Raw genomic sequence first — 56077 nt, 5'->3', positions numbered from 1 at the left:
CGAACGGAAGTTCAGGCGATCGGAACCGGCGGTGACCTTGACGGTCGAGCCGTCGAGGATTTCGCCGAGCAGGATCTTCTCCGCCAGCGGATCCTGCAGTTCCTTCTGCATCACCCGCTTCAGCGGCCTGGCGCCATAGGCCGGATCGTAGCCCTTGCCGGCCAGCCACTCGATCGCATCGTGATCGAGCGACAGCGTGATCTTGCGATCGACAAGCAGGTTCTCCAGCCGCTTGAGCTGAATCTCGACGATGCGATCCATATCCTGGCGGCGCAGCCGGTGGAACAGGATCACCTCGTCGACGCGGTTGAGGAATTCCGGACGGAACGAGGCTCTCACCACGCCCATCACCTCGTCGCGCACGGCATCGACGTCCTGGTCATCGCGGAGATTGACCAGATATTCGGCGCCGAGATTGGAGGTCATGATGATCAGCGTGTTGCGGAAGTCGACCGTGCGGCCCTGACCATCGGTCAACCGGCCGTCGTCGAGCACCTGGAGCAGCACGTTGAACACGTCCGGATGCGCCTTCTCGATCTCGTCGAACAGCACGACCTGGTAGGGCCGGCGCCGCACCGCTTCGGTGAGCGCGCCGCCCTCCTCATAGCCGACATAGCCGGGAGGCGCGCCGATCAGCCGGGCGACCGAGTGCTTCTCCATGAACTCCGACATGTCGATGCGCACCATGGCGCTCTCGTCGTCGAACAGGAAGGCGGCGAGCGCCTTGGTGAGCTCCGTCTTGCCGACGCCGGTCGGACCCAGGAACATGAACGAGCCGATCGGCCGGTTCGGATCTTGCAGACCCGCACGGGCGCGCCGCACGGCCTTGGAGACCGCCTGCACCGCCTCGCCCTGGCCGACGACGCGCTTGCCGATCTCGTCCTCCATACGCAGCAGCTTCTCGCGCTGTCCCTCAAGCATCTTGTCGACCGGAATGCCGGTCCAGCGTGACACGACATGGGCGACGTGGTCAGGCGTGACCACCTCTTCCACCATGCCGGCCTTACCGTCCTGGGCTTCGGCTTCCTTGAGCTTCTTCTCCAGCTCCGGGATCTTGCCGTAGGCAAGCTCGCCGGCGCGCTGGAACTCGCCCTTGCGCTGGGCAATCGCCAGCTCGTTGCGCATCTCGTCGAGCTGCTTCTTCAGGTCGGCGGCAAGGCCGAGCTTGTGCTTTTCGGCCTGCCACTTGGCGGTCAGCTCGGTCGACTGCTCCTCGAGGTCGGCCAGATCCTTCTCCAGCTTGGTCAGCCGGTCCTTCGAGGCGTCATCCTTCTCGACCTTCAGCGCCTCGCGTTCGATCTTGAGCTGCATGATGCGGCGGTCGATCTCATCCAGCGCCTCGGGCTTGGAATCGACCTGCATCCTCAACCGCGATGCGGCTTCGTCCACCAGGTCGATCGCCTTGTCCGGCAGGAAACGGTCGGCGATGTAGCGGTTGGAAAGCGTCGCGGCCGAAACCAGCGCCGAATCGGAGATGCGCACCTTGTGGTGCTGCTCGTATTTCTCCTTCAGGCCGCGCAGGATCGAGACAGTGTCCTCGACCGTCGGCTCGTCGACGAAAACGGGCTGGAAGCGGCGGGCGAGCGCCGCGTCCTTCTCGACATGCTTGCGGTATTCGTCGAGCGTGGTCGCACCGACGCAGTGCAGCTCGCCGCGCGCCAGCGCAGGCTTCAAAAGGTTCGAGGCGTCCATCGCGCCATCGGCCTTGCCGGCACCGACCAGTGTGTGCATCTCGTCGATGAACAGAATGATGCCGCCTGCGGCGGAAGTGACTTCCGACAGCACGGCCTTCAGCCGCTCCTCGAACTCGCCGCGATACTTGGCGCCGGCAATCAGCGCGCCCATGTCGAGCGCCATCAGCCGCTTGTCCTTCAGCGATTCCGGCACGTCGCCATTGACGATGCGCAGCGCCAGGCCTTCGGCGATCGCCGTCTTGCCGACGCCGGGCTCGCCGATCAGCACGGGATTGTTCTTGGTGCGGCGCGACAGCACCTGGATGGTGCGGCGGATCTCGTCGTCGCGGCCGATAACCGGGTCGAGCTTGCCCGCCCGCGCATCCGCGGTCAGGTCGCGGGCGTATTTCTTCAGCGCGTCGTAGCCCTGCTCGGCACTGGCCGAATCGGCGGTGCGGCCCTTGCGGACATCGTTGATAACCTGGTTCAGCGCCTGCGCGGTGACACCGGCCTTGGCCAGGATGTCGGCGGTCTTCGCCGACTTCTCCATGGCGAGCGCCTGCAGCAGCCGCTCCACGGTGACGAAGCTGTCGCCGGCCTTCTTGGCCAGTTCCTCGGCGGTCGAAAACACCTTGGCAAGCGGCTGGGCGAGATAGAGCTGGCCGTTGCCGCCTTCGACCTTGGGCATGGCCTCCAACGCCGCCTCGACGCCGAGCTTCACGTCGCGAATGCTGCCGCCGGCGCGCTCGATCAGAGACGCGGCAAGGCCCTCGTCATCATCGACGAGCACCTTGAGCATATGTTCGGGAGTGAATTGCTGGTGGTTGCGCGAGAGCGCCATGGTCTGCGCAGACTGGATGAAACCGCGCACGCGCTCGGAATATTTCTCCGTATTCATGTATGTCTCCTTCCATCACCGGCCCGCTTTGCGGCACCGGATCAGATTGCGGTGACGAACCCGCTCATTCGAGCCGGAGTCCTGTTCAGCCGAGATATGGTGTATTGGCTCAGGTCTCTCAAGACGCCCTGATCTCGGTCAGCGCAGAATATTCTAGGGCCTGGTTGCCCGAAGCGCGCAGCGGTTTTGTGCGAACATTAGGCATTAAAACAAGGGCTTAAGTGCTGCGGCTGCGTGACGCGCGACATCGACGGCTTCATGATCGTCCACCGCTCGCGCCCAGGGTGATGAGAAGCTCGTCCAGTTGCCCGAACGTCTCGCCCATCGCCTCCGCCGCACCGGTGCCGGCAGCGTCGAGAGCCTCCTTCGAGGGATAGAGCTCGTGCAGGACCAGCAGCGTCTTGCCACCTTTTTCCTCGAAGGTCACCGTCGTGACGGGTCCACCCTCACCGCCTTCCTCATTGGTCCAGACGAGGCGCGAGTGCGGTGTCACTTCGATGTACCTGCCGAAGAACTCGTCAAGGTTTGAGCCATCGTGGCCGAACGCCAAACGGTACCTGCCCCCGACACGGACATCCATCTCGCAGGAACGCAGCACCATTCCCATCGACTTCGGCGCCCACCACTGCTTGAACAGCTCAGGCTTGGTCCACGCCTCGAACACGATGCGCGCCGGAGCGTTGAAGGTTCGCGTGACGACGAGCTCGCGGTCCGACGTCCGTTCCACCGTCGTGCGGTTCTGCATCGGTGTGGCCTCACTCCCTTTGCTTGCGTCCATCGACCTTCTCCTTTCGTTTCAGTTCCTCGACCACCTTGTCCAACACGTCGAAGCGTGCGTCCCAAAGCTGGCGATACCTCTCGATCCATGCCGCCTCTTGCTCCAGCCCGCGCAGGCCGAGCTTGCAGGTCCGCACACGCCCGACCTTTTCCGTGCTGACGAGCCCCGCTTGCTCCAAGACTCCGACGTGCTTCTTCATGCCCGTGAGGGTCATGTGGAACTTCTCGGCCAGTTCCGTGATCGAAGCGTCCGCACGGCCGAGCTGCTCCAGCACGCCGCGTCGGGTCGCATCCGAGAGCGCGGCGAATGAAGCATCGAGGCGGGTCTTGATATACTGAACCATATGGTTCAGTATTAGCGCACAAATTACCGCCATGCAAGGAAACGAAAGCGCGTCGCGCTGAAACGGATTCAGGCGACGTGCTTTAGGCACGCACAACGAAAAACGGCGGAGAAACCTCTCCGCCGTTCGAATTGCCTGGAAATAGACCTGCGGTCAGCTATCTGCGTCGGCGACTGCCGGCTCGCCGGCGCCGCCTGCCGGCTCACCGGCGCCGTTCTCGCTCGGCGCTGCATTTGCCTCTTTGGCGGCAGTCGCGCTGCCGCTGTCCGCGACGTTGCCGCCATCGGCGGCGCTGTCTGCCCGGCCGGCATTGCTTTCATCGGCATTGCCCTGCTCGGCGCTATGGCCCTGCTCGGCATTGCCGCGACCGCGACGTGGACGTCTCTGCCGACGCCCACCGCCATTGTCCGTGCCGGCTTCGTTGCGCTCGGCCTGGGCAGCAAGGCCCGCAGGCGAGAAGCTGTCGAACAGCGGAGCCTGCTCGGCCGCAACGCCGTCTTCGGCGGAGCCCTCCGGCTTGGCCTGCGCCTCATTGCGGCGGCTCTGATCGATCTGCTGGCCGCCATGTTCGCTGCGCTCTCGCTGACCATTGTCGCCGCGCTGACCATTCTGACCGTACTGGCCATAGCCGCCATTGCGGCGGTCGCGGTGTCTGTCACGACCATTATTGTCGCGCCGGTTGTTGTCGCGGCCGTTTTCCTGGTTGTAGGCGAGTTCCGCCGGCGTGCCTTCGATCACCGGCTGCGGCCCGGAACCGTTCGCGGCGGCCTGCGACTCGCCGGCATTTGCGTTGCCGACCGTGTCGAACTCGTCGCGATCCTCATCGACGTCGTCATCGAAGTCGTCGCGGTTCTGCTGGGCGTTCTGGATGGGCATCTGCGCCTGCGCGGCCGCGATGATGCGATTGTAGTGCTCGGCGTGCTGGAGATAGTTCTCTGCCATCACCCGGTCGCCGGAGCTTTGCGCGTCACGGGCGAGTGCGGCATATTTTTCGGCGATCTGCTGAGCCGATCCGCGGATCTTCACGTCCGGACCGTTGCTCTCATAGTTGCGCGTCAGGGGATTGGGCCCCTTGCGGTTGTTGTTGCCACCGCCGCCATTGTTGTTGCGACCGCGCATGCGCCTGTTCTGCTGTTGTGGCCTCATTCGACTCTCTTCATGTGAATTTTCTAAAACTCGTCGCGAACGGTGGCGCTCATGCAGCCGACCGTTTCGTTTTTTCACCGGCGTTCGCCCGCATCGATTGCGTTGGCGCCACGTGCCATCCTGTTCCGGTTACATCACTTGCCGGACGATTCCCGCACGAAGCATGGGCGTCGTTTGCGCAAGGAGGCAGCTATTTCCAAGGAAAACCGAATCGCTAAGAGCACTGCCTGCTTCGTCTCATCCGGTTAAGCCGGAACCTAGCTGCATTCCCTAATATTGCCAAGCGTTTTTTCGCACTGCATCAGGGGTTTCAACGCTCAAACACCAGAACCCTGTCGTTTCCGCCGAGATCGCGTCGCGCCTGCGTCAGCCTGTAGCCGGCTGCCGCGAAGATCGCGGTCACCTCGCTTTGCTGCGTATGGCCGATCTCGACCGCTACCTTGCCCTGCGCTTCCAGAAATCCTTCCGCCTCTCCGGCGATGATCCTATAGGGGATCAGCCCGTCCACACCGCCATCGAGGGCCTGGCGTGGATCGAAATCGCGGACCTCGTCCTGCAGATTTCCAATGTCTCGACTGGGTATATAGGGTGGATTCGCGGCAATTAAATGGTATCGGCCCGAAACTTTTTCGAACCAGTTGGAATGCAAGGCCTTGAAGCGCCCGCCGAGCCCCAGATCCGCGGCGTTTCGCGTGGCGGTCGCCAGCGCGCCGGGTGAAATATCGACGCCGATCGCGGTCGCGGCCGGAATCGCGCTGAGCAGCGCCAGCGCGATTGCGCCGGTTCCGGTGCCGAGATCGAGGATACGGCACTGGCCAAGCCTTTCGGCCGTCGACTTGGCGAAGGGCAGGATCGCGTCGACCAGCGTCTCGGTATCGGGGCGCGGCTCCAGCGTGTCCGGCGACAGCGACAGCCGCAGCCCATAGAACTCGCGATAGCCGAGAATGCGATGCACCGGCTCACCTGCGACGCGACGCCTCAGGGCCGCCTCGATTGCCGCAAGAGCCGCAGAATCCACCGTTCGGCCCGGCTCCGCGATAGCCTGGGTGCGCGTGGTTTCGGAAAAATGCTCGACGATCAGCCTGGAATCGAGCGCCGGATCGGCAATGCCGGCGGCAGCGAGCCGCTCCCTCACCGCGCGCAGCAGCGGTCCAAGTGCCGCGGGCAAAGGATCAGCCATCAATGCCCATGTCGGCGAGCAGCTTCGACTGGTGGTCGGCGATCAGCGCGTCGATCACCTCGTCGAGCTCGCCCATCATCACCCGGTCGAGCTTGTAAAGGGTGAGGTTGATGCGGTGGTCGGTGACGCGTCCCTGCGGGAAATTATAGGTGCGGATGCGCTCCGAGCGGTCGCCCGAGCCGACCTGCGATTTTCGCGACGACGAGCGCTCCTCGTCCGCGCGGCTGCGCTCCAGGTCATAGAGCCGCGTCCGTAAAATCTGCATGGCCCGCGCCCGGTTCTGGTGCTGCGACTTTTCCGCCTGCACCACCATGATGCCCGTCGGCAGATGCGTGATGCGCACCGCCGAATCGGTGGTGTTGACGTGTTGCCCGCCGGAGCCGGACGCGCGCATCGTGTCGATGCGGATGTCCTCTGCCCGGATATCGATGTCGACCTCCTCGGCCTCGGGCAGTACGGCGACCGTCGCGGCCGAGGTATGGATGCGGCCGCCGGCCTCGGTTTCCGGCACGCGCTGCACGCGATGCACGCCGGATTCGAATTTCAGCTGCGCGAACACGCCCTTGCCCGCCACCGAGGCGATGATTTCCTTGTAGCCGCCGACTTCGCCTTCGCTCGCCGAAACGATCTCGAAACGCCAGCCGCGCGAGGCGGCGTAGCGCTCATACATGCGAAACAGATCGCCGGCGAACAGGGCCGCCTCGTCGCCGCCGGTGCCGGCGCGGATTTCGAGGATGGCGTTCCTGTCGTCGGCGGCATCCTTGGGCAGGAGCAGAATCTGGATATCCTTCTGCAGCACCTCGATGCGCTCCTTAACCTCCGGCAGGTCGGCCTCGGCCAGCGCCCGCATCTCGGCATCGATGTTCTTGTCGGCGAGCATCGCTTCGAGGTCGGCCTCTTCCTGCTCGGCGGCGCGCAGTGCCCGGATCTTGCCGACCATCTCCTGGATATCGGCATATTCGGAAGCCATTTTGACATAGGCATCGGCCGACGGCCCTGCCGACATCTGCGCTTCGAGCATGTCGAAACGCTTGACGACTTGGTCCATGCGGTCGCGGGGCAGGTTGATCATGGGCTTGGGACTTCGGTGGACTTCACGTCAGGACGAGTCGAAACTGGCGAGTTTCGAGAACCGGAGCGGAATGTACATTTAGGTACATGAGCACCGGAAGCGCAGAAAATCGACATTTGCAGACCGCCCTCACGTGAATCTAGAGCGGAATGGAGCGGTCGTCGGCAAAGGCTTGCAGCAGCGCCCGCATTGGCGTCCCTTGGACGGGGGCCATCAGATTGTCGTTGAAGAAGGCTTCCAGCTCCTGCAGCGGCAGTTCGGTCAGCATCGCCTTGACCGGGCCGATCGAGGCCGGCGACATCGAGATCGAGCGGAAGCCGACGCCGATCAGCGCCATCGCCGAGATCGGCTTGCCCGCCAACTCGCCGCACAGCGTCACCGGCGTATGGTTGCGCACGCCGGCGTCGGCGATCTGCTTCAGCACGCGCAGGAACGGTGCCGACAGCGTGTCGAAACGGTCGGCAAGCTGCGTGTTGCCGCGGTCCACCGCCATGACGAACTGGAAGAGGTCGTTGGAGCCGACCGAGACGAAGTCGACCGCCTTCATCAACTCGTCGAGCTGGAACAGCAGCGACGGCACCTCCAGCATCGCGCCGAGCTTGAGGCTCGTCGGCAAATGATGCGCAAAACGCGACAGGTGCCGGACTTCGCGGTCGATGATCTCGCGCGCCTGCGCGATTTCCGACAGTTCCGTCACCATTGGCAGCATCAGCTTCAGCTCACGCCCGCCACAAGCCTTGAGCAGCGCGCGGATCTGTGTCCTGAGGAGGCCGGGGCGGTCGAGGGTGAGCCGGATCGCCCGCCAGCCGAGTGCCGGGTTTTCCTCTTGCACCGCGCCCTTGAAATAGGGCAGCACCTTGTCGCCGCCGATGTCGATGGTACGGAAGGTGACCGGCTTGCCGCGCGCCGCCTCGAGCACATCGCGATACAGCCGCTCCTGCGCCTCGGCGCGCGGAAAGGTCGAGGCGACCATGAACTGCAATTCGGTGCGGAACAGGCCGATGCCGGCCGCTCCCGATTCTGAAAGCTGCGGCAGGTCGACCGCAAGGCCGGCATTCATCAGGAGATCGACCGGGACGCCGTCCTTGGTCAGCGACGGCTTCTTGCGCAGTTCCCGATAGATTTCCTGCCGCCGAGCTCGGAAGCGCACCTTTTCGGCATAGGCGGCCTCGAGGTCGGACTGCGGCCGCAGGTGAATGGTGCCTTCCTCGCCGTCGACGATGATGGCATCGCCGTTTTCCGCCATGGAGACGGCGCCCTTGACCTGGCCTGCGACCGGAATGCCCATCGCGCGCGCGACGATGACGACATGGCTGGTGGCGGCGCCGTCCTCCAGCACCAGGCCGCGCAGCTTGTCCCTCGGATAGTCGAGCAGTTCGGCCGCACCCATCGAGCGGGCGACGATGATGGCATCCTTTGGCAGCGAGGCCGCGACATCCTCCGGACCGCGCCCCATCAGCTGGCGCAAGAGCCGGTTGGCGAGATCGTCGAAATCGCTCATGCGCTCGCGCAGATAGGGGTCCGTCATGTGCAGCATGCGTGCGCGCATGTCGCTCTGCACCTTCTCGACGGCCGCTTCCGCAGTCAGGCCGTTGCGGATCGCCTCTTCCAGCCGGCGCACCCAGCCGCGGTCGTTGGCGAACATGCGATACGCCTCGAGCACCTCTCGATGCTCACCCTCGAAAGCGACGTCCCGGCGCTCGAGCATGTCGTCGATCGACAGCCTCAGCGAGCCGAGCGAACGGTCCAGGCGACGCACCTCCTCCTCGCTGTCCTCGTTGAACAGGTTGGTGACGACGATGCGCGGCTCGTGCAGCACGACATGGCCAAGCCCGACGCCTTCGTTGAAGGCAAGACCGGTGAAGCTTGCCGGACGGCGCAGGTCAAGTTCGAGCCCCGGCCGGGTGAGACGGGCAAGATCGCCGGTGGCGACCATCTCGGCGATCACCATCGCCGTCGTTTCCAGCGCCTCGACCTCGTCGTCGCGATAGTGGCGCATGGTCTTGTTCTGCACCACCAGGACGCCCAGTGTGCGCCCTGCCCGCAGCACCGGCACGCCGAGGAAGGAATTGTAGATCTCTTCGCCCGTCTCCGGCAGGTAGGCGAAGGCCGGATGCTCCTGCGCGTTGGAGAGATTGAGCGGCCGCGCGCTGGCGGCGATGGTGCCGACAAGGCCTTGCCCGAGCCTCAACTGCGCCAAATGGACGGCGGTGGGGTTCAGACCTTCGGTGGCGTAGAGCTCCAGCACCGAATCGGCGCGCAGCACATAGAGCGAGCATACCTCGGCGACCATGTTGGAGGCGATGTCGCGCACGATACGGTCGAGCCGCTCCTGCGGCTCCAGCGGCTCCTGCATGAGCTCGCGGAGCCGTCTCAGCAGAACGCGCGGGCCACCGGCCATGTCACGCATCGCGGCTTCTTCTCCAATGGGCACGTTGCCCGCCGTAGCTTCCGCCACGGCCGGCGCTCACGCAATAACGGACTCAGTTCTTGCTATTGCTTATCGAGCCCGTAGACGGAATGCAAAGTACGAACTGCAAGTTCCGTATAGGGACCGTCGATCAGTATCGAGATTTTGATCTCGGAGGTGGTGATCGCCCGGATATTGATCGCTTTATCGGCCAGCGCCTTGAAGGCGGTGGCCGCGACGCCGGCATGGCTTCGCATGCCGATACCGATGACCGAGACCTTCGACATGCCGGCTTCCGACTGCACGACGTCGTAGCCGACATCGGCCTTCAGCCGCTCGAGCACTGCCAGCGCCTTGTCGATGTCGCCCGACGGTACCGTGAAGGTCATGTCGGTGAATTTGCCGTCCTCGGAGATGTTCTGGACGATCATATCGACATTGATGTTGGCCTCGGCCAGCGGGCCGAAGATGCCGGCGGCGACGCCTGGGCGGTCGCCGACGCGGCGCAGCGAGATCTGCGCTTCGTCCTTGGCATAGGCAATTCCGGTGACGACCTGCTGTTCCACGATCTCTTCCTCGTCGCAAATAAGCGTTCCGGGCGGATTGAGCAAATCCCCCATTCCGGGCGCGTCGGGATCGTCGAAGGACGACCGCACAAAGGTACGCACCCTGTGCACCATGGCAAGCTCCACCGACCGTACCTGCAGCACCTTGGCGCCGAGCGAGGCCATTTCGAGCATTTCCTCGAACGAAATCTTGGCCAACCGCCGGGCTTTCGGCTCGATGCGCGGATCAGTCGTGTAGACGCCGTCGACATCGGTGTAGATGTCGCAACGGTCGGCCTTGACCGCGGCCGCGATCGCCACGGCACTGGTGTCGGAGCCGCCGCGGCCGAGGGTCGAGATGCGGTTATCCGGGCCGATGCCCTGGAAGCCGGCGATGACCGCCACCTGGCTCTCGCCGAAGCGCTTGATCAAGAACGCGCCATCGATGTCGAGGATGCGCGCCGCGCCATGGGCGTTGTCGGTCTTGATCGGGATCTGCCAGCCCTGCCAGGAACGGGCATGGACACCCATGTTCTGCAGGGTTATCGCCAACAGGCCGGCCGTGACCTGCTCACCGGAGGCGACAACGGCGTCATATTCGCGCGCGTCGTGCATGGGCGAGGCCTCGCGCGTCCAGCCGACCAGTTCGTTGGTCTTGCCGGCCATGGCCGAAACCACCACGGCGACCTCATGGCCGGCATCGACCTCGCGTTTGACATGGCGCGCCACATTGCGGATGCGGGCGATGTCGGCGACCGAAGTTCCGCCGAATTTCATCACGATGCGCGCCATGGAAGCGAGATGCCTTTGACTGAAGCCGGTTTGGGGCCGGAAAGTGGAAAATGCGCCCGGACCAGCCGAGCCGCGGAAATGCGCGGCCTCCTTAACTAAAACAGCAAGGCTTCGCAAGCGAGGGCGCAGGAGAAGCGGCCTTGGCCCGATTTTTGAAGTCTCCTGGCGGATTCCTGCCGCGCAATGCGATAAACTTGGAAATCGGATGGAGGAATTCATGACCGAGACGCTGGAGATCGTGACCTTCCGCCTCAAGCCGGATGCTGCGGCTGGTTTTGTTGCCCAAAATGGCTTCGTCACCGACTGGCTGGTGCGCCAGCCCGGTTTTCTCAGCCGCCATCTCGGCGAGCGCGACGACGGGAGCTGGGTCGACGTCGTGCGCTGGCAGAGCCTCGAGCAGGCCCAGGCGGCGGCACAGCGCATCATGGCCGAAATCGGCGATTGCGAGGCCATGCGGGCGATCGAGCCAGCCAGCGTGGCCATGGGTCATGCCGCGGTCGCGCTGTCGGCCTAGGCTCGACCGTCCCTCGTGCCGCTGCGGCTGGTTGGCGGCAACGGAAAAAACCTGCCTTGACTTTCGATCTCGGGGACCCGACTTCCTAGCGTTCCCGACTTGCTGGCGTTCGAGGAGACCCGCCCCATGCCTGAGCCCCGCCGATCGACCATAGATGCCGGAGAAGTCGAACGCTTCTCCGCCCTTGCCGCCGAATGGTGGAACCCGAACGGCAAGTTCCGGCCGCTGCACAAGTTCAACCCTGTGCGGCTTGCCTATATCCGCGACCAGGTGGCGGCGCGCTTCGGCCGCGATCCGCGCGCGGCAAGGCCATTCGAGGGACTGCGCTTCCTCGACATCGGCTGCGGCGGCGGGCTCTTATGCGAACCGATGGCGCGGCTTGGCGCGGAAGTGGTCGGTGCCGACGCCTCGGCCACCAACATCGAGGTCGCTAAGCTGCACGCGGCCGAAGCCGGCGTAAATGTCGACTATCGCGCCACCACGGCCGAGGCGCTGGCCGACGCCGGCGAGACATTCGACGTCATCCTCAACATGGAGGTGGTCGAGCATGTCGCCGATGTCGATCTCTTCGTCGCCAAATGCAGCGAGATGGTCCGGCCCGGCGGCATCATGTTCGTCGCCACCATCAACCGCACGCTGAAGGCGCTTGGTCTTGCCATCATCGGCGCCGAATATGTTCTGCGCTGGCTGCCGCGCGGCACACATCAGTTCGGCAAGCTGGTGCGGCCGGAGGAGTTGGCAAAGGCGCTTGGCGCGGCGGGGCTGACCATCGTCGACCGGACCGGCGTGATCTATCATCCGTTGGCCGACCGCTGGCAGAAATCCAGGGACATGGACGTCAACTACATGGTGCTGGCCGAAAAAGCCTCGGTCTGAGGGCCAACGAAGCGTTTACGCCGCCTGCCTTTGCAGCTTCGGGTTTGGCTGGCTCTGCGCCTTGGTAGTGATGAGCACGCCGGCGGTGATGATGGCCGCGCCCAGCCAGGTCAGCAGCTGATAATGCTCGCGGAGGAAGATCGTGCCGGCAAAGAGCCCGACCGCCGCCGCCACATAGCCGATCTGGCTGAGATAGACCGGCCCGCCGACCGCCTGCAGCCGGAAGAAGAAGGCAAACATCGCCGATGCCGACGCCACCTGTGCGGCGACCACCAGCGGCACGCCGCCGAGCGGAGCAAATGCCTGCCAGCCGAGCAGCGTCAGGATGCCGATGAGAAGCAAGGTTGCCGACGCCAGATGGCTGCCGACGGCGAGCTCGATCGGACCGGTGTCCTCGGGCCAGTCGATGGTGCGGTAGATGTTGCCGGCGGCGAGGCTGACGGGGATGAGAAGGCCGACCGCCACCCAGAAATATTCGGCCGGCTGGCCGGCCTCCCCACGCGTAAGCGCGACCATCACCGCGCCGATAAAACCAACGATAATGCCGATGACGCCGAGCAGGTTCGGTCGCCGCACCCCAAGCAGGATCGAGAACACCAGCGTGATGACCGGCGACAGCGTGAACATGATGCCCGTGTAACCCGCGCCGAGATGCGGGATGGCCGAGAACATCAGCAAGTTAGGAAGAGCGTAGGAGATGGCTGCGGTGATGAAGAAATAACGCAGCTTGTGCGCCGTGAGCCGGATGCGCTGACCGAGCAGCAGAAGCGTTGTGAGCAACACGCCGCCGGCGCCGAACGAGATCACGAAAGCACAGACCATTGCCGGGGCACCGGCCGCCGTTGCCAGCTTGCCGAAGGGGAGCGTCATGCCGAGCAATCCGCCGGTGACGATCAGAAGACCCAGTGCTGAATCCCAGAGCAATTTCATCTGCGTGATCCTGTGGCTTCACGGCCAAGCTTGGCGGCCGCTCCAACTTGGGATAATATAGCGTAAAGATTCTCAATGTCAAGATACTTTACGGTGAGGCACATGGACCGTGCGGCAAGAGCGATGGAGCAATGGCGCAAGGAACGGCCGGACCTCGACGTCTCGCCGATGGGAGTGATCGGGCGACTGAACGAAGCGTCCTCGCTGATCGCGCGCGACCGGCTCGCGCCGCTCTTTGCCCGTTTCGGCCTGCAGCAGGGCGAATTCGACGTGTTGGCCACGCTTCGCCGCTCCGGCGCGCCTCACGCGCTGACGCCGACCGAACTCTACGAGGCGACGATGGTGACCTCCGGAGCAATGACCGCCCGGCTCGACCGGCTGGAAAAGGCGGGCCTGATCCAGCGCGCGCCGCATCCCAGCGATCGCCGCGGCGTTGTGGTGCAACTCACCTCGAAAGGCCTCGAACTCATCGATGAGGCCCTTACCGCCCACGTCGCGAATGAGCATGAAATCCTCGCCGGTTTGGCGCCAGAGGACCGGAAAATGCTCGCGACACTGCTTAAAAAGCTGATCGGAACTCTTAGTTCCGGTCCTCCGGAAAGCTCGGGATCGGCATGAATTCGACGCCGTCCTCGGCGAGGCTTTTCGCCTCGTCCGGCGTGGCCTCGCCATAGATGCCGCGCGGATCGGTCTCGCCGAAATGGATCTTGCGCGCTTCCTCGGCGAACTTGTCGCCGACATAGTCGGCATTCTCGCGCACCTTGTCGGCGAGCGCCTTGAGCTGTGCCAGCGCCTGTTTCTGCGCGTCGCCCATGGCCAGCGCCATCTTCTCCTGCTTGCGTGAGGTGGAGACGGCCGGCGCCATCAGCGCCTTCTCGACCTTGTGCGAGCCGCAGATCGGGCAATCGACGAAACCGCGTTTCTTCTGCGTGCCAAAGTCGTCATTGCTGCGGAACCAGGCTTCGAATTCGTGCTCGTGTTCACAGATGAGCGAAAAACGGATCAAGAGGCTGCACCCCTGAGACGCGGCGCCTCGCCGGCATTGACGGTGAAATCCCGCGCGTTCTTGAGATTGGGAATCTTGCGACGCGCCGCAGCCGACTGCGCCGGGTCGATCTCGGCGACGATCACTGCGGGCTCATCATGCGCGGCCTCGGCGATGATACGTCCCCACGGATCGACGATCAGCGAATGGCCGTACGTCTCGCGGCCGTCCTCGTGCAGGCCGCCCTGCGCGGCCGCGATGAGATAGGTGCCGTTCTCGATCGCGCGTGCCCTGAGCAGCACGTGCCAGTGCGCCTCGCCGGTCTGGCGGGTGAAGGCCGCAGGCACCGAAAGCACCTGGGCCCCCGCCAGCGCTTCGGCACGGAATAACTGCGGGAAGCGCAGGTCGTAGCAGACGGCAAAGCCCAGCTTCACGCCGTTGATATCGGTGACGACGCCCTCTGTTCCCGGCTCGTAAGAGGCGGATTCGCGCCAGCTCTCGCCGTTGTCGAGGTCGACATCGAACATGTGGATCTTGTCGTAATTGGCGATCATGGCGCCATCGGGCGCGAACAGGAACGCCCGGTTGGCGAGCTTGCCGTCGGCGCGCAGGATGGCCGTCGAGCCGACATGCAGGAAAATGCCGAGTTCCTGCGCAAGTTTCCGCGCCGTCGAAACGACGACGTCCTTGTCTTGGCTGGTGAAAGCGGCGGCACCCGCCTGCTTGTCGCGGATGAGCGCGCCGGTCATTTCCGGCGTCTGCACGTAGGTGGCGCCCTGCTGTGCAGCCTCGCGGACCAGCCTTTCCATATCAGCCGCGTTGCGCTCCGGGCTGGTGCCCGAACGCATCTGCACCGCCGCCGCCTTGAAAACACCCATGATCAAACCCTCACCCCGTTGGCAAGCAACACGTCCAGCCGGCCCTCGGACTCCAATTCATGGAGGTCGTCGCAGCCGCCGACATGCGTGTCGCCGATGAAAATCTGCGGAAAAGTGGTGCGCCCATGCGCCCGCGAAATCATTTCCTGGCGCAATTCCGGCGAGAACGACGCGTCATGCTCGGTATAGGCTACACCCTTGCGCTCGAGCAACCGCTTGGCGGCGGTGCAATAGCCGCACATCATCCGGGTATAGATCGTCACATCAACCATCGATCAGCAATCCTGCCTGTGCCCATCGCCCAACGGTTATGCGAAAGCGACATGCACCAAAACAACAACTTAAGCCCTATATAGTTGCAGACTCATCGGCCCGGAAGTCCCCCGGCAGGACGCGGGCAAAGGTCAGCACGTCGACCGCTCCGGCGCCGCCTTTCTTCAGCGCCTTGGCCACCGACCGCACCGTGGCGCCGGTGGTGAAGACGTCGTCGATGACGAGCACCCTTCGGCCGGCGATCTCGATTTCCGCCTCGGGCCGGACGCGGAAGGCGGCGCGCACATTCTCCTCGCGTTCGTGCCGCTCCAGCCCGACCTGCTGGCGGGTGAGTTTTACGCGCCTCACCGCAGCCGGCGCGAAAGGCAGGCCGCTCAGCTTCGAAACCGCCCGTGCCAGCTCCGCCGACTGGTTGAACTGCCGCCGGAAGAAGCGTCGCCAATGCAGCGGCACCGGGACCACGACATCGGCTTCAGCGATCAGTTCGGCGCCGGCGCGCATCATCCAGCGCGCCATCCAGGGCGCGAGATCGGTGCGATCCTGGTATTTCAGCCCTTGCACCATCTGGCGCGCGACCCCTGAATAGACGACCGCCGCCCGCGCCCGCTCGAAAGGCGGCGGATCGGCGATCGCTTCGGCGGAAAGAAAACCGTCGCCCATGTCATGCGTGAACGGCGTGCCCATAACCGGACACCAAGGCTTCTCCAGCAGCCGAAGCTTCGGCCAGCAGGCGCCGCACAGCACGCCAGGCTGCGAGACGTGGCGGCGGCAGCCGGCACAGACCGGCGGAAACAACAGGCGCGCCGGCCAGCCCAGAGCCTGCCGCGCCATGTCCTTCATCGCAATGGTCTTGATCTTGCGCACCGGATCGGCCACGTGAAGCGAAACCCCGCGCCACCATAGCATCGGTCCGGCATGCGCCGACAACAGGAATAACCCATTGCAGCCTTTGATCGACACGGAGCTCTGGCTTGCGCACAAGCGCCGGGCGCTGATGCACCCGGTCGACGGAGCCGATTTCCTGATGCGGCGGGCAGCCGAGGACCTTGCCGACCGGCTGGGCGCCGTCGAGCGCAAATTCGGCAAGGCGGCGGCGCTGTTTTGCCAGACATCGGCTGCGGCCAGGGTGCTCGCCGGCAGCGGCAAGGTGGCCGACACAGTGCGCGTGGAAACAGACGGTGCCTTCCTTGCCGGAGAAGCCGGCATGGTCGCCCCGGCGGAGACCGTGCCGTTCGAGGCGGAGAGCCTCGATCTTGTCGTCTCGCTGCTGTCGCTGCAGGCGATGAACGACATCCCCGGCGTGCTGGCGCAGATCCGCCGCGCGCTGAGGCCCGATGGGCTGTTCCTCGGCGCTTTAGCCGGTGCCGGCACGCTTTCCGAGTTGCGCGAGAGCCTGCTTGCCGCCGAGACCGAGCTTTACGGTGGCGCGAGCCCTCGCGTCCTGCCGTTCACCGATGTGCGCGACGCCGGCGCGCTGCTGCAGCGGGCCGGCCTGGCGCTGCCGGTCGCCGACGTGGAGATGGTCACGGTGCGCTACGATTCGCTGTTCGGGCTTGCCGCCGACCTGCGCGCCATGGGCGAGACCAGCCCGCTTTTGGACCGCAGCCGGCGTCCCGCCACCCGGCGGCTGTTCGCCCGCGCCGCCGAAATTTATGCCGACCGGTTTTCCGACCCGGACGGCCGCATCCGGGCAAGCTTTTCGATTGTGTGGATGTCCGGCTGGGCGCCCGATGCCTCACAGCAGAAGCCGCTGAAGCCTGGCTCGGCCAAGGTCTCGCTGAAGACGATCCTCGAGAAGCCGAGGGGGCACTGACCGATGCGCGCCGCGGTCTGACCGATGCGGTCAGTGCTGGGCAAAGGCGTTGGCAAGTCTGCTGTTGTTGTCGGAGAACAGCCACTGGATCGCGTCGGCGGCCTTGCCGACGCCGCCGACGATTGCAAGCGACAGCACGGCAACGATCAGGCCGTATTCGATGGCCGTGGCGCCCGATTCATCTTCTATGAAACGCTGCAGCAGGTTTTTCATGGTCATCGATCCCTCTTGCCGGGAACCATAGGGCCTACCCGTTAAGAAAGGTTAACGGCAAAAGCTTAACGGGCGGTGAAATAGCGGTTTCTTGCTGAATTTATTAACCAATTAGCACTCGCCGTAGCGGCTGCCATCGTTGCGGATTACGCAAACGGAACTTGGCAGCGGCTGCAGCACGCTTCGCCGCAGGGTGTAGGTATCGCGGCGACCGATCGAACCGGTGCTGCTCAGGTCGAGTCCGCCGGTCAAACTCTCGCGCGCGCCCTGCGGACGCAGCTGGCTGTCCAGGAAAGGCGTCGCGATCAGAGCCAGCGCCACCGCGGCCGACCCGAAAAGCAGGGTGATCCGCAAGATACCCATGCCGGCATCGGCGGCGCGGAAAGTGCGGTCGGGCCGGATCGAGTCCCATTCTCTGTCGAGGCTCATGGATTGGCTCCAATCAAAATCGGCATGCCGCCGCGCGGACGATTTGCGTCAATTTTCCATGTCGAGATAAATCTTCCATTAACGCTGCCTAAAGCAGACGGAGCAAACGGCGGCTTGGACTGCGTTTGGTGGAAACGCTGAAGCGGCTGTGACGATCACAAGAGATCGATGAGGAACTGGATCAGCGGCGCGTCCGCCGGCGGCATCGGGTAGTCGCGCATCTGGCGCGGCCTGACCCATTTCAGTCCCTGCCCTTCCCTCGGCTGCGCGATGCCGCGGAAGCGCCGGCAGATGTAGAGCGGCATCAGCAGGTGGAAATGGTCATAGCTGTGGCTGGCGAAGGTGAGCGGCGCCAGGCAGGGGATCTCGGTCTCGATACCGAGCTCCTCATGCAGCTCGCGCACCAGGCATTCCTCGGGCGTCTCGCCTGGCTCGACCTTGCCGCCCGGAAACTCCCAAAGGCCGGCGAGTTGCTTGCCCTCGGGACGCTGCGCCAGAAGCACGCGTCGGTCGGCATCCACCAGCGCGCAGGCCGCGACAAGAAGCAGGCGCTTTCCGGCTGGCGTGATCTCGCTCATGCGTCCGGCCGCCGGCGATAATGGTAGCGATAGACTTCCTCGAAGCCGAGCGACCGGTAGAGCGACAGCGCCGCAACATTGCCGGCTTCCACCTGCAGCCAGGCTTCGCGCGCGCCGCGCAGCCTGGCCCATTTCAGCGCCGACAGGATGAGGTTGCGGCCATGGCCCTTTTTGCGCGCCGATTTTTCGGTGGCGACCTCGAACAGGCCGGCGAGATCGCCGTCATGGACGCAGATCAGCGTTGCCAGCGGCTCATTGCCGTCCTCGAGCGCAAACAGCCCCGCCTCAGGCTGGATTGCGCCGATGACTTCCGAGAGGCCGGCTCGCAGCGAGGCGTCCGAGTCGTTCGTCCTGATCGCCGCGCCGATGAAGCGGCTGATGTCTTTCAGCGGAATCTGGTCCATCGCGGCGTCGAGTTGCGCCTCCTTGAGCGGCAGACGCATCACCACCGATTCGTCGAACCGGCTCCAGCCTGCATCGTCGAGATGCGTCGACAGCACCTGCCCCGAAAGCGGGGACATACGAAAGGTCAGCGGCCGGCCGTAAGCCTCGAAGCGACGGCTGGCGCGCACGATGCGTTCGGCAATGGCATGCGTGTCGCCGGGATCGAGCGGATTGACCGAATTCAGGCGCTTCGCCGGATGGCCCGCCGTCAGCCGCACCAACCATGTCCCATCATAGTGAACGGCCGCCGCCGGCCAGGCGCGAAAGCCCGCCGCCTCGTAGCGGCGCACGATCGCGAGCACGCTTGCCGGATGCGTCGACACCGGTGCCATCAGCTCCGGTAGTCGCCATTGATGGCGACATATTCCTTGGTGAGGTCGCAGGTCCACACCGTCGCCTTGCCGCGGCCGATGCCAAGGTCGGCGCGGATGCGGATGTCGTCGCGCTTCATATAAGCCGAGGTCGCTTCTTCCGAGTAAGCCGGATCGCGCTCGCCCTCATGCGCCAGCCGGTTGTCGCCGAACCAGATCGACAGCCGGTCGCGGTCGGCCGGCTCGCCGGCCTTGCCGACGGCCATGACGACGCGGCCCCAATTGGCGTCCTCGCCTGCGACCGCAGTCTTGACCAGCGGCGAGTTGGCGATCGAAAGCGCGACGCGCTTGGCCGAGCGCGCGGATTTGGCGCCGGTGACGGTGACCTCGACCTGCTTGCGCGCGCCTTCGCCGTCGCGCACCACCTGCAGCGCCAGCGACTTCAGCACCTTGCCGAGTGCGCGGCGGAAGGCGCCGAGCCGCGCATCTTTCGGGTCGCTGATCTGGGGTGCGCCGCGCGAACCAGCCTTGCCGGTGGCGAAGAAGAGCAGCGTGTCGCTGGTCGAGGTGTCGCTGTCGACGGTGACCGCGTTGAAGGTCTTTGCCGTGCCGCGCGACAACAGATCCTGCAGCACCGGGGCTGCGATCGGCGCGTCGGTGGCGATGAAGGAGAGCATCGTGGCCATATCGGGCGCGATCATGCCGGCGCCCTTGGCGATGCCGTTGATGGTGACGTCGGCGTCGCCGAGCTTCACCATCTGGGTCGCCACCTTCGGATAGGTGTCCGTGGTCATGATGGCCTTCGCCGCCTCGGTCCACAGGTCCGGCTTGCCGTCCTTCACCAGGCCGGCGAGCAGATGGCTGAATTTGTTGGTGTCGAGCGGCTCGCCGATGACGCCGGTCGAGGCCAGGAACACTTCGCTCTCGGAGCATCCGGCGGCCTTCGCCGCCGCCTCGCCGGTCAACGCCGTCGAGGCGCGGCCTTTCTTGCCGGTGAAGGCGTTGGCATTGCCGGAATTCACCACCAGCACGCGCGCCTTGCCGGCGGACAGGTTCTGGCGGCAGTAGTCGACCGGCGCCGAGGGGCATTTCGACTTGGTGAAGACACCGGCGACGGCCGTGCCGGGATCGAAGATCATGGCAAGCAGATCGGTGCGATTGCGATATTTGATCCCGGCCTCGGCGGTAGCGATGCGCACGCCCTCGATGACCGGCATCTTGGGATATTTCTTCGGTGCGAGCGGCGAAATCGTTGCGGACATGGGACCCCGGAGCGGCAGAACGCAAATAGGAGGCCGGTTTGCCCGATAGCGCGCGCTGGCGCAAGAGCGTTCTGGCCGCGCTTCATGGGCTCTCTCGGGGTGCGCGGCATAGCGCGCGCCTGAAATGCGAAAGGGCGCCCGAAGGCGCCCTGAGCAGCATGTTTCAGGCTGGCCGGCTTACTTGCCGCTCTCCAGCGTGTCGACCGCCGACTTCAGCTTCGCGTCCGGGATCTCGATCTTGGCGGCGCCGCGCAATTCCTTGACCATGGCGAAATACTTGTCGCGGATGACGGCCTGCTTGGCCTGGTCCTTGACGTCGTCGAAGGCCGGCGGCTGCTTGGCGCGCTTGTCCTCGACCTTGATGACATGCCAGCCGAACTGCGACTGCACCGGCTCCTTGCTGTACTTGCCGACATCAAGCGCAAACGCGGCCTTGTCGAACTCCGGCACCATCTGTCCGGGACCGAACCAGCCGAGGTCGCCGCCATTCGACTTGCCGCTCGGGTCGCTGGTGTGCTCGTTGGCGAGCTTCTGGAAATCGGCGCCGCCGTCGAGCTGCTTGATGATCGCCTCGGCTTCTTCCTTCGTCTTCACGAGGATGTGACGGGCGTGGATCTCATTGACCGGCGGCGTGTTGGCGATTTCCTGGTCGTAGCGGGCGCGGACATCTGCATCCGTCACCTTGTCGACGACTTCCTTCTCGACGACCTCGCCGTGCAGGGCGCGCTGCTGCAGGAAGGCCATCCGACGCAGGAAATCGGCGTCCTTGTCGAGGCCGCTGTCGACCGCTTTCTTGGCCATGACGCGGATTTCAATGGCCGCCGAAAGAGCAGCGGCGCGGCGCTGTTCCGGCGGCAGCTGCGCGAACTGCTGCGACAGTTCGCCTTCGGCCAGCGCGAGGTCGGCCTCGGTCAGCTTCTCGCCGTTGATGGTGGCGACCACGGCGTTGGGATCTACGGGAGCGGCTGCGGGAGCCGCTGCGCCCGGCTGGGCAGGCTTGGTTTCCTGCGCCATCAGGGGCGACAGCGAAAGAGCCGAGAGCCCGAAGGCCAAGCCAAGGCTGGCGAGCGACGCGCGGCGGAACGACAGGGACATCAAGATAACTCCAATGGGGATTGCCGATAAGGATCGCTTGAACGGGAAGGTTCCAGATCAGTCCGATTGTGGCGGAATTTGGCGCTGCCCATAGGGCTAACGCGGCGTTGACATCAGTTGAGCCCCCTCTTATCTGTCCAACGACTTGGCGTCCAGAACCGTTTTCCGGGCGCTTTTTGCGTTTGTCCGCATTCACGCGGATTTGATGGGCCCGCCAGGCGCCTGTCGCAAACGGCTAAAATTGCTATCGAAAGGACCATTGGATGGTCAGTCTCGGCGCTCTCGCGCGTAAGGTTTTCGGCTCTTCCAACGACCGCCGAGTCAAGGCGACCAGGCCCCGGGTCGAGGCCATCAATGGGTTGGAAAACGAGATGCGGGCGCTCTCCGATGCCGAGCTTGCCGGCCGCACCGAGAAATTCCGCCAGGACTTCGCCAATGGCGCCTCGCTCGACGACCTGCTGATCCCGGCCTTTGCCACGGTGCGAGAGGCGGCCCGCCGCGTTCTCGGCATGCGTCCCTTCGATGTCCAATTGATCGGCGGCATGGTGCTGCACAATGGCGGCATCGCCGAGATGCGCACCGGTGAGGGCAAGACGCTGGTCGCCACCTTGCCGGTCTATCTCAACGCGCTCGCCGGCAAGGGCGTGCATGTCGTCACGGTCAACGACTATCTTGCCAGGCGCGACGCCGAATGGATGGGCCGCGTCTACAAGTTCCTCGGCCTCACCGTCGGCATCATCGTCCATGGCCTCTCCGACGACGAGCGCCGCGAGGCCTACGCCGCCGACGTTACCTACGCCACCAACAACGAGCTCGGCTTCGACTATCTGCGCGACAACATGAAGTATGAGCGCTCGCAGATGGTCCAGCGCGGCCATGCCTACGCCATCGTCGACGAGGTCGACTCGATCCTGGTCGACGAGGCGCGCACGCCGCTGATCATTTCCGGTCCGCTCGAGGACCGCTCGGAAATGTACAACACCATCGACGCCTTTATGCTGAAGCTCGGCCCGGCCGACTACGAGGTCGATGAAAAGCAGAAAACCACGATCTTCACCGAGGACGGCACCGAGAAGCTGGAAAACATGCTGCGCGATGCCGGCCTGTTGAAGGGCGAGTCGCTCTACGACGTCGAGAACGTCGCCATCGTCCACCACGTCAACAATGCGCTGAAGGCGCACCTGCTGTTCCAGAAGGACAGGGACTACATCGTGCGCAACGGCGAGATCGTCATCATCGACGAGTTCACCGGCCGCATGATGCCGGGCCGCCGCTATTCGGAAGGCCTGCACCAGGCCCTCGAGGCCAAGGAGCATGTGCAGATCCAGCCGGAGAACCAGACGCTGGCCTCTGTCACCTTCCAGAACTATTTCCGCCTTTACAAGAAGCTCGCCGGCATGACCGGCACGGCGCTGACCGAGGCGGAGGAATTCGCCAACATCTACAATCTCGAAGTCACCGAGATCCCGACCAACCTGCCGGTCGCCCGCAGGGACGAGGACGACGAGGTCTACCGGACGGTGGAAGAGAAGTACAAGGCCATCGTCAAGGAGATCCGCGACGCCCGAGAGCGCGGCCAGCCGATCCTGGTCGGCACCACCTCGATCGAGAAATCCGAGCAGCTGGCCGAGCGCCTGCGCAAGGAAGGCGTCAAGAATTTCGAGGTGCTCAACGCCCGCCACCACGAGCGCGAGGCGGCTATCGTCGCCCAGGCCGGCAAGCCCGGCGCCATCACCATCGCCACGAACATGGCTGGACGCGGTACCGACATCCAGCTCGGCGGCAATGCCGACATGCGCATCGCGGAAGAACTGGCGGATATGCCCGCCGGCCCGGAGCGCGAGGCGCGCGAACAGCAGATCCGCGATGACGTCGCGCAGCTGAAGGAAAAGGCGCTGGCCGCCGGCGGACTCTACGTCTTGGCGACCGAGCGCCATGAATCGCGCCGCATCGACAACCAGCTGCGCGGACGTTCCGGCCGCCAGGGCGATCCTGGCCGTTCGAAATTCTTCCTGTCGCTGCAGGACGATCTGATGCGCATCTTCGGCTCCGAGCGCATGGACGGCATGCTGCAGAAGCTCGGCCTCAAGGAAGACGAGGCCATCATCCACCCGTGGATCAACAAGGCGCTGGAGAAGGCGCAGAAGAAGGTCGAGGCGCGCAACTTCGACATCCGCAAGAACCTGCTGAAATACGATGACGTCTCCAACGACCAGCGCAAGGTGGTTTTCGAGCAGCGCATCGAGCTGATGGATGGCGAAGGCCTGTCGGAGACGGTGGCCGAAATGCGCGAGGGCGTCATCGAGGAAATCGTCGCCAAGAACATCCCGGAAAACGCCTATGCCGAGCAGTGGAACGTCGCCGGCCTGAAGGAGGAAGTGGCGCAGTACCTCAATCTCGACCTGCCGATTGACGACTGGGTCAAGGAGGAGGGCATCGCCGAGGACGACATCCGCGAGCGCATCTCCGCCGCCGCCGAGGCAGCCGCCAAGGAACGCGCCGAGCGCTTCGGCCCCGACGTCATGAGCTATGTCGAGCGTTCGGTCGTGCTGCAGACGCTCGACCATCTGTGGCGCGAGCACATCGTCAACCTCGACCATCTGCGTTCGGTCGTGGGCTTCCGCGGCTATGCCCAGCGCGATCCGCTGCAGGAATACAAGGGCGAGGCCTTCGAGCTGTTCCAGGGCATGCTCGGCAATCTGCGCCAGGCCGTGACCGCGCAGCTGATGCGCGTCGAGCTGGTCCGCCAGGCGGCTGAAGCGCCGCCGCCGTCGGCGCCGGATATGTTCGGCAGCCATATCGACGGCACCACCGGCGAGGACGACTTCCAGGGCGGCGAGACGGCGTTGTTGGTCCGCCAGGAATCCCATGCCATGGTGGCACCGGAAAATCGCGATCCGAAGAATCCCGCGACTTGGGGCAAGGTCGGCCGCAACGAGGCCTGCCCCTGCGGCTCCGGCAAGAAATACAAGCACTGCCACGGCGCCTTCGCTTGATCCCCTTCCCTTCTTCTCCCCGGATATGACGGGGAGAAGGAAGCCCTCCACCCAACCGTTTCTTAATGTGTTTCGCATACACCGAAACCTTGGAAACAGGCGGAAAACGGAGAGTATTCGGGGTGCGCTTTTCCGCGGCGACGACTGCCGGGCGGTTCTTGCCGCAGCGCTGGGCGCTGCGCATGCGGCCGCTGCTTGGCCGCATCGACGCCGTGCTGTTCAGCGCCGACGAACGCGGCGAAGCCGGCCGCATGTCGCTGATCGCCTTTTCCATCCGCATCGTCAGCGCGGTCATCGCCTTCGTCAGCCAGGTGCTGATGGCACGCTGGATGGGCTCGTTCCAATACGGCATCTTCGTGCTGGTCTGGGTGACGATGGTCATCGTCGGCAATCTCGCCTGCCTCGGCTTCCACACCTCGGTCATCCGTTTCATTCCCGAGTATCGCGAGCGCGGCATGCTCGCCGAGCTGCGCGGCATCGTGCTGGCGAGCCGGCTGTTCGTGCTGGTCGCTTCGACGGTGATCGCGGGGCTGGGCGCGCTCGGCGTCTGGCTCGCCTCGCCCTGGATCGAGAACTACTACGTCATTCCCTTCATCCTCGGCGTCATCTGCCTGCCGATGATCGCGATGGGCGACCTCCTTCAGGGACTGGCGCGGGCGAACTCATGGGCGCTGTTCGCGCTGTCGCCGACCTATCTGGTGCGGCCGGTGCTGATCCTGGTGTTCATGGCGCTTATGCTCGCCATGCACTACGTGCCGGATGCCAAGACCGCGATCTTCGCCTCGATCGCCGCCACCTATACCACGACGCTCGGCCAACTGATGGGCGTCACCTCGCGCATGGACAAGCAGATCCCGGCCGGGCCGATGACCGTGCATTTCGGCCGGTGGTTCCTGGTCTCGCTGCCGATCTTCCTGGTCGAGAGTTTTTTCTTCCTGCTCACCAATGCCGACGTGCTGATGGTTGGCGCCTATCTCGAGCCCAATGACGTCGCCGTCTATTTCGCCACCGTGAAAACGCTGGCTCTGGTGCATTTCGTCTATTTCGCCGTCAAGGCGGGCGTTGCCCAGCGCTATGCGCAATTCACCCATGGCGAGCCGGAAAGGCTCGCCGCCTTCGCCCGCGAGACCGTCTCCTGGACCTTCTGGCCCTCGCTTGCGATGGCGCTGCTGGTGCTGGCGCTCGGCGAGCCGATGCTGGTGCTGTTCGGCCCTGAATTCACCGCCGGCTATCCGCTGCTTTTCCTGCTGGTCTTCGGCGTCGTCGCGCGCGGCGCCGTCGGCCCCTGCGAAAGCCTGCTCACCATGAGCGGCAACCAGAACATCTGCGCCGCCGTATATGCCATGACGCTCGTGCTGAATATCGCTCTTAATGTGGTTCTGATCCCGCTCTTCGGCCTTTGGGGCGCGGCGATCGCCACCAGCCTCGCCATGGTCTTCGAGGCCGGCGCGCTGTCCTTCACCGTCTGGCGCAAGCTCGGCATCGTCATGGCGATTTTCGTGCCCGCAAACAAGGAAGTCGCCTGATGGCCGCCATTCCGCTGCTTGAAGAGACCAGCGGCGGGCCCGCCGGCGCCATGGTGTCGGGCCTTGCCGGCCTCGTCAGGGAGGCCGATCCCGCCCATATCGAGCTGTTCGCCAACAACCGGCCGGAGCGCAAGCTCGCGATCTATCCCGCCTCGGCCGGCTTCGACCTGGTCGAGGAGCTCGACTATCTTAGCGCCCGCACGATCGAGCCCAACGTCTTCTTCAACCCGCGCTTCCTGGCGCCGGCCATGCCGAGGCTCGAGGACCGCGAAGTGCGGCTGGCGGTGATCCGCGACGGCGACGAGTTCCGCAACCGGCTGCGGCTCCTTGTGCCGTTCTCGATCGAGCGCCCCGCAATTCCGCTCGGCGTGCCGGTCATGCGCACATGGTCGAGCCCGTTCGGCCCGCTCGGCACGCCGCTGGTCGATCGTGACGATCCGGTCGGCGTCATCGAGGATTTCTTCTCGATGCTGTCCAGGCCGCATCTCAAATTGCCGAAGGTCTTTGTGCTCCCCGACATCAAGCTGGACGGCCCGGTGGCGAGCCTGCTCACCTCCTTTGCCGACAGCCGCGGCCTGACCCTGGTCGTCACCGGCAAGGCCGAGCGCCCGGTGCTGGAAAGCGATGCCGACGGCGACGACTACCTCAAGGCCTCGCTGCGCGCGCATCACTATCGCGAATTCCGCCGGCTGAAGCGGCGCCTCGCCGGCCTTGGCAAGCTGGACCATGTGGTGGCGCGCGGACCGGAAGAGATCCGCCACGCCATCGAAAGCTTCCTGACCCTGGAGGCGGCCGGCTGGAAGGGCCGCGAGCGCACGGCCATGGCGATCGACCGCTACCGCGCCGCCTTCGCCCGCGAGGCGGTGCACAGGCTCGCCGAGCATGACATGTGCCGCATCCACACACTGACGCTCGACGGCCGCACGATCGCTTCTCTCGTCGTCTTCGTCGAAGCGGGCGTCGCCTACACCTGGAAGACGGCCTATGACGAGACGCTCTCGGCCTATTCGCCGGGCACGCTGCTGATGATCGAGGTGACCAAGCAGCATCTCGATGATCCCAATGTCGCCATGACCGATTCCTGCGCGGTGCCCGACCATCCGGTGATGAGTCGCCTCTGGACGGAGCGCAAGCCGATGGGCACGCTGGTGGTCGGCCTGACGCCCGACGCCGACCGGCCGGCCCGCCAGGCTGCCTCGCAGCTCCATCTCTACCGGGAGACCCGTAACATGGCGCGGCTCCTGCGCAATCGCATGCGGAGCCTCTTGAAAAGGCGCTAGCTGAAAGGCCGCATACCGGCTATGGCATCCGGCGGCCGAGCCGCCATGCCTTCTTCACAAAGCAATCCAGATGTTCGAAACCTTCCTGCGCTTCGCCCGCCTCTGTGCGCCGCTTGTCCTGCTCGCCATGCTCCCGGCGCGAGCCTTCGCCGAGTCCTGCCCCGAGGATTGCTCCGAGCCCGCGCCCGTCGACATCTACAGCCATACCACCGCCGGCCATATGGCTCCAGCCGCGGCAGCTGCGTTGCCGCGCGTCTATGTGCCCAACCGTTCCTCGAACAGCGTTTCCGTCATCGACCCGGCGACGCTGAAGGAGGTCGACATGTTTGCGGTCGGCAGCAAGCCGCAGCACGTCGTTCCTTCCTGGGACCTGAAGACGCTTTGGGTGGCCAATAACGGCACCGGCAAGAACGGCAGCCTGACGCCGATCGACCCGACGACCGGAAAGCCCGGCAAGCAGGTGCCGGTCGACGACCCTTACAACATGTATTTCATGCCGGACGGCAGCGCCGCCATCATCGTCGACGAGGCCCTGAGGCGGCTCGATCTGCGCGATCCGCGGACCATGGCGCCGCAAGCCGTCATCCCGACGCCGGCCTGCCCCGGCATCAACCATGCCGATTTCGCGGCCGACAATTCCTATGCGATCTTCACCTGCGAGTATGGCGACGGCGGACTGGCCAAGATCGACCTGAAGAACCGCAAGGTGCTCGGCCATCTCGACCTGTCGAAGATGGGCATGCCGCAGGACATAAGGCTCTCGCCCGACGGCAAGGTCTTCTACGTCGCCGATATGATGAATGACGGCGTCTTTCTGATCGAAGGCAACAGCTTCAAGGAGATCGGCTTCATTCCTACGGGCATTGGCGCGCACGGCTTAGTCGTCAGCCGCGACGGCAAGCGGCTCTATGTCTCGAACCGCGGCTCGCACAAAATGGAGCAGGGCCGCGCCGACGGGCCGGGCAGCGTGACGGTGATCGACTTCGCGACGCGCTCGGTCGTCGCCCAATGGCCGATCCCCGGCGGCGGCAGCCCTGACATGGGCAATGTCAGCGCCGACGGCAAGCAGCTCTGGCTCTCCGGCCGCTTCGACAGCGAGGTCTATATGATCGACACGACGAGCGGCGCTGTCACGAAGATCCGCGTCGGCGTCGAGCCGCACGGCCTGACGGTGTGGCCGCAGCCGGGGCGCTACTCCCAGGGGCACACGGGGAATATGCGGTAGGGTGTCGGTGACCTGCAAATGCTGACGACCTCAATCCCAATGGAGCCTTGGCACCATGTCCGCTGACCTTCCGCGACGGCTTGCTGCCGAGGCATTGGAACTCGTCTGACCATATTTCGATCATTGTCGAAATAGGAGTTGACCGGCGGCGGCGGAGGGTGCAGTCTATTTCCATGAAACTCGAACAAGCCGCAAAACAGCTCGAAGCCATCGGCAACCCGACACGGCTCAAGCTCTATCGCACACTGGTCAGAGCCGGCGAAGCTGGCCGGCCGGTGGGGTACTTGCAAGACACCCTTGGCATCGCGGCCTCGACGCTGTCCCATCACCTGCATCGCCTCATTCTGACCGGCCTCGTGACGCAGGAGCGTCAGGCGACGACCCTCATCTGCCGGGCCAACTATCCTATCATGCGCGACTTGATCGGCTTCCTGGCTGACGAGTGCTGTGCTGACGCAGCTTGCGGCGCAACGGAGAGCGACGCGGCGGCATAGCCTCTTTTTTGCATCGTATTTCGATGATCCCGGAAGGATGGAAAAATGTCGATGAATGACCCTGACGCCCTCCCTGTCGCCGTCATCGGAGCTGGCCCGGTCGGCTTGGCGGCTGCCGTCCAGCTCATCCAAAGGGGGCTCCCGGTGAAGGTCTATGAGGCCGGCGCTGGCATCGCCACAAATCTCAAGGACTGGGGCCATGTCCGGGTGTTCACGCCTTGGCGCTACTGTGTTGATCAGGCGGCCCGAAAGCGTCTTGAGGAGAGCGGCTGGACGATGCCCAAGCCCGAGGCGTTCCCCACCGCTGATGAATTGATTGCCCGCTACCTCGAGCCGCTAGCAAGGCTCCCTGAACTCTCCTCGTCCATCGAAACCAGTGCACGCGTGATTGCTGTTTCGCGCTGGGGCGCAGACAAGGTCTTGAGCAAAGATCGAAAGGCGCGACCGTTCATGCTGGTTGTCGAAACCGGGGAAGGCATCAGGCGCGACAGTGCACGAGCCGTCATTGACGCCTCAGGCACGTGGCAGACGCCAAATCCACTTGGGGCCGGTGGTGTCCCGGCGGAGGGCGAAGCGGAGTTCGCAGACAAGATTGCCTATGGCATTCCCGACATTCTCGGCCGCGACCGCACCCTTTATGCCGGCCGCGCCACGCTTGTTGTCGGTTCGGGTCATTCGGCCGCCAATGCCCTGCTCGATCTCGATAGGCTGGCTGCGGTTGAGCCGGGAACCGCTTTTGTCTGGGCGACACGCGGGACCGATCTGGTTCGCATTTACAGCGGTGGAGACTTGGATCAACTGCCTGCCCGTGGCGAGCTTGGTTCTGACGTTCGCGAACTTGCGGAGAGCGGGCGCACAAAGCTCGTCACTGGGTTCGCAACGCTGGCCATCCGCAGCTCAAACGGCCGCCTGGCAGTCGAAGGTCAGACGAAGGATGGCCTACAAATGCTCGGGCCTTTCGACCGCATCATCGCAGCGACCGGCCAGCGGCCCGATCTGTCCCTTACGCGCGAGCTTAGGCTTGATCTCGACCCCTGGCTTGAGGGCGTAAAGGCGCTGGGGCCTCTGATCGACCCCAACGAGCACTCCTGCGGCGACGTCCCCCCGCACGGCCATCGCGAACTGAGCCACCCCGAGCCCGACTTCTACACTGTCGGCATCAAGAGCTACGGCCGCGCCCCGACCTTCTTGCTGCTGACCGGGTATGAACAGGTGCGGTCGGTCGCGGCAGCCCTCGCTGACGACATGGCGGCTGCGGATGCGGTGCAACTGGTGCTACCCGAAACCGGCGTCTGCACGGTTCCCCAGTCGACCATACGCGCGACCGCTGGCGGATGCTGTGGTGGTCCCGCTTCTTCCGAGGCTGACGCCTGTTGTCTCGCCGATGCTGAAGCGAAGGCCGCTGGCAAGGGTGGCTGCGGGTGCGGGGTGGCAGCCTAATCGCATCACGCCCGATGGAACGCAGTCGCCGAACGATCATCACCGTCCTCGGCCTGACCCAAATCATGGCCTGGGGGTCCACCTATTACCTGCCGGCGGTGATTGCACCAAAGGTCGCCGCCGACACCGGCTGGCCGCTGCCTTGGGTCGTGGGTGGATTGTCGCTTGGCCTGCTCGTCGCCGGGCTGATCTCACCTCGCGTCGGCTCGTCCATTGAGCGCCACGGCGGCCGGAACGTTCTTGCGTTCAGCGCCGGCTGCATCGGCATCGGCCAGATCGGGCTCGCTGCCTCGCCGAACCTTGCCGCCTACATCGCAGCATGGCTCGTTGTTGGGCTTGGAATGGGGGCGGGCTTGTACGATGCCGCTTTCGCGACCCTCGGCCGGCTCTACGGACATAGCGCGCGCTCGGCCATCACAACCCTTTCGCTGTTCGGCGGCTTCGCCAGCACGTTCTGTTGGCCGATCTCGGCCTTCCTGATGGGCGAGACGGGCTGGCGCGGCACATGCCTCGTCTATGCTTCGGTGCAGTTGTTCTTCGCCCTGCCTCTCTATCTCGGAATGTTGCCGCGTCGGGCGCCGCTGCCGAGCGTCACAGATCGGCCTGGAAAGGAGCAGGTTGGCACCCCAGTTCAGCCGGCCGCAGTTCCGATCATGGTCGTCCTGGCTGCCACGCTGACCTTGGCGGCGGTCATTTCGTCGACGGTGTCGGTTCATCTCCTCACCATCTTGCAGGCCAGCGGCATGGCGCTCGCCGCTGCCGTTGGGCTCGGAGCACTGGTCGGCCCCGCTCAGGTGTCGGCGCGTGCCGTCGAGATGATCATCGCCCGCTACCATCATCCCATCTGGACCAAGTTCGCGTCGGTGAGCTTCGTCGCCATCGGCATTGGTGCGCTCTGGGTCGGGGTTCCGGTGGTGCCTGTGGCGCTGGCGTTCTACGGTGCAGGCATCGGCCTCGAAACGATAGCGCGAGGCACGCTGCCGCTCGCTCTGTTCGGTCCGTCGGGATACGCGAGACTGATGGGGCGACTTGCCATGCCCAGCTTGATCGCTCAAGCAGCAGCGCCGTCGGTCGGAGCGCTATTGTTGGAGCATGTGGGCGCTCACGGCACTCTAGCAGCTCTCGCTGGCTTGGCGCTGCTGAACGTCGGACTGGCGTGTAGCCTTGGCTGGCTGATCTTCCGTCGTCGAACCTTAAATTAGAGGTACAGGCGCAGTGATGCTTTGTAACCGGCCGGTAGCCCTGTGAAGCGGTTGGCCAGCCTATGAAGCTCCGTCACTTCGGCAACTGCCTGGTTGAAGGTCAAAGAGACCAATTGGTGCCCCTAGCCGGGATCGAACCAGCACTCCTTGCGGAACTCGATTTTGAGTCGAGCGCGTCTACCAATTCCGCCATAGGGGCTCAGGCCGGGCAGCCTGGATGGGCGCGGACTATACGGGCGGACAGGCTTTCGTCAACTGGCCTCTTGCCGATTTGCAGGCGCTCTGCACCCGGCCATGCCTTTCAGTCTCGTGAAGGTGCCGCCATTGTGCGGCGCGGAAAATCTTTCTAGACAGGGGATGCGTTGAAGCGCCTCGGATCCCGAAGGGTGGATGCGGCGCTTTGGGACCTTGTCTTCCTGCCACCCGGTGTCCAAAACCACTGCGCGCTTTTCAGGAGAGCCGATGCTTCGCGGACTTTACGACTGGACGATGTCCCTGGCGGCAAGGAAATCGGCCGAATGGTGGCTGGCCTTCATCGCCTTCGTGGAAAGCTCGGTCTTTCTGGTGCCGGCCGACGTGCTCTATCTGCCGATGGCGCTGTCCAAGCCGGAGCGCGCCTATCGCTACGCGCTGGTGGCTACGGTGGCCTCGGTGCTCGGCGGCGTCGCCGGCTGGTTCATCGGCCACTACGCCTACGAGGCGGTCGCCAAGCCGATTCTGGAATTCTACGGCAAGTATGACGAGTTCGAGCAGCTGCGGACCTCATCCGGCGTCGGCTTCATCGTCCTGATGCTGATCACCTCGGGCGCGGCGCATTTGCCGCCGATCAAGGTCGTGACGATCCTGTCGGGCGTCATCGGCGTCAACCTCCTGCTGTTCATCGGGCTGGCGATCGTTGCGCGCGGCGCGCGTTTTCTGCTGCTTGCCTGGCTGCTGCGCCGCTACGGCGAGTCGATCAGGGAGTTCATCGAGAAACGGCTGGGCATGATCGTCAGCGCCGGCGCCGCTGCCCTTATTTTGCTCTATATCGCGGTCAGATACGCTCACGGATAATGCATGTCGGCCAAAAGTGCGCAGCGGTTTTGGGAGAACGACATGCATCGAAACAAGACTCAAGCGCGGCGCCTGAATTCATTTCTGCGCGACGCGCTTTAGGTGCCAAGCGAACGGATCACGACCGATGACAGCGACCATGACCGCCGACACTGGACGCCAGCGGACGCGTGCCGCGCTGTTCCTGGCCGTCGCCATGGCGGCGACGGTCGGCTCGGCGCTCGCCTTCCAGTATATCGGCGGCTACATTCCCTGCCATCTCTGCCTGGAGCAGCGCACGCCCTATTATATCGGCGCGCCGCTGATGCTGGTCGCGGCCGCTGCCTCGATGCTGCGCGCGCCGGCCTGGTTGACGCGCGGCCTGCTGGCCATCGGTGGCCTGTTGATGCTCTATGGCCTCTATCTCGGCGTCTACCACTCGGGCGTCGAGTGGGCGTGGTGGCCTGGCCCCGCCGACTGCACGGCCAGCGCCGGTCCGGTCGACACCGGCGGCAAGGGCGTGCTCGATGCGCTGGACAAGTTCGTGCCGCCCTCCTGCGACAAGGCCGCGCTTCGCATTCTCGGCCTGTCGCTCGCCGGCTGGAACGCCATCGCTAGCCTCATCCTGGCCGCCGTCGCCTTACGCTGCGCGCTCGCGCGCGACTGAGCTACACAGCCGTAGTGACGGGGAGAAAAGAGGCCGTCATCAATGGCTTCGCCAATGATCGACGTGCAGAATGGGTGACGTCGCGGCGGACAGTTCCTTCTCCCCGCAACTAAACGGAGACAAGGTGGCGCCAGCCGGATGAGGGCAACGCCGAAGATCGGCAATTTGTCGTTGCATGGCCGGTTCGATTGTGCCGAACTCTACGGCTCCAATTCGACATCCCAGTACAGATAGTCCATCCAGCTTTCATGCAGATGGTTGGGCGGGAACAGGCGGCCGTTATTGTGCAGATCGTGCACGGTCGGCTGATAGGGTTTTTGCAGCGGCCACATCTTGGCCTGCGCCGGCATCATGCCGCCTTTCCTGAGATTGCAGGGCGAGCAGGCGGCCACGACGTTCTCCCAGGTCGTCGCCCCGCCGCGATGGCGCGGGATGACATGGTCGAAGGTGAGATCGTCGGTCGTGCCGCAATACTGGCACTGGAAGCGGTCGCGCAGAAAGACGTTGAAGCGGGTGAAGGCGGGATGCCGCGACGGCCTCACATAGGCCTTCAGACTCACCACGCTCGGCAGCTTCATCGAGAAGGTCGGCGAGGAGACGGCGTGTTCGTATTCGGCGACGATATTGACCCGGTCGAGGAAGACAGCCTTGATGGCGTCCTGCCACGACCAGAGCGACAGGGGGTAATAGCTGAGCGGACGGTAATCCGCATTCAGCACCAGCGCGGGAAGCCCATCCGGAGATACGGCAACCGTCACGTAGTTGGCCTCCTTCGTTCCAAACCGAACGCCACGGATACTGTAAGCCCGACATGACAGGGATGTGAAGCGGATTGTCGTTCGGCGAAACGATCAAAAACGCATGATTTTCATGCTTTTTCGGCCATCTCGACAGGTGGCGCCGCGTCCCTGCCCTTCAATTCCCGATAGTAGGCCCAGAAAAGCCGCGACGCGACCCCTCGCCACGGGCTCCATGATTCGGCCAGTCGAATCAGAGTTTTCTCCGGCGGACGAGGGTCGATGCCCAGGGCATGGCCGACCGCCGTCTGCAGCGCGACGTCGCGCGCGGGAAACACATCGGGGTGGCCGGCGGCGAACAGCAGGTAGCACTCCGCCGTCCACGGTCCGATGCCCGGCACCGCCGTCATCGCCGCGATCGCCTCGTCGGCATCGAGCGAGCAGAGATGGTGGAGGTCAAGCCCGCCGGCCACGGCTTGCGCGATGGCGATCAGCCCGCGCTGCTTCGGCCGCGACAGGCCGGCCTCGCGGAAAATATCCTCGCCGGCGCAAAGGATGCCTTCCGGCGTCAGCGGATCGACCAGCCTGATCAGCCGGCCGAAAATGGCATCGGCGCTGGCGCGGGATACCTGCTGCGAGACGACGATCGACGCGAGGCTGCCGAATCCGGGCTCGGAGAGCCTCAGCGGCACCTCGCCGGCCATGCCGCGTACCTTCTCCAGCCGTGGATCGAGCTGGCAGAGCGCGTCGAGTCCTGCCGCAATGTCGTCGAGCGAGGCGATGCGTTGCACGTTTGCTTGTTCCCAGGGCGCTCATGAAGTGGCAATTGATGGCTAACTATCAACCGGCGGAAGCGCCTTTCAACCCGAATGCCGTCCGAGACATGACGCTCCTGACATTCCGCTTCGCGCCGAGCCCCAATGGCGAGTTGCATCTCGGCCATGCCTATTCGGCCCTGCTGAACCGGCAAATGGCGGCGCGGGCGGGAGGACGGCTGTTGCTGCGCATCGAGGACATCGATGTCATCCGCTGCACGCCGGAATTCGAGGCCGGCATATTCCGCGACCTGGAATGGCTGGGGTTCGAATGGGAAGAGCCCGTGCGGCGCCAGTCCGAACACTTTTCCGAATACAGGGCCGTGCTCGACCGGCTGATCGCCGAGGAACTCGTCTATCCCGCCTTCATGAGCCGCGGCGAGATCCGCGCCTTCATTGCCGAGACCGAGAAACGCGGCCGCGATTGGCCGCGCGACCCCGACGGCGTGCCGCTTTATCCGCCGCTCGACAAGGCACTTCCGTCTAAGGAGCGCAGGCGGCGCATTGCCGAGAACACGCCTTTTGCCTGGCGGCTCGACATCGAGGCAGCCATGGCGCGCATGCCGGGCGCCTTGTCATGGGTCGAGTTCACCGACGAGGCCATGGCCGCGACGCAAACGGTCGACGCATCGCCGCAGGCCTGGGGCGACGTCGTCGTGGCGCGCCGCGATATCCCGACCAGCTACCATCTCGCAGTCGTCGTCGACGACGCGCTGCAGGGCGTCAGCCATGTCGTGCGTGGTCAGGACCTTTACGCGGCGACCAGCGTGCAGCGCTTGTTGCAGGACCTGCTCGGCCTCCCCGCGCCGCGCTACTTCCACCATCGGCTGATCCTCGGCTCGGACGGGCGGAAGCTGTCCAAGAGTTTCAAGGACACCGGTCTTGCCGCACTCAGGCAGGCAGGCGTCTCGCCGCAGGATGTCATGCGGCTCGTTGGGCTTTAACTACAAGCGAGCCAGTCCGGCCTTGATCAGCGCCATCACGCTGATGAAGACGAAGGCGCCGCTCAATCCCCATGCCACAGCTAGCTTGATATCCCGGAAGGTGATGCCGTGCTCATTGGCGATCATCACCGCGACGAAGAAGCCCAGCGTGAAGAGCAGCGTGTTGCCGGTCGAGCCGAAGCCGTCGTCCTTCATGATGGCATCGAGCGCGGTGCCGAAGAAGAATCCGAAAACCGCGACGGTGGCGACCGCGAACAGCAGCCATGTCGTCCCGAGATGCAAAAGCATGCCTGCTCATGGCGTGCCTTAACGCCATGCCCCTCTTGGCACCGTTTGTTGAATTCGGATGAGCTTATGGATCAACCGTTTCGTTTTGCTTGCCGAATTGATCGGCATTAGAGCAATTGCCGACATTAACTTTTCACGCGCAGCCAGAGCCCTCCTTCCAATGCACAGCATCAAGCGGTTCATCCCCGCCTCTTTCGTCGTTCTGTGGGCGACCGGCTTCATCGGCGCGCGCTATGCCATGCCATGGGCGGAGCCTTTCACCTTCCTCGCCATCCGCTTCGTGCTGGCGGCGATCCTGTTTGCGGGACTGACTGTCCTTATCGGCTCGCGACGGGCCACCCGCGAGGAGGCGCTTCATGCGACGGTGGCCGGCGTCCTAATGCACGGCGTCTATCTGGGCGGCGTCTTCTGGGCGATCCACAGAGGCATGCCGGCCGGGCTTTCGGCGCTGATCGTCGGCCTGCAGCCGCTGATCACGGCGGTGCTCGCCGGCAAATTTCTCGGCGAGGCGATCCTGCCGCGACATTGGGCGGGCCTTGCCGTCGGGCTTCTGGGCGTCGTCATCGTGCTGTGGCCGAAGCTCGGCATGATTGGCGGCGGCGTTACCGCGGCAACGCTGACGGCCTCGCTGGTCTCGGTGCTCGGCATGGCCGCTGGTACGATCTGGCAAAAGCGCTTCGCCTCCGGCGGCGACCTCGTCTCGGCGACCATGTGGCAGTATGTCGGCGGCTCGGTCGTCACGATCCTGGGGTCGCTCGCCTTCGAGACGCGCACCATCACCGTCAACGGCGAGCTCGTCTTTGCCATGGCATGGCTGGTCCTGGTGCTGTCTCTCGGCGCCATCTTCCTGCTGATGGTGATGATCAGGGACGGCGAGATGTCGAAGGTCGCATCGCTGTTTTATCTTGTGCCGGCCGTCACCGCCGTCATCGCGTGGGCTCTGTTCGGCGAAGAGCTCACTCTGCTGCAGATCGCCGGCATGGCGATCGCCACTTTGGGCGTCGGGCTCGCGACCGCCCGTCAGGACAGAGCTCAACCCACGCGGGCGCGCGCCTCGAGATAGCGGCTGATCGCGGCATTGAGCTCGCCGCCAAGGATGAAAATGGCCGAGATGATGTAGAGGAACACCACCGCGATCATGATCGAGGCCAACCCCGCATAGGTCGTCACATAGGACGAGAAATGGTCGAGATAGGTGGCGAAGATGGTCGAGCCGGCCAGCCACGCGACCAGCGTGAAGACGATGCCCGGAACGATGGAAACGAAGCGGCGCTTGCCGGCCGGCAGCCAGATATGCACCGCGAACAGGCCGATGACGATGACCGTCGAGGCGATCACGTAACGCCATATGGTGATCGTGCCCATATAGGGCTTGATCCATTCCAGATGCGCCTCGGCCAGCCGCGCGAGCAGGGGCGCGAGCACCAGAAGCACGCTGACGGCGAGAAAGCAGGCCGTCGCGATCAGCACGAAGACGATGCTCTGCACCCGGCGGTGGATGATGCCGCGCGTCTCGGTAACGCGATAGGCGCGGTTGAGCGAGGTCCTTAGCGCCTCGATGCCGTTCGAGGCGAAGTAGGCGGCTAAGAGCACGCCGTAGGTCAGGAGGTCGCTGCGCCGCACGGTGAGCACATTCTGCACCTCGCGCGCGATCGGCTTGGCAATCTGCTCCGGCCAGGTGTCGAAGACCAGATGCACGGCCGTGTCGGCGAAGGCGCGCGCGCCGAGAAAGCTGGCCAGCGTCGTTGCGAAGATCAGGAACGGAAACAGCGCCATCAGCGAGGTGATCGCCAGATGGCTGGCCATTGCCCAGCCGTCGTCGGTGGTGAAATGGCCGATCGCATCGTAGAGCACGCGCTTGACCGCGACGATATTCCTGAGCAAGGACCCGCGCTCCGCTCGATTGTGTCGACGCCGCGAATATGGGAAGGGATTGCGGCAAATGGCAACCCCAGGTCCGACAACGTTGCCCACCGCTGAACAGTTGCGCAGCATCATCGTCACCGGCACCTCCTCCGGCATAGGCGCCTATTGCGCGCGGGCATTGAAGGCGGAAGGCTGGCGCGTGTTCGCCACGGCCCGCGCACCGGCCGACATCGCCGCGCTCGAGGCGGAGGGCATCGAAGCCTTCTATCTCGATTATCGTGAGCCTGAGTCCATCGCCGCCCTGGCCGAGGCCGTGCTGGAGCGCACGGGCGGCACGCTCGACGCGCTGTTCAACAATGGCGCCTACGCGCAGCCCGGTGCCGTCGAGGACCTGCCGGTCGAAGCGCTGCGCGAGCAGTTCGAAGCCAATTTCTTCGGCTGGCACGACCTGACCCGCCGCGTCGTGCCGGTCATGCGCCGCCAGGGACACGGTCGCCTCGTCCACTGCTCCTCGATCCTGGGGCTCGCCCCGGTCCGTTTTCGCGGCGCCTATTCGGCGTCGAAACATGCCGTCGAAGGCCTGATGCTTTGCCTGCGCCAGGAGCTCGAAGGCAGCGGCATTCATGTCTCGTTGATCGAGCCGGGGCCGGTGACCTCGAAGATCGCCAGCAACGGCCTGGTATGGTTCTTGAAGAACATCGACGTCGAGAACTCCGTTCACCGCGCCGACTACCAGGCGCAGCTCGCGCGGCTCAAGGCCGGCGGCAGCGTCTCGCGTCTGAAGCCCGGACCTGAGGTGGTCCATGCTGCCTTGCGCCACGCGCTTCTGTCACAGCGCCCCCACCCGCATTATGTGGTAACGGTGCCGGCCAGAATCGGCGTGGCGCTCAAGCGCATCCTGCCGGCCTCGATGCTCTACCGCGTGCTCGCCAGGCGGGCCTGACCGAAACCCAACTGGAGCCAGCCCCATGGCAACCGTCTTCAACATCCTCGCCATAGTCGTCATGGCTGCCGTCGTGGTCGTGCTGATCCGCGGCCTCGTCAACATGATGCGCGGCGGCTCCGGCTTCACCTCCAACAAGCTTATGCAGGCCCGCGTGCTGCTGCAGTTCATAGCTCTGGTGCTCATCATGCTGACCGTCTACTTCACCCGTAAGTAACGGGCCGGGAGGAGAACGTGGTCAAGCTCAACAAGATCTATACCCGTACCGGCGACGACGGCACCACCGGTCTGGGCAGCGGCGAGCGGCGCCTGAAGTCAGATCTGCGCGTCGAAGCCTACGGCACGGTGGACGAAGCAAATGCCTGCGTCGGCATGGCGCGCGTCCACACCGGAACCGGTCATCCGGCGCTCGACGCCATGCTCTCCCGCATCCAGAACGATCTTTTCGACCTCGGCGCCGACCTTGCGGTGCCGGACGACGGCAAACCGCTCGGCTACGAGCCGCTGCGCATCGTCGCCGCGCAGACCGGGCGCGTCGAAAAGGACATCGATGCTCTCAACAAGGACCTGCAGCCGCTGAAGTCCTTCGTGCTGAACGGCGGCACGCCTGCCGCGGCAGCCCTGCATCTTGCGCGCACCGTAACACGGCGCGCCGAACGCCTCATGGTGGCGCTGGCGCAGGACCCGGCCGAGCACGTCAACCGCGAAGCGCTGAAATACATCAACCGCGTCTCCGACTTCCTGTTCGTCGCCGCCCGGGCGGTCAATGACAACGGAAATGCCGACGTGCTATGGGTTCCCGGCAAGAACCGCTGACAACCGGGTATGGCGGGAGGGTCCGATGTTCATCCCGCTCTACGATACCAACAGGCTCCGCCACATCCGCCTACAATATGTGACGATCGGCCTGATCGCCGCGAATGCCTTGGTCTATCTCGCGACCACGCTTGGCGGCGAGAGCTTCACCAATGCCGCAGTGCTTGGCCTCGGCTTCATCCCCTCTGTCGTCCATGACAAGGTGGAGCTGTCGCCCGAATTCGTCGTCATTCCCGAAAGCCTCAGCTATCTCACCTATTCCTTCCTGCATGCCGACATCTTCCATCTCGGCGGCAACATGCTGTTCCTGTGGGTGTTCGGCGACAATGTCGAGGACGCGCTCGGCCATATCCGCTACCTGATCTTCTACCTCGCCTGCGCGGCGGCGGGCGCTTTCTTTCAAGGCTTGGTCGGCTGGGATTCCCAGGTGCCGCTGATCGGCGCTTCCGGCGCCATCGCCGGCGTGGTTGCGGCCTATCTGATCCTCTATCCGAAGGTTAAGGTGTGGGTATTGGTCTTTGCGCGCATTCCTCTGCGCATCCCCGCCTTCATCCCGCTCGTCCTTTGGATCCTGTTCCAGATCGTGATGTTTGCCGCCGGCGGAGAGGATCAGATTTCCTGGGCCTGCCACATCGGCGGCATCATTGCCGGCGCCGTTCTCGTCCTGGTGCTGCGCAGCCGCGGCGTGCCGCTGCTTGCCGGCGCAGACGGCGAGCCGGACCCGACGCCGAAGGTCCAGAACGTCCCTCTCCCGATCGAGCCCGGACCAGCGCCCGAGGCGCCGGCACAGACGGCGCCTCGATGGGGCCGCGGCGCGGCGTCGCCGCCAGACTGAACCGATTTGAGTGCGACGTGCATATTGACGCGCCGGATTGCCGCCACTACGGAACGCCACCACAGAGCATGATCCCGAAAAGTGGGAACCGCTTTTCGGAACGATCATGCTCAACCGAAACATCGGGGTGGAACTGCTTCTTGGCCGTTGGAGACCAGAATTCCGCCCGGAATGTCGGCTTTCGACAACTCTGACAAGGCGCACACTGCTATAGCGCGCCCGACTATCTCAGGAGAGGTGACAGGAAAATGAAGATCCTTGTGCCCGTGAAGCGGGTTGTGGACGCGAACGTCAAGGTCCGGGTCAAGGCCGACGGACTGGGCGTCGAGCTTGCCAACGTCAAGATGGCGATGAACCCGTTCGACGAGATCGCGGTCGAGGAAGCGATCCGGATCAAGGAAGCCGGCAAAGCCGAGGAGATCATCGTCGTCTCGATCGGCCCGCAGCAGGCGCAGGAGACGCTGCGCACCGCGCTCGCCATGGGCGCCGATCGCGCCATCCTGGTCAAGACCGACGAGCAGACCGAGCCGCTGGGTGTCGCCAAGGTGTTGAAGGGCGTGGTCGAGGCCGAAAAGCCCGGCCTCGTCATCCTCGGCAAGCAGGCGATCGACGACGACAGCAATCAGACCGGCCAGATGCTGGCGGCGTTGCTGGGCTGGGCGCAAGGCACCTTCGCCTCCAGGATCGAGCTCGGCGGCGATCATGCCAAGGTGACGCGTGAGGTCGACGGCGGCCTGCAGACGGTTGAGCTGAAAATGCCGGCGATCGTGACCGCCGACCTTCGCTTGAACCAGCCGCGCTATGCATCGCTCCCCAACATCATGAAGGCCAAGAAGAAGCCGCTCGACGAAAAGAGCCCGGCCGACTACGGCGCCGACGTCAAGCCGCGCCTGAAGGTGATCAAGACCGAAGAGCCCGGCGGCCGCAAGGCGGGCGTCAAGGTCAAGAGCGTCGCCGAGCTGGTCGAGAAGCTCAAGAACGAAGCCGGCGTGCTCTAAAGCGGTCAGGAAAGGAACAGGAAAATGGCAATTCTCCTCATCGCCGAACACGACAACGCAAGCCTTTCCGACCAGACCGCCAAGGCGCTCGCGGCGGCCCTGCAGATCGGCTCGGATGTCGATGTGCTGGTCGCCGGCAAAGGCGCCAAGGCGGCAAGCGACGCGGCCGCCAAGCTGAAGGGTGTTCGCAAAGTCCTGCTGGCCGAGGCCGACGAGCTCTCCGAGCGCCTGGCGGAGCCGCTGGCTGCGCTCGTCGTCTCGCTCGCCGGCTCCTATGACGCGATCGTCGCCCCCGCGACCTCAGCGGGCAAGAACGTCGCGCCGCGCGTGGCGGCCCTGCTCGACGTCGCGCAGGTCTCCGAGATCATCGAGGTGGTCTCGCCCGACACCTTCAAGCGGCCGATCTATGCCGGCAACGCCATCCAGACCGTGCAGTCGACCGACGCCAAGAAGGTGATCACCGTGCGCACCGCCTCCTTCCAAGGGGCGCCAGAGGGCGGCTCGGCCCCGGTCGAGACGGTGAACGCCGCCGCCAATCCCGGCCTCTCCTCCTTCGTCGAGAACAAGCTCTCCGAGAACGACCGTCCCGAGCTGACCTCGGCCAAGATCATCATCTCGGGTGGCCGTGCACTCGGCTCGTCGGAGAAGTTCCAGGAAGTCATCCTGCCGGTCGCCGACAAGCTCGGCGCCGCTGTCGGTGCCTCTCGCGCCGCGGTCGATGCGGGCTATGCCCCCAATGACTGGCAGGTCGGCCAGACCGGCAAGGTGGTTGCCCCCGATCTCTACATTGCCGTCGGCATCTCCGGCGCCATCCAGCATCTTGCCGGCATGAAGGATTCCAAGGTCATCGTCGCCATCAACAAGGACGAGGAAGCGCCGATCTTCCAGGTTGCCGATTACGGTCTCGTCGGCGATCTCTTCGTCATCCTGCCGGAGCTGCAAAAGGCGCTTTGACGCTTTCTGCTCTGGCATATTAAAATCCGAAGGGTGGGGTAGACGAAGTCGCCCCGCCCTTTTAGTTTGCACTGCACAAAAAGCAGGCCGGTAAAGGCTTGCGCAATTCCAGGAAAAGTCCATAGCGGTTTTCCCTGCGGAATTGGGATAAACAAAAAAGGCAATTCCAGGAAAGTGCCGAGCCACTTTGCGTCCGGAATTGCGGGAAACAAGAGAAGGGAGCGCTTCCGCGCCTCGCAGAAGCGGAAATGCTCCAGACGGGATTGGGGTAATGAGCAAGATCGAGACGATCGGCATTGTCGGCGCAGGTCAAATGGGGGGCGGTATCGCCCACGTCTCGGCGCTGGCCGGCTACAAGGTCCTGATCCACGACATCTCGCCCGACCGGGTCGAGAAGGGCATCGCCACCATCAGCGGCAACATGGCCCGCCAGGTCGGTTCGGGAAAGCTCGAGGAGAAGGCGCGCAACGAGGCGATGGCCCGCATCTCATCGGCGGCGGCCATGGCCGATCTCGCCGCCGCCGACCTCGTCATCGAGGCGGCGACCGAGGATGAGACGGTCAAGCGCAAGATTTACGCCCAACTCTGCCCGCAGCTCAATCCGGAGGCGATTCTCGCGACCAACACCTCGTCGATCTCGATCACCCGGCTCGCCGCGCAGACCGATCGGCCTGAGCGCTTCATCGGCATACATTTCATGAACCCGGTGCCGGTGATGAAGCTGGTCGAGCTGGTACGCGGCATCGCCACCGAGGACCAGACGTTCGAGGCCGCCAAGACCTTCGTAAACAGGCTCGACAAGACGATCACCGTTTCGGAGGATTTCCCGGCCTTCATCGTCAATCGCATCCTGTTGCCCATGATCAACGAGGCGATCTACACGCTTTATGAGGGCGTCGGCACGGTGGACGCCATCGACACCGCCATGCGGCTCGGCGCCAACCATCCGATGGGACCGCTGCAGCTGGCCGACTTCATCGGTCTCGACACCTGCCTGTCGATCATGCAGGTGCTGCATGAGGGCCTGTCGGACTCCAAGTATCGCCCCTGCCCGCTGCTGGTGAAATATGTCGAGGCCGGCTGGCTCGGCCGCAAGACCGGCCGCGGCTTCTACGACTATCGCGGCGATCATCCGGTGCCGACACGCTGAGCCGCCCGCGACTGAACGCTCTCCCAGCCGGCGTTCAGGATGCCGCCGCAAGCGGCAGCGGTGCCGCCTCGTCCTTCGAAACTTCATCGGGTGCTGCCGAAACGCAGCCGCGGCCGGCCGCCTTGGCGGCATAGCAGGCGGCATCGGCACGGGCGATGATCTCATCCACCTCGCCGCAGCCGGCGCGGATCGGCGCAAGCCCGATGCTGGCGGCGATCGAATGCGGACGGCCGTCCCAGCTGAAGCCCAGGTTGCGGATGGCTTCGATGATGCAACGCGCCGCGACCGTCGCTCGCGCCGGCGCGCCCGATTTCAGTATGACCGCGAACTCGTCGCCGCCCAGACGAGCGACGATATCTTCCGGCCCGAGCACGTTGCGGATGGCGTCGGCGACGCGCTTCAGCAGCGCATCGCCCGCCGCGTGGCCGCCAGTGTCGTTGACCGCCTTGAAGTGGTCGAGGTCGACGAACATGAACTGATGCTCGCCGCCATTCAACCGGCACCGATCGACCAACTCCTCCATCGTGCGGATGAAGCTTGGGCGGTTGGCGAGCCCGGTCAGCGCGTCATGCGCCGCGGCGTAAGCGAGCTGGCGCTGCAGGGCGCGCGCGTCGGTGAAATCCTGGAAGACGATGACGAGCCCGCAGAACTCGTCGCGGTCGTTCATGATCGGCGACACCATTTGGCGGATGCTGCAGCGCGTGTCGTCGCGCCTGATGAGCACGGCGCGGGCGTTCTGATCGCAATGATGGCGGTCGGCGGCCGAAGATCGTGTCAGGCCGATCCTCTGCCCGGTTTCCTCGTCGACCGCCCAGTAGACATCGCCGAGCACCTTGCCAAGCGCCTCGCCGCTGGCAATGCCGGTGAGCTTTTCGGCGACCGGATTCATGAAGGTGACGCGGTTCGCGGCATCGGTGCAGATCACCGCGTCGCCGATCGACTGCAGCGTCACCCTGAGCCGCTCCTTTTCGTCGGCGAGCATCGCCGCCGAGATCTTGCGCCGTTCTTCGGCCTCCTTGCGCTCCGTGATATCGGTCAAGCTGCCGATCGCCCGGATCAGCCGGCCCTCGCCGTCGCGTTCGATCGCCTTGCCGCGGTCGAGGATCCAGACCCAATGGCCGTCCTTGTGGCGCATCCGGAACTCGGCCTCGAAGAAGGCCGTCTCGCCGTCAAGATGCGCCCGGTCCGCCTCGGCGACGATTTGGCGGTCGTCCGGGTGGATCATCGTCAGCCAGCGGTCGGGGTCGCCGTCCAGCTCGCCATCGTCATAGCCCAGCATTCTGACCCAGGTTTCGGAATAAGTCGTGCCGCCCTTGCGCATGTCGAGGCTCCAGACGCCTTGTCCGGCGCTGGTCAGCGCGAAATTCCAGCGCGTCTCGGCTTCGGCGATGCGCGCTTCGGCCTGCTTGCGCGCATCGATGTCCTCGATCTGCGACACAAGATAGAGCGGCTTGCCGGTCTCGTCTTCGCGAATGACCGAGCCCGCAAGCTGCGCCCAGACCGGAGTGCCGTCCTTCTTGAGGTAGCGCTTCTCGAAATGAAAGGAATCGATCTTTCCCTCTTTCAGCGCGATCATCGTCTCACGGCCGATCTGCAGGTCGTCGGGATGCGTGATCTGGAAGAAGGTCAGCGCCTCGATTTCCGCCCGGCTGTAGCCGAGCATCGCCGCGAAGGCGGGATTGGTCTGAAGGATGCGGCCGTCAAGGCCGACGATGGCGACGCCGATCGCCGAATCTTCCATCGCGCGGCGAAAGCGCTGCTCGCTCTCGGCAATCTGCCGGCGGTCGTCGATGATCCTGCGGATGAACAGCGCCGAGACAAAGAGCGTCACGGCGGTGACGGCGACCGATATCTGTAGGCAGAACTTCAGCGCGTCCGCACCGAGCTCCAGCGCCGGCAACAGGACCGATGCCATCAGGGTGATAAGCCCTGCCGCCATCAAGGCGAGCACAGCGCGCTTGCCGGCCCGCGGACCTTTCCAACTCAACCACGCCACAATGCGATCCCACCCCATGCGCAACTGCCACAACCCTGGCGGATCGATTTTAAGGAATGGTTGTAAGCTGCGGCGGCCACGCCGCTAACCGGCAAAGCAATTGCCGGCATGATTAAGGATCGGTGTGTAATCCTACCAGCGGACGAAAAACCGTCCGCCAAGCGCGCCGAGCGCGGTGAGGAACGCGATCGCGATCGTGTACCAGGTGGCGACGAACAGCGGCGAATCGTCGAAGCAATGCGCGGCATAGAAGGTCGCCGCCAAGCCGCCCGCGAGCAGGCCCGCGACCGCGCCGGCCAGCACCGGCCGCGTCGGCGCGCCATAGCGCAGCATGCCGAGGAAGATAGCCAGGGGACCGATGCCGATCAACGGGATAAAGCTCATGCAGATCATCATGTTGGAACCCACGAGCCGCCTGCCCCAGTCCGCCTCCGGCACGACGAAAAGCTCCAGGATGACCGCGATCACGACGAGCGCAGGCGCGGCGAGCGTCCATAGTTTCGCTCGCCTGCTCGCCGCACCGGGCGTCGACAGGGCTTGGATCAGAGCGAATGCGCTGGTCGTGAGCGCCAAGGTGAAGACGAACTTCGACATGAAGCGCATCGTATGCATGGCCGGCATGATGTCCGGGCGCGGACCGATGGTCATGAAAAAGACCACCGCCGCGACCACAACCGCCACGCCGACGGCCAGCCACCAGGCGAGGCCAAGCGGCATCGCCTTGTTGCGGGCATCGGCGTCGAGCGCCTTTATGAGGTCCTCGGTTCTCATGTCACCGTCGTCCGAACCTTTTGGCGATCGCGGCAAGGCCGCGATGCAGCGACACGCGCACCGCCGTCTCGCTGATGCCGAGCTTGACCGCCGTTTCGCCGATCGAATGGCCGTCGACCGAGATCGAGGAAACCACGGAACGCTGCGAGGGCGGCAAGCCGTCCAGGGCCCGGTTTATGTCGCGCTCGCTCACCGTCTCCGCTTCCGGCTCGGCGAACGTCTCTGCGATTTCGTCGATCTCGACCTCGATGCGACGGCCGCGCCTGCGGAATGCATCGATCAGCTTGAAGCGGGCGATTGCATAGACCCATGGCAGCACCGGCGCGTCTTCTCGCCACGTGTGCCTTTTGACGTGAATGGCCAGCAAGGTTTCCTGCACGACATCCTCGGGGTCGACCCCGCCCTGGACGATCTTGCGCCGGACGAAGCCACGAACGAGAGCGGCTATCCGGTGAAGAAAGTCGGCGTAAGCCCTTTCGTCTCCCGCGATCGCGGCCCTGAGCAGCCGGGAAAGCTCGGCCTCGTCCTTGCCGGTCACAAGAGTTTACCCCCGATGTTCGCGTCTCGGCCCTGGTTTGTTACGTGTCCGGCGAAATAATGTCCAAGCCAAAGTACCGGAAAATCACGAAAGTTTGCGGCACGGCGACCGATTGAAGCAGGCCGGAATGTTGACTATCGTAATCAGGTATTTATAGGTGCACCTGAGCCCGAACCCCTGTCTCCAGATTTGAGGACGATGCCCATGAAAACTGCCTTTTCCACTCTTGCCGGCGCCGCCGCGCTGGCGCTCGGCCTGATTGCCGGACCGGCCATGGCGGAGGATGCAGGCATCATCGTCTACAACGCCCAGCATGAAAGCCTGGCCAAGGAATGGGCGAAGGGCTTCACCAAGGAAACCGGCATCAAGGTCACGCTGCGCAACGGCGGCGACAGCGATTTCTCCAACCAGATCGTCGCCGAGGGTGCTGCCTCGCCGGCCGACGTGTTCCTGACAGAGAATTCGCCTGCAATGGCGCTGGTCGAGGCGGCCGGCCTGTTCGCGCCGGTCGATGCCGACACCCTCGCTCAGGTTCCGCAGGAATACCAGCCTTCGAGCGGCAAATGGGTGGGCGTCGCCGCGCGCAGCACCGTCTTTGCCTACAACAAGGTCAAGCTCAAGGAAGGCCAGCTGCCCAAGTCGCTGCTCGACCTTGCCGATCCGAGCTGGAAGGGCCGGTGGGCCGCCTCGCCGTCCGGCGCCGATTTCCAGGCCATCGTCAGCGCGATGCTCGAGCTCAAAGGTGAAGCCGCGACTTCCGACTGGCTGAAGGCCATGAAGGAGAACTTCACCGCCTACAAGGGCAACAATACGGTGATGAAGGCGGTCAATGCCGGGGAGATCGATGGCGGCGTGATCTACCACTACTACTATTTCGGCGACCAGGCGAAGACCGGCGAGAACAGCAAGAATGTCGGCCTGCATTATTTCAAGAACCAGGACCCGGGCGCGTTCGTGTCGATCTCTGGCGGCGGCGTGCTGGCCTCGAGCAAGCATCCGAAGGAAGCCCAGGCTTTCTTGAAGTGGGTCACTGGCAAGGCCGGCCAGGAGGTTTTGAAAACCGGGACCTCTTATGAATACGCGGTCGGCAAGGATGCCATGTCGAACCCGAAGCTCGTGCCGCTGGCCGATCTACAGGCGCCCAAGATCGATCCGACGCACCTGAACTCGAAGAAGGTCACCGACCTGATGACGCAAGCCGGCTTGCTTTAGTCCGCGTTCGTCCTAAAAGGACAACCGACCGTGCTCCCGCCGGAATTCGCTTTCCGCGGGAGCGCTTTTGTTTTGGAGATGGCCTCGTCGATGACGATCATCTGCGTTTCCGACCGCGTTCGCGGTTCATCAGATCGTCTCCAGGCGGTGCATTCCGGCTGATGTCCGCGATCGACCTCACGCATTCGGGGCCGCCGGCTGCCGCAAGGCAGAGCCGGCGGTCCACGTCGTGGATTACGCTTGCGGCCGCCATCGTCTCGCTGATCGCTCTCCTGCCGCTTGCCTTCATCGTCTGGGTGGGCATCCAGACGGGATGGGACACGGTGGTGGCGCTGATCTTTCGGCCTCGCGTCGGCGCGCTCCTGGTCAACACCATCCTGCTTGTCGTCCTGGCCGTCCCGATCGCCATCGTGCTGTCGGTGGCGCTTGCCTGGCTGACCGAGCGCAGCGACCTTCCCGGCAACCGTTGGTGGTCGTGGCTGTCGGTAGCGCCGCTGGCTATCCCGGCCTTCGTCCACAGTTACGCCTGGATCAGCCTGATCCCCGGCCTGCACGGGCTCTGGGCCGGCGTGCTCGTCTCCGTCATCGCCTATTTCCCGTTCCTCTATCTGCCGATCGCAGCGGCGCTGCGCCGGCTTGACCCTGCGCTGGAAGATGCCGCCGCAGCGCTGGGCCTCGGACCCTGGCGCGTCTTCGCGCGCGTCGTGCTGCCGCAGTTGAGGCTGGCCATCTGCGGCGGTTCGCTGCTGGTTGGCCTGCACCTGCTTGCCGAATACGGGCTTTATGTCTTCATCCGCTTCGATACCTTCACCACCGCGATCGTTGACCAGTTCCAGTCGACCTTCAACGGCGCGGCGGCGAACATGCTCGCCGCCGTGCTGGTCGCCTGCTGCTTCGTGCTGCTTGGCGTGGAGGTGATCGTGCGTGGTGAGGAGCGTTATGCCCGCGTCGGCTCCGGGGCGGCGCGCCAGCAGCAGCGTGTCGCCCTCGGCCGCGCCACGCTGCCTTGCTTGCTGCTGCCCGCCGGGACTGCGCTGCTCACGCTCGGCGTGCCCTTTGTGACCGTCGGCCGCTGGCTGCTTGCCGGTGGCGCCGACGTCTGGCGTTGGGACGAGATCAGCCTGGCGCTCGGCCAGACGCTGGTCCTCGCCGTCGCCGGCGCGCTGCTTGCCACGGTCGCCGCGATGCCCATGGCCTGGATCTCGATCCGTGCGCCGGGCCGCTTGCAGCGCCTGCTCGAGAGCTGCAACTACATCGTCGGCTCGCTGCCGGGTGTGGTCGTCGCGCTGGCGCTGGTGACCATCACCGTACGCGTCGCCTTGCCGCTCTATCAGACGCTCTTCACCATCCTTTTCGGCTATGCGCTGATGTTCCTGCCGCGCGCGCTGGTCAGCCTGCGCGCCTCGATCGCCCAGGCGCCGGTGGAACTCGAACGCGCGGCCTCGAGCCTCGGCCGCCCGCCGCTCAGGGCACTATGGTCGACCACGATCCGGCTGTCGGCGCCGGGCGCGGCGGCCGGGATGGCGATGGTGGCGCTCGGCATCACCAATGAATTGACCGCCACGCAGATGCTGGCGCCGAACGGCACCCGCACCCTTGCGATGGCGTTCTGGTCCTACAGCGGCGAGATCGACTACGCCTCGGCCGCCCCTTACGCCTTGATCATGGTGGCGATGTCGCTGCCCATGACCTGGGTGCTCTACGTCCAGTCAAAGCGGATGGCCGGCCGATGAGCTTCCTCGAGCTCCGCGACGTAGCAAAACATTATGGCCCGGTGGCAGCACTTGCCGGCGTCGACCTCACCGTCGAAAGCGGCAGCCGCACCGCGATCGTCGGACCCTCCGGCTGCGGCAAGACCACCTTGCTGAGGCTGATCGCCGGCTTCGAGGCGCCAGATCGCGGCCGCATCGCGCTCGACGGCAAGCTGCTCGCCAATGGCGGGGCGGCGGTGCCGGCGCATCGCCGCGGCATCGGCGTGGTGGCGCAGGACGGCGCCCTCTTCCCGCATCTCACCATCGCCGACAACATCGGCTTCGGCATGCCCCGAAGCGCCGAGAAGCGCGCCGAGCACATTGTCGAGCTCGCCTATATCGTCGGGCTGGACAAGGCGATCCTGAAGCGCCGTCCGCACGAGCTTTCCGGCGGCCAGCAGCAGCGTGTCGCGCTTGCCCGCGCCATGGCGATGAAACCCCGGCTGATGCTCCTCGACGAGCCGTTCTCGGCGCTCGACACCGGCCTGCGCGCCTCGATGCGCAAGGCTGTGGCCGAGCTTCTGGAGGATGCGGGCATCACCACCATCCTGGTCACCCATGATCAGGCCGAGGCGCTGTCCTTCGCCAGCCAGGTGGCCGTCATGCGCGACGGCCTGTTCTCGCAGGTCGGCACGCCGCGCGAACTCTACTTCCAGCCCAGGGACAGGATGGTTGCCGAGTTCCTCGGCGACGCCATCATCGTGCCGGCCAAGATCGCCGACGGCTTTGCCATATCGCCGCTCGGCCGCATCGCGGTCGACATCACCGAGCGGCGCGACGTCGCCCGTATCATGCTCAGGCCCGAGCAAGTGGTGCTTAAACGAACCTCCCGCGAAGGCATGTCGGGGACGCCGGACATGCTGTTCGGCGAGGTGACGGACTCCGAATTCGCCGGCTCGGTCTGCACCATCGCCGTGCGGCTGCTCAACAGCCCGGATCCGCCGGATGCGGCCGCGATCGGCAACACACCGCTCATCCTGCGCAAGACCGGCATGGACGTGCCGGAGGTCGGCGAGATCGTGCGCCTCACCGTGACCGGCAAGGCGCATGTGTTTGCCTGAAGCTGGGTCAAGAGGAGGGGCTTGTGCTGTCGAGGCGCCTGCCGCCCCGATCGAACCAGTGCAACTTCTCGGCTGTGGCGGTGATGCGCAACTTGTCGCCGGGCTTTGCCGCCGTGCGGCCGCCGACCCGTACCACGATATTATTGCCGGCAGCCGAGCAGTGCAGGAAGCTTTCCGCGCCGACCGGCTCCACGGCCTCGACCGTTGCGGACAGCATCAGCGCCCCGGATCGGTCCTCGGCATCGGCGACGAGTTCGGCGTCCTCGGGCCTGAAGCCTAGCATTGCCGCCTGCCCGCCGGGCGGGGCAAGCCCAAGCAACTTTCCTTCCAGCTCAGTTGCAGAACTTTCTGTGCTCAGTGAGAGCAGGTTCATCGGCGGCGCGCCAATGAAGGACGCGACGAATGTCGAGGCCGGCTTCTCGTAAATGTCGAGAGGAGCGCCGATCTGCTCGACCAGCCCCGCATTCATGACGACAAGCATGTCGGCTAGCGTCATCGCCTCGAGCTGGTCGTGCGTGACATAGACCGAAGTGACGCCGAGCCTGCGCTGCAGGCTCTTGATCTCGACCCGCATCTGGCCGCGCAGCTTGGCGTCGAGGTTGGAGAGCGGTTCGTCGAACAGGAAGACTTTCGGATTGCGCACGATCGCCCGGCCCATGGCGACGCGCTGTCGCTGGCCGCCGGAAAGCTCGCGTGGGCGCCGGTCGAGCAGTCCCGACAATTCCAGCACCTTGGCAGTTGAACGCACTCTGCTGTCGATCTCGGCTTTCGGCGTGCCGCGATTGCGCAGGCCATAGGCCATGTTGTCGTAGACCTTCATATGCGGGTAGAGCGCGTAATTCTGGAAGACCATGGCAATGTCGCGTTCGGTCGGACCGACGGCATTGACGATCTTGCCGTCGATCGCAACCGTTCCGGACGAGATGGTCTCGAGTCCGGCGATCATCCTGAGCAACGTCGATTTGCCGCAGCCAGAGGGACCGACCAGCACGCAAAGCTGCTTGTCCGGAATGGCGATGGAAATGCCTTTCACGGCCTCGACGCCGCCGGCATAGACCTTCCTCACATCATTGAGATCAACCGTCGCCATCGCCCCTCACTTCTCGGATTCGACCAGGCCGCGCACGAACCAGCGCTGCATCAGCACCACGACAAGGATCGGCGGCACGATGGCCAGCATCGCAGTGACCATCACAAGGTGCCACTGGGTATCGGCGTCGGCGAAGGAAACCATCTTTTTCAGCGCAATGACGATGGTGTTCATGTCGTTGCTGTTGGTGACCAGCAGCGGCCACAGATATTGCGTCCAGCCATAGATGAAGAGGATGACGAACAGCGCCGCGATGTTGGTGCGCGACAGCGGCAGGAGGATGTCGAAGAAGAAGCGCCACGGCCCGGCACCATCGACGCGCGCCGCCTCGACGAGCTCGCCCGGGATGGTCATGAAGAACTGTCTGAACAATAGCGTGGCCGTGGCCGAGGCGATCAGTGGAATGATCAGACCGGCATAGGTGTCGATCATGCCGAGATCGACCATCACCTTGTAGGTCGGCAGGATGCGGACCTCGACGGGCAGCATCAGAGTGATGAAGATCAGCCAGAAGAAGGTCATGCGCAGCGGGAAACGAAAGAACACGATGGCATAAGCCGACAGGATCGAGATGAAGATCTTTCCGACCGCGACGCCGAGCGCCATGACCGTCGTGTTGAGAAGCAGCCTGCCGACGCTGACGCCGCCGATGCGCCCGACACCGCCGAACAACGCCTCGCTGTAATTGTTCCAGAGCTGGTCACCGGGCAGCAGCGGCAGGGGCGGCTTGAGGATCGTCTGCAGCGTCTGTGTCGAGGCCACGAATGTGTAGTAGATGGGAAATGCAACGATCAAAATGCCGAGGATGAGAGCGGCATGGGCGATCGGGACACGCAACGGGGACTGGCCGATCATCGCTTGCCTCAGCCGTAGTGGACTTTGCGTTCCACATAGCGGAACTGGATGGCGGTGAGCGCGATGACGATGACCATCAGGATCACCGACTGCGCCGCCGAGTCGCCGAGGATCAGGTTGACGAAGCCGTCATTGTAGACCTTGTAGACCAGCGTCTCGGTGGTCTTGCCCGGTCCGCCGCCGGTGACGGCATGGACGATGCCGAACGTGTCGAACAGGGCATAGACAGTGTTGACGACCAGCAGGAAGAAGGTCGTCGGCGCGAGCAGCGGGAAGATGATGGTCCAGAAACGCTTGGTCTCGCGGGCGCCGTCGATCGCCGCCGCCTCGATCAGCGTCTTAGGCACCGCCTGCAGCCCGGCGACGAAGAACAGGAAATTGTAGCTGATCTGCTTCCAAGCGGCAGCGGAAACCAAAAGGATCATGGCGTGACTGCCGTTGAGCAACGGGTCCCAGGCTATACCGAGACTTCTCAGCACGTAGGATAGCGAGCCGATCGAAGGGTTGAACAGGAACAGCCACAACATGCCGGCGATCGCCGGCGCCACCGCATAGGGCCAGATCATCAGCGTGCGGTAGAGCGCTTTCCCGCGCACCACTTTTTCCGCCATTACGGCGAGCAGCAACGCCACGGCCATGGCCACGATTGCGGTGGCAAGCGAAAATACCACCGTTACCTTGATCGAGTTGAGATAGGCCGGGTCGGCAAGCACTTTGCGGAAATTGGCAAACCAGACGAACTTGCTCTTCAGCCCGAATGGATCCTGCCTGAGCATGGACTGGTAGAGCGCCTGCCCGGCCGGCCAGTAGAAGAAAACCAGTGTTATGGCGAGTTGCGGCGCCACAAGCAGGTAAGGCAGAACTTTGTGGGGGAAAACGACGCGCGGGGTCAGCTTGGTTTCCTCGTCAAGCAAGGATCGCCCGCGCGGATCCGCGCGGGCGACGTTTCATCTCGGCCAGGTCTAGTTGCCCAAAGCGTCCTTGATCGCCGCGTTGCCGCGCGAGACGGCATTGTCGAGCGCCTGCTGAGCCGTTTCCTGGCCGGCCAGCATCTTCTCGAACTCCTCGTTCTGGATATCGCGCACCTGCGGCAGATTGGGCAGGCGCACACCCTTCGAATTCTCGGTCGGCGCCTTGCCGGTCATCTGCAGGATCGGTGTCTCGCGGCCCGGGTTCTTGTCGTAGAAGCCGGACTTCTTGGTCGCCTCATAGGCCGCCAGCGTCACCGGCAGGTAGCCCGACTTCTGGTGCAGATATTCCTGCACCTCGGTCTTGGAGAGATAGGCGAAGAAGGCCGCGACGCCCTTGTACTCCGCATCGGATTTGCCGCTGAAAACCCAGAGGCTTGCGCCGCCGGGCGTCGTGTTCTGCGGCGCGCCCTTGGCATCGCTGTCATACGGCAGTTGGCCGATGCCGTAGTTCATGCCCGACTTGACGATATCGCCGAGCCCGCCCGAGGACTCGGTAAAGATGCCGCATTCCCCGGCGAGGAATATCTGCTTGGCCTCGGAGGTGCGCCCGCCATATTTGAAAGTGCCATCCTTGGCGAGGTCAGCCAGCGCCTGAAAGTGGTTGACGAAAATCGGCGCATTGATCTTGAGCTCGACGTCGCCGCCGGCCAGTCCGTTCTGCTGGGTCGCCCAGGAAACATTATTCCAGGCGGCAAAATTTTCCAGATGGATCCAGGTCAGCCAGGTCGAGGTGTAGCCGCAAGGGGCCGCGCCGCTCGCCTTGATCTTCTTCGCCGCTTCCCAGACCTCGTTCCAGGTCTTAGGCGGGTTGTTCACGTCGAGGCCGGCCTTCTGAAAGATGTCCTTGTTGTAGTAGAGGATCGGCGAGGAGGAATTGTAAGGGAAAGACAACATGGTGCCGTCCGGCTTCGAATAGTAGCCGACTATGCCGGGCAGATACTGGCTCTTATCGAACGTCATCCCCGCGCCCGTCAAAACTTCGGCCACGGGTTTGATCGCGCTCTCGGCCGCCATCATGACGCCGGTGCCGACATCGAAAACCTGGATGATGTCTGGCGCCTGGCCGGCGCGGAATGCGGCGATGCCTGCATTCAGCGTCTCGGGATAGGTGCCCTTGAAGACCGGAACGATCTGGTAGTCGCTTTGGCTGGCGTTGAAGTCCTTCGAGATCTTGTCGACGACTTCCGCATTGGCGCCCGTCATCGCATGCCACCAGCTGATCTGCGTGACAGCGAAAGCGGACGTGGTGGAAAGCAGGGTCAAGGTAGCGGCAACACCTGCCGCGAAGCCGAAGAGCTTCATGTTTTCATCTCCCGTTGTGATTGGCGAAAGGGGGGCTTCCGCAGAAACCAGTATGTGTTGCGCATGACAATCGGACAACGGTTTTGTTATGCGTCGATGAACATCAACTGATCCTAAAATAACGTGCATCAGTCACGGCCGGGCAGATTGCTTGCCGGCTTAGGATTGAGCGCGTGTGCGACAGCCGGCCTAACCTTATCCGCCCTTACAACCCGAGACACACGCGTCGGTTGCAGGTCCACTAATCGATTCTTTAGCCGTCGGGCCTTAAGCAATCTTAACTTGATTGATGCGGGAAGATCAGGTGGGGCCAAATGTTGACCGTCTATAATTGCATCGTGCACGAGCACGATCTGAGGTTGGTCGCGCTTGCGGCGCTCATCTGCGGAATTTCTTCTTTCTCGGCGGTCAATCTTCTTCGCCATGTCGAGCAATCGACCAGTCGAAATCGCTACGCATGGCTGTTGATTGCAGCCACGGCGACCGGATTTGGCATCTGGGCGACGCACTTCGTCGCCATGATCGCCTTCACGCCGGGAATACCCAACGCCTATAACGCGGAGCTTTCCGCCCTTTCGCTGGCTGCCTCCGTAGTTCTGACAGCGGCCGGAATGTGGATCGCCACCATCCGCGGCGGCATTGATCACTACCTTGTCGGCGGCGCCGTGCTCGGCGTCGGCATTGCCGTGATGCACTATACCGGCATGGCGGCGTTCGAGGTCCAGGGCCGGATCGTCTGGAACGAGCTGCTCGTCGCTCTTTCGCTGGCGGCGGGCGTCACGCTTGCCGCGCTTTCGCTGCTCGTCGTGCTGCGCCGCCCGTCGACGCTTACGACGATCGCTGCCGCCGTCTTGCTCACACTGGCCATCTGCACACTGCATTTT

Annotated in this window: 56 protein-coding genes and 1 tRNA gene (2 of these 57 only partly in view); 26 read left to right on the top strand and 31 right to left on the bottom strand. The window is 64.2% G+C overall.

Annotation, left to right across the window (positions count from 1 at the left end; all coding sequences use genetic code 11):
* From clpB to CK218_RS18505, 8 genes are all read right to left on the bottom strand, one after another.
* Positions 1-2571: the 5' portion of an ATP-dependent chaperone ClpB gene (clpB, locus tag CK218_RS18540; protein ID WP_095782397.1), read on the bottom strand. Its footprint begins 36 nt before the window's first position; the window shows 2571 of its 2607 coding nt (coding positions 1-2571); the start codon lies at positions 2569-2571; the stop codon falls past the left edge of the window.
* A 256-nt stretch (positions 2572-2827) separates the two neighbouring features.
* Entirely contained in the window at positions 2828-3349 is a 522-nt protein-coding gene (locus CK218_RS18535; RefSeq protein WP_245435074.1) for an SRPBCC family protein, read from the bottom strand.
* Entirely contained in the window at positions 3327-3692 is a 366-nt protein-coding gene (locus CK218_RS18530; protein ID WP_095828475.1) for a metalloregulator ArsR/SmtB family transcription factor, read from the bottom strand. The genes CK218_RS18535 and CK218_RS18530 overlap by 23 nt, the downstream gene beginning before the upstream one ends.
* Before the next feature lie 153 nt (positions 3693-3845).
* A complete protein-coding gene (locus CK218_RS18525; protein ID WP_245418866.1) occupies positions 3846-4811 on the bottom strand; it encodes a DUF4167 domain-containing protein in 966 nt (321 codons plus the stop codon).
* 337 nt (positions 4812-5148) lie between these two features.
* Positions 5149-6018: a peptide chain release factor N(5)-glutamine methyltransferase gene (gene prmC, locus CK218_RS18520; RefSeq protein WP_095828473.1), complete on the bottom strand. Its 870-nt coding sequence runs from the start codon at positions 6016-6018 to the stop codon at positions 5149-5151.
* On the bottom strand, positions 6011-7090 hold the full coding sequence (prfA, locus tag CK218_RS18515) for a peptide chain release factor 1 (RefSeq protein ID WP_095828472.1): 1080 nt from the start codon (positions 7088-7090) through the stop codon (positions 6011-6013). The genes prmC and prfA overlap by 8 nt, the downstream gene beginning before the upstream one ends.
* 139 nt (positions 7091-7229) lie before the next feature.
* Positions 7230-9500, bottom strand: a complete 2271-nt coding sequence (gene ptsP / locus CK218_RS18510) for a phosphoenolpyruvate--protein phosphotransferase (RefSeq protein WP_095828471.1) — start codon at positions 9498-9500, stop codon at positions 7230-7232.
* An 83-nt stretch (positions 9501-9583) separates the two neighbouring features.
* Positions 9584-10837, bottom strand: a complete 1254-nt coding sequence (locus CK218_RS18505) for an aspartate kinase (RefSeq protein ID WP_066990093.1) — start codon at positions 10835-10837, stop codon at positions 9584-9586.
* A gap of 217 nt (positions 10838-11054) precedes the next feature.
* On the opposite strand from CK218_RS18505, the gene CK218_RS18500 reads away from it, so the two are divergent.
* Together CK218_RS18500 and ubiG are read left to right on the top strand one after the other, a co-directional pair.
* Positions 11055-11351, top strand: a complete 297-nt coding sequence (locus CK218_RS18500) for an antibiotic biosynthesis monooxygenase (RefSeq protein WP_082980321.1) — start codon at positions 11055-11057, stop codon at positions 11349-11351.
* Between the two features lie 126 nt (positions 11352-11477).
* Positions 11478-12227 carry a bifunctional 2-polyprenyl-6-hydroxyphenol methylase/3-demethylubiquinol 3-O-methyltransferase UbiG gene (gene ubiG / locus CK218_RS18495; RefSeq protein ID WP_095824176.1) on the top strand — a complete coding sequence of 250 codons (750 nt, stop codon included), beginning with the start codon at positions 11478-11480 and terminating at the stop codon, positions 12225-12227.
* A 15-nt stretch (positions 12228-12242) separates the two neighbouring features.
* Here ubiG and CK218_RS18490 read toward each other — a convergent pair whose 3' ends face one another.
* Complete coding sequence (locus tag CK218_RS18490) at positions 12243-13157, bottom strand: DMT family transporter (protein ID WP_095828470.1); 915 nt, start codon at positions 13155-13157, stop codon at positions 12243-12245.
* Between the two features lie 102 nt (positions 13158-13259).
* Here CK218_RS18490 and CK218_RS18485 point away from each other — a divergent pair, with 102 nt between their 5' ends.
* On the top strand, positions 13260-13775 hold the full coding sequence (locus CK218_RS18485; RefSeq protein WP_095828469.1) for a MarR family transcriptional regulator: 516 nt from the start codon (positions 13260-13262) through the stop codon (positions 13773-13775).
* Here the strand turns inward: CK218_RS18485 and CK218_RS18480 are convergent.
* From CK218_RS18480 to CK218_RS18465, 4 genes are all read right to left on the bottom strand, one after another.
* A complete protein-coding gene (locus CK218_RS18480; RefSeq protein ID WP_066990107.1) occupies positions 13738-14163 on the bottom strand; it encodes a DUF1178 family protein in 426 nt (141 codons plus the stop codon). The genes CK218_RS18485 and CK218_RS18480 overlap by 38 nt on opposite strands.
* Positions 14160-15020: a carbon-nitrogen hydrolase family protein gene (locus tag CK218_RS18475; protein WP_095779376.1), complete on the bottom strand. Its 861-nt coding sequence runs from the start codon at positions 15018-15020 to the stop codon at positions 14160-14162. Before CK218_RS18475 ends, CK218_RS18480 begins: the two co-directional genes overlap by 4 nt.
* A gap of 2 nt (positions 15021-15022) precedes the next feature.
* Positions 15023-15292 (bottom strand): glutaredoxin 3, encoded by a 270-nt coding sequence (gene grxC / locus CK218_RS18470; protein ID WP_095779375.1) that lies wholly within the window; start codon positions 15290-15292, stop codon positions 15023-15025.
* 76 nt (positions 15293-15368) lie between these two features.
* Positions 15369-16169 carry a ComF family protein gene (locus CK218_RS18465; RefSeq protein ID WP_095779390.1) on the bottom strand — a complete coding sequence of 267 codons (801 nt, stop codon included), beginning with the start codon at positions 16167-16169 and terminating at the stop codon, positions 15369-15371.
* 64 nt (positions 16170-16233) lie between these two features.
* Here CK218_RS18465 and CK218_RS18460 point away from each other — a divergent pair, with 64 nt between their 5' ends.
* Positions 16234-17106, top strand: coding sequence for a methyltransferase domain-containing protein (locus CK218_RS18460; RefSeq protein WP_095779374.1), 873 nt, complete (start codon positions 16234-16236; stop codon positions 17104-17106).
* Between the two features lie 30 nt (positions 17107-17136).
* Here the strand turns inward: CK218_RS18460 and CK218_RS18455 are convergent, their stop codons facing one another.
* The 6 genes from CK218_RS18455 to CK218_RS18430 form a co-directional block, all read right to left on the bottom strand.
* Positions 17137-17325 (bottom strand): Flp family type IVb pilin, encoded by a 189-nt coding sequence (locus CK218_RS18455; RefSeq protein WP_095828468.1) that lies wholly within the window; start codon positions 17323-17325, stop codon positions 17137-17139.
* Between the two features lie 105 nt (positions 17326-17430).
* Positions 17431-17748 carry a hypothetical protein gene (locus CK218_RS18450; protein ID WP_095828467.1) on the bottom strand — a complete coding sequence of 106 codons (318 nt, stop codon included), beginning with the start codon at positions 17746-17748 and terminating at the stop codon, positions 17431-17433.
* Positions 17749-17903: 155 nt separating this feature from the next.
* On the bottom strand, positions 17904-18326 hold the full coding sequence (locus tag CK218_RS18445; RefSeq protein WP_066990121.1) for a (deoxy)nucleoside triphosphate pyrophosphohydrolase: 423 nt from the start codon (positions 18324-18326) through the stop codon (positions 17904-17906).
* Positions 18323-19102 carry a GNAT family N-acetyltransferase gene (locus tag CK218_RS18440; RefSeq protein WP_179294532.1) on the bottom strand — a complete coding sequence of 260 codons (780 nt, stop codon included), beginning with the start codon at positions 19100-19102 and terminating at the stop codon, positions 18323-18325. Before CK218_RS18440 ends, CK218_RS18445 begins: the two co-directional genes overlap by 4 nt.
* Positions 19102-20343, bottom strand: a complete 1242-nt coding sequence (gene argJ, locus CK218_RS18435) for a bifunctional glutamate N-acetyltransferase/amino-acid acetyltransferase ArgJ (RefSeq protein WP_066990124.1) — start codon at positions 20341-20343, stop codon at positions 19102-19104. The genes CK218_RS18440 and argJ overlap by 1 nt, the downstream gene beginning before the upstream one ends.
* A gap of 177 nt (positions 20344-20520) precedes the next feature.
* A complete protein-coding gene (locus tag CK218_RS18430; protein ID WP_066990127.1) occupies positions 20521-21438 on the bottom strand; it encodes a peptidylprolyl isomerase in 918 nt (305 codons plus the stop codon).
* Between the two features lie 263 nt (positions 21439-21701).
* On the opposite strand from CK218_RS18430, the gene secA reads away from it, so the two are divergent.
* The 7 genes from secA to CK218_RS18395 all read left to right on the top strand — a co-directional run bounded on the left by secA (position 21702) and on the right by CK218_RS18395 (position 31601).
* The gene (secA, locus tag CK218_RS18425) at positions 21702-24434 is read left to right on the top strand and encodes a preprotein translocase subunit SecA (protein ID WP_095782409.1); all 2733 of its coding nucleotides are present in this window, start codon (positions 21702-21704) and stop codon (positions 24432-24434) included.
* 122 nt (positions 24435-24556) lie between these two features.
* Positions 24557-25960: a lipopolysaccharide biosynthesis protein gene (locus CK218_RS18420; protein ID WP_095828466.1), complete on the top strand. Its 1404-nt coding sequence runs from the start codon at positions 24557-24559 to the stop codon at positions 25958-25960.
* Positions 25960-27240, top strand: a complete 1281-nt coding sequence (locus CK218_RS18415) for a GNAT family N-acetyltransferase (protein ID WP_095828465.1) — start codon at positions 25960-25962, stop codon at positions 27238-27240. The genes CK218_RS18420 and CK218_RS18415 overlap by 1 nt, the downstream gene beginning before the upstream one ends.
* Positions 27241-27310: 70 nt before the next feature.
* Positions 27311-28465, top strand: a complete 1155-nt coding sequence (locus tag CK218_RS18410) for a YncE family protein (protein WP_095828464.1) — start codon at positions 27311-27313, stop codon at positions 28463-28465.
* Between the two features lie 173 nt (positions 28466-28638).
* Positions 28639-28959 carry a metalloregulator ArsR/SmtB family transcription factor gene (locus CK218_RS18405; protein WP_066990141.1) on the top strand — a complete coding sequence of 107 codons (321 nt, stop codon included), beginning with the start codon at positions 28639-28641 and terminating at the stop codon, positions 28957-28959.
* 51 nt (positions 28960-29010) lie between these two features.
* Positions 29011-30399 (top strand): NAD(P)-binding protein, encoded by a 1389-nt coding sequence (locus CK218_RS18400; protein WP_066990487.1) that lies wholly within the window; start codon positions 29011-29013, stop codon positions 30397-30399.
* 14 nt (positions 30400-30413) lie between these two features.
* Positions 30414-31601, top strand: coding sequence for an MFS transporter (locus CK218_RS18395; protein ID WP_095828463.1), 1188 nt, complete (start codon positions 30414-30416; stop codon positions 31599-31601).
* A gap of 114 nt (positions 31602-31715) precedes the next feature.
* On the opposite strand, the gene CK218_RS18390 is transcribed toward CK218_RS18395, so the two are convergent.
* Positions 31716-31800, bottom strand: a tRNA-Leu gene (locus CK218_RS18390).
* A gap of 263 nt (positions 31801-32063) precedes the next feature.
* On the opposite strand from CK218_RS18390, the gene CK218_RS18385 reads away from it, so the two are divergent.
* Positions 32064-32654, top strand: coding sequence for a YqaA family protein (locus CK218_RS18385; protein WP_066990147.1), 591 nt, complete (start codon positions 32064-32066; stop codon positions 32652-32654).
* 127 nt (positions 32655-32781) lie between these two features.
* On the top strand, positions 32782-33300 hold the full coding sequence (locus tag CK218_RS18380) for a disulfide bond formation protein B (RefSeq protein ID WP_066990150.1): 519 nt from the start codon (positions 32782-32784) through the stop codon (positions 33298-33300).
* 200 nt (positions 33301-33500) lie between these two features.
* On the opposite strand, the gene CK218_RS18375 is transcribed toward CK218_RS18380, so the two are convergent.
* Together CK218_RS18375 and CK218_RS18370 are read right to left on the bottom strand one after the other, a co-directional pair.
* Positions 33501-34058, bottom strand: a complete 558-nt coding sequence (locus CK218_RS18375) for an HNH endonuclease (RefSeq protein WP_066990153.1) — start codon at positions 34056-34058, stop codon at positions 33501-33503.
* A gap of 110 nt (positions 34059-34168) precedes the next feature.
* Positions 34169-34828 carry a DNA-3-methyladenine glycosylase gene (locus CK218_RS18370; protein WP_095828462.1) on the bottom strand — a complete coding sequence of 220 codons (660 nt, stop codon included), beginning with the start codon at positions 34826-34828 and terminating at the stop codon, positions 34169-34171.
* A 92-nt stretch (positions 34829-34920) separates the two neighbouring features.
* Between CK218_RS18370 and gluQRS the strand changes: the two genes are divergently transcribed.
* On the top strand, positions 34921-35796 hold the full coding sequence (gluQRS, locus tag CK218_RS18365; protein WP_066990489.1) for a tRNA glutamyl-Q(34) synthetase GluQRS: 876 nt from the start codon (positions 34921-34923) through the stop codon (positions 35794-35796).
* Here gluQRS and CK218_RS18360 read toward each other — a convergent pair whose 3' ends face one another.
* Positions 35797-36084 carry a hypothetical protein gene (locus tag CK218_RS18360; protein ID WP_066990158.1) on the bottom strand — a complete coding sequence of 96 codons (288 nt, stop codon included), beginning with the start codon at positions 36082-36084 and terminating at the stop codon, positions 35797-35799. It abuts the gene before it with no gap.
* 160 nt (positions 36085-36244) lie between these two features.
* On the opposite strand from CK218_RS18360, the gene CK218_RS18355 reads away from it, so the two are divergent.
* Positions 36245-37147: a DMT family transporter gene (locus CK218_RS18355; protein ID WP_095828461.1), complete on the top strand. Its 903-nt coding sequence runs from the start codon at positions 36245-36247 to the stop codon at positions 37145-37147.
* Here the strand turns inward: CK218_RS18355 and CK218_RS18350 are convergent.
* Positions 37117-37968 carry a YihY/virulence factor BrkB family protein gene (locus CK218_RS18350; protein ID WP_066990164.1) on the bottom strand — a complete coding sequence of 284 codons (852 nt, stop codon included), beginning with the start codon at positions 37966-37968 and terminating at the stop codon, positions 37117-37119. The genes CK218_RS18355 and CK218_RS18350 overlap by 31 nt on opposite strands.
* A gap of 58 nt (positions 37969-38026) precedes the next feature.
* Here CK218_RS18350 and CK218_RS18345 point away from each other — a divergent pair, with 58 nt between their 5' ends.
* The 7 genes from CK218_RS18345 (at position 38027) to CK218_RS18315 (ending at position 43646) form a co-directional block, all read left to right on the top strand.
* Positions 38027-38893, top strand: coding sequence for an SDR family oxidoreductase (locus CK218_RS18345; protein ID WP_095779364.1), 867 nt, complete (start codon positions 38027-38029; stop codon positions 38891-38893).
* A gap of 25 nt (positions 38894-38918) precedes the next feature.
* Positions 38919-39110, top strand: coding sequence for a twin transmembrane helix small protein (locus CK218_RS18340; protein WP_066990167.1), 192 nt, complete (start codon positions 38919-38921; stop codon positions 39108-39110).
* Positions 39111-39127: 17 nt separating this feature from the next.
* Positions 39128-39709: a cob(I)yrinic acid a,c-diamide adenosyltransferase gene (locus tag CK218_RS18335; protein WP_095828460.1), complete on the top strand. Its 582-nt coding sequence runs from the start codon at positions 39128-39130 to the stop codon at positions 39707-39709.
* A gap of 25 nt (positions 39710-39734) precedes the next feature.
* Entirely contained in the window at positions 39735-40544 is an 810-nt protein-coding gene (locus CK218_RS18330; RefSeq protein WP_095782418.1) for a rhomboid family intramembrane serine protease, read from the top strand.
* A 248-nt stretch (positions 40545-40792) separates the two neighbouring features.
* Positions 40793-41542: an electron transfer flavoprotein subunit beta/FixA family protein gene (locus CK218_RS18325; protein ID WP_095828459.1), complete on the top strand. Its 750-nt coding sequence runs from the start codon at positions 40793-40795 to the stop codon at positions 41540-41542.
* Between the two features lie 24 nt (positions 41543-41566).
* On the top strand, positions 41567-42496 hold the full coding sequence (locus CK218_RS18320; protein ID WP_095779363.1) for an electron transfer flavoprotein subunit alpha/FixB family protein: 930 nt from the start codon (positions 41567-41569) through the stop codon (positions 42494-42496).
* Between the two features lie 271 nt (positions 42497-42767).
* Positions 42768-43646 carry a 3-hydroxybutyryl-CoA dehydrogenase gene (locus CK218_RS18315; RefSeq protein ID WP_095828458.1) on the top strand — a complete coding sequence of 293 codons (879 nt, stop codon included), beginning with the start codon at positions 42768-42770 and terminating at the stop codon, positions 43644-43646.
* Between the two features lie 34 nt (positions 43647-43680).
* Here CK218_RS18315 and CK218_RS18310 read toward each other — a convergent pair whose 3' ends face one another.
* The 3 genes from CK218_RS18310 to CK218_RS18300 all read right to left on the bottom strand — a co-directional run bounded on the left by CK218_RS18310 (position 43681) and on the right by CK218_RS18300 (position 46951).
* On the bottom strand, positions 43681-45561 hold the full coding sequence (locus CK218_RS18310) for a PAS domain S-box protein (protein WP_245435073.1): 1881 nt from the start codon (positions 45559-45561) through the stop codon (positions 43681-43683).
* A 213-nt stretch (positions 45562-45774) separates the two neighbouring features.
* A complete protein-coding gene (locus tag CK218_RS18305; RefSeq protein ID WP_095828456.1) occupies positions 45775-46413 on the bottom strand; it encodes an NrsF family protein in 639 nt (212 codons plus the stop codon).
* A 1-nt stretch (position 46414) separates the two neighbouring features.
* Positions 46415-46951: a sigma-70 family RNA polymerase sigma factor gene (locus tag CK218_RS18300; RefSeq protein WP_066990192.1), complete on the bottom strand. Its 537-nt coding sequence runs from the start codon at positions 46949-46951 to the stop codon at positions 46415-46417.
* Positions 46952-47155: 204 nt separating this feature from the next.
* On the opposite strand from CK218_RS18300, the gene CK218_RS18295 reads away from it, so the two are divergent.
* The 3 genes from CK218_RS18295 to CK218_RS18285 all read left to right on the top strand — a co-directional run bounded on the left by CK218_RS18295 (position 47156) and on the right by CK218_RS18285 (position 50975).
* Positions 47156-48163 carry an iron ABC transporter substrate-binding protein gene (locus CK218_RS18295; RefSeq protein WP_095828455.1) on the top strand — a complete coding sequence of 336 codons (1008 nt, stop codon included), beginning with the start codon at positions 47156-47158 and terminating at the stop codon, positions 48161-48163.
* A gap of 161 nt (positions 48164-48324) precedes the next feature.
* Entirely contained in the window at positions 48325-49896 is a 1572-nt protein-coding gene (locus CK218_RS18290) for an iron ABC transporter permease (protein WP_095828454.1), read from the top strand.
* Entirely contained in the window at positions 49893-50975 is a 1083-nt protein-coding gene (locus tag CK218_RS18285) for an ABC transporter ATP-binding protein (protein WP_095779358.1), read from the top strand. The genes CK218_RS18290 and CK218_RS18285 overlap by 4 nt, the downstream gene beginning before the upstream one ends.
* A gap of 7 nt (positions 50976-50982) precedes the next feature.
* On the opposite strand, the gene CK218_RS18280 is transcribed toward CK218_RS18285, so the two are convergent.
* From CK218_RS18280 to ugpB, 4 genes are all read right to left on the bottom strand, one after another.
* Positions 50983-52065 (bottom strand): sn-glycerol-3-phosphate import ATP-binding protein UgpC, encoded by a 1083-nt coding sequence (locus tag CK218_RS18280; RefSeq protein WP_095828453.1) that lies wholly within the window; start codon positions 52063-52065, stop codon positions 50983-50985.
* 6 nt (positions 52066-52071) lie between these two features.
* Positions 52072-52920: a sn-glycerol-3-phosphate ABC transporter permease UgpE gene (gene ugpE / locus CK218_RS18275; RefSeq protein ID WP_095828452.1), complete on the bottom strand. Its 849-nt coding sequence runs from the start codon at positions 52918-52920 to the stop codon at positions 52072-52074.
* 8 nt (positions 52921-52928) lie between these two features.
* Positions 52929-53813: a sn-glycerol-3-phosphate ABC transporter permease UgpA gene (gene ugpA / locus CK218_RS18270; RefSeq protein ID WP_066990493.1), complete on the bottom strand. Its 885-nt coding sequence runs from the start codon at positions 53811-53813 to the stop codon at positions 52929-52931.
* Positions 53814-53882: 69 nt separating this feature from the next.
* Positions 53883-55193: a sn-glycerol-3-phosphate ABC transporter substrate-binding protein UgpB gene (gene ugpB, locus CK218_RS18265; protein WP_066990210.1), complete on the bottom strand. Its 1311-nt coding sequence runs from the start codon at positions 55191-55193 to the stop codon at positions 53883-53885.
* Positions 55194-55507: 314 nt separating this feature from the next.
* On the opposite strand from ugpB, the gene CK218_RS18260 reads away from it, so the two are divergent.
* A protein-coding gene (locus tag CK218_RS18260) for an EAL domain-containing protein (protein ID WP_095828451.1) crosses the window boundary here: on the top strand, positions 55508-56077 show its 5' portion. It continues 1860 nt past the right edge of the window; only the first 570 of its 2430 coding nucleotides appear in the window; it begins with the start codon at positions 55508-55510; the stop codon falls past the right edge of the window.

The organism is Mesorhizobium sp. WSM3879 (assembly GCF_002294915.1).
Taxonomy (GTDB): Bacteria; Pseudomonadota; Alphaproteobacteria; order Rhizobiales; family Rhizobiaceae; genus Mesorhizobium.
Note: the sequence above shows the minus strand (reverse complement) of the source record. Positions and strands in the feature narration are given on the sequence as shown.

Coding starts and splice junctions, on each gene's coding strand:
- CK218_RS18355 (WP_095828461.1), top strand. CDS start 36,245: ATGCACAGCATCAAGCGGTTCATCCCCGCCTCTTTCGTCGTTCTGTGG.
- CK218_RS18340 (WP_066990167.1), top strand. CDS start 38,919: ATGGCAACCGTCTTCAACATCCTCGCCATAGTCGTCATGGCTGCCGTC.
- CK218_RS18410 (WP_095828464.1), top strand. CDS start 27,311: ATGTTCGAAACCTTCCTGCGCTTCGCCCGCCTCTGTGCGCCGCTTGTC.
- CK218_RS18395 (WP_095828463.1), top strand. CDS start 30,414: ATGGAACGCAGTCGCCGAACGATCATCACCGTCCTCGGCCTGACCCAA.
- grxC (WP_095779375.1), bottom strand. CDS start 15,292: ATGGTTGATGTGACGATCTATACCCGGATGATGTGCGGCTATTGCACC.
- CK218_RS18285 (WP_095779358.1), top strand. CDS start 49,893: ATGAGCTTCCTCGAGCTCCGCGACGTAGCAAAACATTATGGCCCGGTG.
- CK218_RS18320 (WP_095779363.1), top strand. CDS start 41,567: ATGGCAATTCTCCTCATCGCCGAACACGACAACGCAAGCCTTTCCGAC.
- CK218_RS18525 (WP_245418866.1), bottom strand. CDS start 4,811: ATGCGCGGTCGCAACAACAATGGCGGCGGTGGCAACAACAACCGCAAG.
- CK218_RS18400 (WP_066990487.1), top strand. CDS start 29,011: ATGAATGACCCTGACGCCCTCCCTGTCGCCGTCATCGGAGCTGGCCCG.
- CK218_RS18325 (WP_095828459.1), top strand. CDS start 40,793: ATGAAGATCCTTGTGCCCGTGAAGCGGGTTGTGGACGCGAACGTCAAG.
- ugpB (WP_066990210.1), bottom strand. CDS start 55,193: ATGAAGCTCTTCGGCTTCGCGGCAGGTGTTGCCGCTACCTTGACCCTG.
- CK218_RS18360 (WP_066990158.1), bottom strand. CDS start 36,084: ATGCTTTTGCATCTCGGGACGACATGGCTGCTGTTCGCGGTCGCCACC.
- CK218_RS18505 (WP_066990093.1), bottom strand. CDS start 10,837: ATGGCGCGCATCGTGATGAAATTCGGCGGAACTTCGGTCGCCGACATC.
- CK218_RS18430 (WP_066990127.1), bottom strand. CDS start 21,438: ATGTCCCTGTCGTTCCGCCGCGCGTCGCTCGCCAGCCTTGGCTTGGCC.
- argJ (WP_066990124.1), bottom strand. CDS start 20,343: ATGTCCGCAACGATTTCGCCGCTCGCACCGAAGAAATATCCCAAGATG.
- secA (WP_095782409.1), top strand. CDS start 21,702: ATGGTCAGTCTCGGCGCTCTCGCGCGTAAGGTTTTCGGCTCTTCCAAC.
- CK218_RS18405 (WP_066990141.1), top strand. CDS start 28,639: ATGAAACTCGAACAAGCCGCAAAACAGCTCGAAGCCATCGGCAACCCG.
- CK218_RS18310 (WP_245435073.1), bottom strand. CDS start 45,561: ATGGCATCGGTCCTGTTGCCGGCGCTGGAGCTCGGTGCGGACGCGCTG.
- CK218_RS18455 (WP_095828468.1), bottom strand. CDS start 17,325: ATGACCATGAAAAACCTGCTGCAGCGTTTCATAGAAGATGAATCGGGC.
- CK218_RS18385 (WP_066990147.1), top strand. CDS start 32,064: ATGCTTCGCGGACTTTACGACTGGACGATGTCCCTGGCGGCAAGGAAA.
- CK218_RS18530 (WP_095828475.1), bottom strand. CDS start 3,692: ATGGTTCAGTATATCAAGACCCGCCTCGATGCTTCATTCGCCGCGCTC.
- CK218_RS18330 (WP_095782418.1), top strand. CDS start 39,735: ATGTTCATCCCGCTCTACGATACCAACAGGCTCCGCCACATCCGCCTA.
- prfA (WP_095828472.1), bottom strand. CDS start 7,090: ATGATCAACCTGCCCCGCGACCGCATGGACCAAGTCGTCAAGCGTTTC.
- CK218_RS18315 (WP_095828458.1), top strand. CDS start 42,768: ATGAGCAAGATCGAGACGATCGGCATTGTCGGCGCAGGTCAAATGGGG.
- CK218_RS18475 (WP_095779376.1), bottom strand. CDS start 15,020: ATGGGTGTTTTCAAGGCGGCGGCGGTGCAGATGCGTTCGGGCACCAGC.
- CK218_RS18485 (WP_095828469.1), top strand. CDS start 13,260: ATGGACCGTGCGGCAAGAGCGATGGAGCAATGGCGCAAGGAACGGCCG.
- ubiG (WP_095824176.1), top strand. CDS start 11,478: ATGCCTGAGCCCCGCCGATCGACCATAGATGCCGGAGAAGTCGAACGC.
- CK218_RS18500 (WP_082980321.1), top strand. CDS start 11,055: ATGACCGAGACGCTGGAGATCGTGACCTTCCGCCTCAAGCCGGATGCT.
- CK218_RS18415 (WP_095828465.1), top strand. CDS start 25,960: ATGGCCGCCATTCCGCTGCTTGAAGAGACCAGCGGCGGGCCCGCCGGC.
- CK218_RS18380 (WP_066990150.1), top strand. CDS start 32,782: ATGACAGCGACCATGACCGCCGACACTGGACGCCAGCGGACGCGTGCC.
- CK218_RS18280 (WP_095828453.1), bottom strand. CDS start 52,065: ATGGCGACGGTTGATCTCAATGATGTGAGGAAGGTCTATGCCGGCGGC.
- CK218_RS18450 (WP_095828467.1), bottom strand. CDS start 17,748: ATGAGCCTCGACAGAGAATGGGACTCGATCCGGCCCGACCGCACTTTC.
- ptsP (WP_095828471.1), bottom strand. CDS start 9,500: ATGCGTGACATGGCCGGTGGCCCGCGCGTTCTGCTGAGACGGCTCCGC.
- CK218_RS18440 (WP_179294532.1), bottom strand. CDS start 19,102: ATGGCACCGGTGTCGACGCATCCGGCAAGCGTGCTCGCGATCGTGCGC.
- gluQRS (WP_066990489.1), top strand. CDS start 34,921: ATGACGCTCCTGACATTCCGCTTCGCGCCGAGCCCCAATGGCGAGTTG.
- ugpE (WP_095828452.1), bottom strand. CDS start 52,920: ATGATCGGCCAGTCCCCGTTGCGTGTCCCGATCGCCCATGCCGCTCTC.
- CK218_RS18290 (WP_095828454.1), top strand. CDS start 48,325: ATGTCCGCGATCGACCTCACGCATTCGGGGCCGCCGGCTGCCGCAAGG.
- CK218_RS18535 (WP_245435074.1), bottom strand. CDS start 3,349: ATGGACGCAAGCAAAGGGAGTGAGGCCACACCGATGCAGAACCGCACG.
- CK218_RS18345 (WP_095779364.1), top strand. CDS start 38,027: ATGGCAACCCCAGGTCCGACAACGTTGCCCACCGCTGAACAGTTGCGC.
- CK218_RS18295 (WP_095828455.1), top strand. CDS start 47,156: ATGAAAACTGCCTTTTCCACTCTTGCCGGCGCCGCCGCGCTGGCGCTC.
- CK218_RS18305 (WP_095828456.1), bottom strand. CDS start 46,413: ATGAGAACCGAGGACCTCATAAAGGCGCTCGACGCCGATGCCCGCAAC.
- CK218_RS18445 (WP_066990121.1), bottom strand. CDS start 18,326: ATGAGCGAGATCACGCCAGCCGGAAAGCGCCTGCTTCTTGTCGCGGCC.
- prmC (WP_095828473.1), bottom strand. CDS start 6,018: ATGGCTGATCCTTTGCCCGCGGCACTTGGACCGCTGCTGCGCGCGGTG.
- CK218_RS18490 (WP_095828470.1), bottom strand. CDS start 13,157: ATGAAATTGCTCTGGGATTCAGCACTGGGTCTTCTGATCGTCACCGGC.